Origin of the sequence: Streptomyces sp. NPDC020681 (genome assembly GCF_044334895.1) — a bacterium.
In the GTDB taxonomy this organism is placed as follows: domain Bacteria; phylum Actinomycetota; class Actinomycetes; order Streptomycetales; family Streptomycetaceae; genus Streptomyces.
In genome coordinates, this window is record NZ_JBIRTX010000003.1 from 454,820 (window position 1) to 511,700 (window position 56,881).

A 56,881-nucleotide genomic window follows, 5' to 3' on the forward strand; every position below is an offset into this window, starting at 1 on the left:
GCAGCTCGGCCAGATGCTGAGCTATGAGGGCGGCCCCGTGAACTGGGACATGGCCAAGCAGATCGCACGCCAGACGGTCTCGCAGGGCACGGCGGACGGTACCAAGGACGAGAGCGTCGGCCCCGTCGACCGGACAGCGGTCGAGGAGGCCATGCGGCTCGCCGACCTCTGGCTGGACGGAGTGACCTCGCTGCCCTCCGGCGCGAGCACGGCCGTGGCGTGGAGCCGCGCCGAGTGGGTCGAGGCGACTCTTCCGGCGTGGCAGCAGCTCGTCGATCCGGTCGCCGAGCGCGTCGGCATGGCCATGGGCGATGTACTGCCCGAGGAGATGCAGGCCATGGCTGGCCCGCTGATGGGCATGATGCGCTCGATGGGCGGCGCTATGTTCGGCCAGCAGATCGGGCAGGCAGTGGGTGTGCTGGCGGGCGAGGTGGTCGGCTCGACCGACATCGGTCTGCCGCTCGGCCCGGCCGGCAAGGCCGCGCTGCTCCCGCTGAACATCGACGCACTCGGCAAGGACCTCGGCGTTCCGAGGGAGGAAGTGCGGCTCTACCTCGCCCTGCGCGAGGCCGCCCACCAGCGGCTCTTCGCTCATGTGCCGTGGCTGCGCTCGCATCTGTTCGGCGCCGTCGAGGGATACGCACGCGGGATCAAGGTCGATACAACCAAGCTTGAGGACGTGGTCGGCCAGTTCGACCCGCAGAACCCCGAGCAGCTGCAGGAAGCACTCCAGCAGGGCATGTTCCAGCCGGAGGACACTCCGCAGCAGAAGGCGGCCCTGGCTCGTCTGGAGACGGCGCTCGCGCTCGTCGAGGGCTGGGTGGACGCGGTGGTGCACGAGGCCGCGTCGACCCGGCTCACCTCTGCGAGTGCCCTGCGCGAGACGCTGCGCAGGCGGCGTGCCTCCGGCGGTCCCGCCGAGCAGACCTTCGCGACCCTGATCGGTCTTCAGCTGCGTCCGCGGCGGCTGCGGGACGCCTCTCGGCTGTGGGCGTCGCTCACGGACGCGCGGGGCGTGGACGGGCGCGACGGCCTCTGGGAGCACCCGGACATGCTGCCGACGGCCGCCGACCTCGATGACCCGGACGGCTTCGTCCACCGCGAGCAGCTCGACTTCTCGGAGCTGGACAAGATGCTCGGCGAGGCCGCGGGCGGCGGCAAGCCGAATCTCGACAAGGATTCCGGCCAGGACGACGAGGGCGACAAGGACAAGTGAGCCTGCACGACGACGCGGTCCTCGTACTGAAGGGCTACGAGGACCAGGAGGAGCTGCGCCGGCTCTATCTGGACCATCTGGCGACGCATCCCGATGGCATGTGGAAGGCCTGCGAGGCCGGGCATGTCACGGCCAGTGCGCTGGTGATCGATCCGGAGCACGGGCGAGTGCTGCTGACCCTGCACAAGAAGCTCGGCATGTGGCTGCAGATGGGCGGCCACTGCGAGCCGGGCGATGCCACGCTCGCGCAGGCGGCGCTCCGCGAGGCCACGGAGGAGTCCGGGATCGAGGCGCTGACCCTGCTCCCGGGCCCTGTGAGCCTTGACCGGCATCCGATTCCGGCGCCGTGCAACTGGCATCTCGATGTGCAGTACGCGGCGCTGGCTCCGGTCGGGGCGGTCGCGGAGATCAGCGACGAGTCACTCGATCTGCGCTGGTTCGCCTACGACGAGGTGGCAGACGTCGCCGACAAGTCCGTCGTACGACTGCTGGAGCGCACCCGCGCGGCGCTGTAGCAATGGTTCATGCGTAAGGGGCGGCCTCCTGAGAGGCCGCCCCTTACGTTGCTACTCGTTCCGGAGGCGCTAGTTCCAGGCGTTGTTCTGGTTCTGGGCGTGCGAGCCGTGCTGACCCACCCCGAACTGGGCGCCCATGCCCTGACCGATCCCCGCGTTCTGCGGGGGCATGACCTCACTGGGCTGGACCAGCGCGAAACCCTGGCCGAGGAAGCTGAGTTCCCAGCCCTCGCCGGTGTTGCCGCGCCGCCGCCGTACGCCCGACGAGTGCGTCTGGGCCTGCATCTGCACACGCAGTGACGAGGACCAGGCGACGATCGCGTCGGCGTCGACATTGACGTACTTGTCCGGCGTGACCTGCATCATCAGCGGCTGTCCTGAGGTCATCAGCGCGACCTTGCCGCGGCCGGAGATATTGAGCTGGTACTTCCCGGACCCGGAGATTCCGTACTGGCTGTCCACCGCGATGACCTCGGTGTGCAGCGTCGAGTCCAGCGCGAGGACATAGGCGCTGTCGACCGTCATGCCTTCCTGGTCCACGTCCACGACATGGATGTACTGCGCGAGGTTGGCGAGATAGACAGTGCCCTGCCCCGAACAGCGCATCAGGTCCAGGCCCTCGCCGGTGTTGGCGCGGGCCCGGCGCTGGCCGCTGCTCTGGTACTCGCCGTCGAAGTCCATCAGGCCCTGGTAGGCGACCATGGCGCCCTTACGGGCGAGGACGTCGTCCTGGCCGGTGAGCGCGACCCGCAGCAGCTGTGGGTTCTGCACGACATAGCGGTCCTGCGACTGCTGTTCTGCGTGGCTGAAAAGCGGACTCTGCATGATGTGTTCCCGTTCCCCCGTCAGCCCCGGACCCGAAGGCGGTCAGTGCTGTCCTCGCTCGGCTGTACGACGACGATGCCCTGGCCCGAGAAGGCCATCTGGAATGCCTCTCCACTGCCCCGCCCGATCAAGGAGGAGGCCTTGAAGCTGCGCTTGCCCTTCACCTTGAGATTCGGTGACCAGGCGACCAGCGCATCCGGGTCGACATACGTCTCGTCCTCGCCGCGGCCGCAGTCGACGACGATCGGCGTGCCGCGGGAGGTCAGGGCAACCCAGCCGGTGCCCGCGATCTCCACGTTCCACAGGCCCTGGCCGGCGAACTTGGCGAGACCCTTGACCCGCTCGACGCCCCACTGGAGGTGCGCGTCGAAGGCCAGCAGATTGGTGCCGTTGACCGAGAGCGAGTCGTTGTTGAGGTTGATGACGACCACGTCCGCGCCGTAGTCGGCGAGGTAGAGCAGGCCGTCGCCGGAGCACTTCATGATGGGCGCGCCCTCGCCGGTCACCCACTGCGAGGCGACCTGGCGGACGGCGGGCGGGTTCGGCTCGTACTGGACGAAGCCTTCGTAGGCGACCATCGAGCCGGTGCGCGCGTACAGGTCCTGGCCGGAGGCCATGGCGACCTTGAGCATGGCGCGGCCGTGATTCTCCATCCGGGCCGCGATCGGGGTCGGGGCGAAGCCCGCGAGTTGCTGGTTCATTTCTTCGGGCTCCCTCAGACCTCGTACGGCTGGACGACGATGAAGTTGCCGGGCGCGCCCCGGAACTGGAGGTTGATGGTCTCTCCGCTGTGTCCCGGATAGGCGTTGCGCCGCAGCCGGACCTGGCTGGAGAGGATCACCTGGGACGCGGACGACCAGGCGACGACCGCATTGCAGTCGGCGAAGGTGGTCGGCGTGACCGGCAGGACGACCGGGACGCCGTGCGTCTTCACGACGACGGTGCCGGTGCCCTGGAACTGCATGGTGAACAGGGCGCCGCCGGGGATGCCGTGGCCCTCGATGCGGCGGACCTCGTACTGCAGCGACTCGTCGAACGCCAGGACGTTCTCCGCGGAGACGCAGATGCCGTCGCCCTGGAGTTCGATGGGGTGCAAATGTGCGCCTTCTTCGGCGAGGAAGACCTGGCCGCGTCCGGTGCAGCGCATCAGCTGCATCTCCTGGCCCGTGGCGTTGCCGACGATACGTCCGGCGAAGCCCGCGCCCTTGTGACTGAATTCGACCTTGCCCTGGTACATCACCATGCTGCCCTGGCGGGCCAGAACGGGATTGCCGCCCATGGTCAGATCGACCCGCATCAGCTGCTGGTTCTGCGGCGTCCAGCGCTGGCCGGTCTGAGTCTCGCGATAGGGCTGCAGAGCGGCCTGCAGACCGGCGCCGGTCTGCGGGACTCCCTGGGGCACACCCTGCGGCATGCCCGGAGGCTGCTGCCCGTACGGAGCCGGGGCCTGCTGGCCGTACGGCGCGGGCGCGCCGGGCGGCGGGGCCTGGCCCGGGAACTGCCCCGGCACCTGGCCCGGGACCTGACCGTACTGCGGCTGCTGAGGCGGCTGTCCGTACGGCGCGGGGGCGGCGGGCGGCGGAACTGCGCCGCCGGGCGGGGACATCGGGGCGGCGACCGTGGGCGCGGCGTGCATCTGCGGTGCGGGTGCCGGTGCCTGCGGGGCGGGTGCGCCGAAGGAGGGCGCGGGCTGCGGGACCTGAGGCGCCTGCGGCGCGGCCGGTGCACCGAACGCCGGAGGCGCGGTCGCCTGCGGCGGCGGCGCGAACGACGGAGCGGCGCCCTGGGGCTGTGCGGCCGAAGGCTCTTCGGCGACTTCGCCGCCGAAGTTCTTCAGCAGCGCGTCGAGTCCCCCGTCGAAGCCCTGCCCGATGGCGGCGAAGCGCCACACGTCCTTCAGATAGAAGTCGCCGAGCATCACCGCGCGCTCGGTGGTGAACTCCGAGCCGTTGAAGGGATACCGGACGACCTCTTCGCCGCCCGCGACGATGCGGATGTAGCCGGGACCGACCTGCGACATCTGGCCGCCGCCGTCGATCGTGGCGGTGAAGGAGAGCTTGTGGATGTTCGCCGGAATGCGGTCCAGGGTGACGCGGAAGGACTCCGTGTCGCCGGACTGCGTGCCGAGCAGTTGGATGGACTCCTCGGGCGACTTCGGCTGGTTGAAGAAGATGAAGTACCGGTCGTCCGAAAGCTGCTCGTTGGCATCGAGTCCGAAGCAGCTGATGTCGAAGGTCAGCCCAGGAGCGGCGATCTGCACACCTACGTACAGATCCGTTCCCGACGTGAGGTCACTGATCTTGGCCTTGTGGCCGCGTTGGAATTCCCTGGCCATGCGTAACGACCGTCCCCCATCCCGAAATGTGATTACGTCGCGCAAGGCTAACGGCTGAGTCCGACATTCGGCCAAGCCGGGACACATTCGGTACAGGACCGTCGCCGGTCACTCTCCGCGCGCGGCGGGCAGGTGGGGCAGCCGGTCGGCCGCGACAACACCCTCGAGATAGCCCCGCGCACGCTCGGTCCGCGGATAGGCCTCAAGCAGCCGCCAGAAGCGCGGGCCGTGCCCCGGCACAAGAAGATGCGCCAGCTCATGGACGAGCACGTAGTCGACGACGTACTCGGGCATCCCCTGCAAGCGGTGCGACAGGCGGATGCTGCCCTCCGCGGGAGTGCAGGATCCCCAGCGGGTGTTCTGATTTGTCACCCATCGCACGGATGTCGGCCTTGCGCGTCCGCCGAAATACTGTGCCGACAACCGCTCGGCGCGCTCGCCCAGTTCACTGTCACCGAGAATCCGCTTGCTCTCCTGGGCGGCGAGCTTGTCGAGCATCACGCTGACCCAGCGCTGTTCCTCGGCCTCCGACATACGGGCGGGGATCAGCACGATGGTCCGGTCGCCCTCCCGATAGGCGGAGACCGTTCTGCTGCGCCGGGCGCTCCTGCGGACTTCGACCGCGCTCGTCCCCGATCCGCGGGGCGGGCGGCCGGTCGCGCTGCGCTGTTGACTTCCCGCGCTGTGCGGTGGGGTCTCCCCAGCGACGCGAGGGGAAGGGTCGACGGACACGCCCCGACGTTACCCGCTGTCAGTGGGGGAAGTCCCGCCTCCGGAACGGTTCGACCTTGATCCACTCCATGGCTGCACCATTTGAACGACTAATACCCCGCCCTGTGGATAACTTTTCACACCCTTCGGCGAGGCCATGCATTCTGACAGCAGATCAAAGCGGAGATCCGAGAACACTTTCAGAACGATTCAGAACACATCAGCGAGAACGGTCCGACGGGGGAAGCGATATGCATCCGATGGTGAAGCCTGCGCTCAGGCGGGCCTGGCGGGAACGGCAGACCGTGCAGTTCGGGGTGACGCCCGCACACGCGGTGACGGTCGGCCCGGTCGACACGGCGACCGGCACACTGCTCGAACTGCTCGACGGCACGCGCGGGCTGCCGCTGCTGCGCGACGAGGCCCGGGCGATGGGCCTGCCGGACGGACAAGTCGACACATTGGTGAAGCGATTGACGGCCGCGGGACTGCTGGACGATCCGGAGGCCGGTGGGCCGACGGCGGACGCGTTACGGAAGCGCGCGGGGTCATTGGACCGACTTCGTCCCGATCTGGCCTCTTTGTCGATTGTCTACCCGGAACCGGGCGGCGGAATACGGCGGCTGGCGGGCCGTCGGGCCATGCGGGTCCAGGTGCGGGGCGCCGGGCGCGTCGGCGCGACGGTAGCAGCGCTGCTGTCGGCTGCCGGTGTCGGGCGGGTCGAGGTGCTGGACGGCGGATGTACGGAACCGTGGGACGTGGCGCCCGGCGGGCTGCCCGCCGAGGCGGTCGGTGAGCGGCGGGACACTGCGGCCCGGCAGTTGGTGCGGCGCTCCGCTCCCGACCGGCCGCCGCGAGCGGACCGGGGCGCGACGTCCGCGGCCGGTGCCGAGCCCGCGCTCTCGCTGATCGTGGTGTGTCCTCGGGACGGGCTGGCGGCCTACGCCCCCGACCCCGCGGCGGCCGACGACTGGATCACCACCGGGACACCCCATCTGTATGCGGGAGTTGTGGAAAGCACGGGCGTGGTGGGCCCGCTTGTACTGCCCGGCGGCACCGCATGCGCCGGCTGTCTGGAGCTGGGCCGGGCGGACCGCGATCCCAGCTGGCGGCGACTGCTGGCGCAGTGGCGTTCGGGCGGCCGCCGAAGTCCCGTGCCGGCGTGCGACATCACTCTGGCCACGGCAGTGGCGGGGATGGCCGCTGCACACGCCGTGTCCTTCCTCGACGGCGAACTTCCGGCGAGCACGGGTGCACGATGGGAGGCCGCGCTTCCACTGCTCGACTGGCAATCGGAGAGGATCACGCCACACCTCGACTGTGCCTGCAGCGCCGATGGGAAGAGTGAGAGGGAGCACACCTCTGGCTTTGGGCCGTCGCACGAGACAATGGCCGGGTAACAGCGGTCGACGAAGCCTGCCGCAGGCACACGCGGCAGGCTGTCTGGGATTTGGAGGGGCGCATGTCTGATCTTCCCCGGAAGGCGGTCACTCGGACCGCCAAGTTGGCCGCACTGCCACTCGGGTTCGCCGGGCGTGCCACTTGGGGTCTGGGAAAGCGGATCGGCGGCAAGTCCGCGGAGATCGTGGCCCGGGAGCTGCAACAGCGCACGGCAGAGCAGCTGTTCAAGGTGCTCGGCGAGCTCAAGGGGGGTGCGATGAAGTTCGGGCAGGCCATGTCCGTCTTCGAGTCGGCGCTTCCCGAGGAGATCGCGGGCCCCTACCGGGCGGCGCTCACCAAGCTCCAGGACGCGGCGCCTCCCATGCCGACGCGTACGGTCCACGCGGTTCTGGAGGAGCGGCTGGGCGATGACTGGCGGGAGCTCTTCCTGAACTTCGAGGACAAGCCGTCGGCCGCCGCGTCCATCGGCCAGGTGCACCGCGCGGTGTGGCACGACGGCCGCGAGGTCGCGGTGAAGGTGCAGTATCCGGGGGCGGGTGAAGCGCTGCTCTCCGATCTGACACAGCTCAGCCGGTTCGCCCGGCTACTGGGACCGCTGATCCCGGGGATGGACATCAAGCCACTGATCGCCGAGCTCCGTGACCGGGTGTCGGAGGAGCTGGACTACGAACTGGAGGCGCAGGCACAGCGCGAGCACGCCGCGGAGTTCGCGGACGATCCCGATGTGCTCGTGCCCGATGTGGTGCACCAGTGCGACCAGGTGCTGGTGACCGAGTGGATCGACGGGATTCCGCTGGCCGAGGTGATCTCCGACGGTACGGAGGAGCAGCGTGACCGGGCGGGTCAACTGCTGGCCCGCTTCCTGTTCTCCGGTCCGGCCCGCACCGGGCTGCTGCATGCGGATCCGCACCCGGGCAACTTCCGCCTCATCCCCGACGAGGCGGGCGAAGACGGGGAAAGCGAAGAGGCCGCCGGGAGCTGGCGGCTCGGCGTGCTGGACTTCGGCACGGTGGACCGGCTGCCCGGCGGGCTGCCGGGAACCATCGGCGACTGTCTGCGGCTGACGCTGGAAGGCCGCGCCGACGAGGTCTATGAGCTGCTGTGCGAGGAGGGCTTCGTCAAGGAGACGATCGAGCTCGACCCGGACGCGGTGCTGGATTATCTGCAGCCGATCATCAAGCCGGCCGAGGCGGACGAGTTCACTTTCACTCGCAGCTGGATGCGTAACCAGGCGGCCCGGATCGCCGACATGCGCTCTCCCGCGCACCAGCTGGGCAAGCAGCTCAATCTGCCGCCCTCGTATCTGTTGATACACCGCGTGACGCTGAGCACGATCGGCGTGCTGTGCCAGCTGAACGCAACGGTGCGGCTCCGGGACGAACTGGACGCGTGGCTGCCGGGGTTTTTGCCCGAGGACGAGGAGGACGAGCAGGCGGTCGAGGCCCAGGCCTGAACCGCCGAAGGGTTCAACCGGGGGCCGCCGGAGGGGTCACCACCAGTCCGAGTCGAGCCTGCCCTCGATCGCCCTGATGTTGGCGCGTGCGCAGTCGTCGCAGAAGTAGTGACGGCTGCCGTTCTCCACCGAGAACGTCCAGGTGGGCGGTGGTCCCTCGGCGACAGCGCCACAGTGGGAACACACGATGCTCTCGGCACCCGGCTGCTCAGGGCGAGGAGGTTGGTGCTGGTCCACCTCGTGACGATAACCCCGTAGGGGATCTGCCGCAGGGACAACGCACCGCGGGGGCCGGTCCGTTCGGACCGGCCCCCGCGGGTCAGCTGCTGCTGTCAGCTTCTTTCGGGTGTTGTCACTGCATGACGGCCATGGCGAGCGCGCGGCGGGCGCGCATCGAGACGCGCTCGGCGCGGCGCTGCATCCGCCGGGCGGCGACCAGGCGCACGGCCTGACGTTCCGCTTCGGCTTCCCGCAGGCGATCGTGCATATGCGCACGAGCCATGGCTTCTGGGATGAGTTGCATCTCACGGGTCCTGTTCTGACGCGAGGCGTTCGCGCCGGTGGTGGTGACGTCTGGGGTCGCGGAGCCGGACGGCTCGCTCGAGGAAGTAGTCATGGGGGCCAGCTTCTGGGGATCGTGCGTCAGAGGGCGGTCGATGGTTCCGGTGATGGTCATGCCGCAACCGGGTTCTTGCGCGGGCGGCCACGCGGCCGCTTGCGGGCCACGACCACGCCCTGGACGAAGAGCTCGCCGCCCCAGACGCCCCAAGGCTCACGCCGCTCCTTGGCGCCCGCGAGGCAGGCCTCGATCAGCGGGCAGGTGCGGCAGAGGGACTTGGCGTACTCGACATCGGCCGGCGACTCGGCGAAGAAGACTTCCGGGTCGTAGGAACGGCAGGGGACGGGTACGCCGAGGTTCTCGATGGCGTCGTCGAGCGCGGAGAGCGCGGTGAGCGGGGTCAAGGTGGGGTCCTCCGTGTGGGCGGGCGGGGGGATCGTCTCGGAAGGCGGTACGGACGGGGCGTGCGCTTCGAGTTGCACGGTGGTGTCTTCCTCGTCTTGTCGGTCCGGCCTGTTGGCCGGTTGGCGGTCCCCCGGGCGGGCCGGGGGGCTGGTACCGGGTGTTGCTTCGTCCCGAGCCCCTTCGCTCCGGTCTCCCCGTTCGGGGAAAACAGAAGGGCCGCGGATCCCGGGTGGGGTTCCGCGGCCCTGAAGGCGCCGGCCTGATCTGGATCAGGCTGGATCTCTCCAGGGTTCGAGCCCACGGATGGCCCACATCGTGTGGTGCTGGTGCTGCTTCTGGGTTTCGGCACTGGCCGCTGCAAAGGCATAGGCGCGAGCCTTGCCTGCTGCTACTGCTTCCAGTGCCTTGGTCGGTCGCTCATTGCGCTCCAGGACGGGGAGACCGGCCAGAGCGGACACAGGGAGAGCGGCGGAGATGCCGGACACACCAGTGCCGTTGAACGACGCGGAGAAGCCGAGCGAGCAGGCGGAGGCGACCGAGCGATCGGTCACTTTGGCGGTGCTGATGGAGCTGGTCTGGATCTTGATCACTGGATTCGCCTCCTCTCGGCGTCTAGGGGACCGGCCGGGGCCGATCACACGTATTCGGATAAGTACAGCACGAGGACAGGGCTTCAGAGAAGACGCTGTTCCCGTGGTTAAGAACCTATGGGGATTGTCGGGGCGGGCGCAAACTATTTTTTCGACGAGTTTGTATCAGTCCTCCTCGTCGTCTCCTCCAACCTCCTGGCCTGCGCAGATGGCCAGGACATCGGCTCCGAAGCGCTCCAGCTTGCGGCCGCCGACACCGGAGATCTGAGTCAGCTCGCCCTCGTCGCCCGGCACGGTCTCGGCGATGGCCATCAGCGTCTTGTCGGTGAACACGCAGTACGCGGGCTGGCCGAGCTGCTTCGCCTGGTCCGAGCGCCACTCGCGCAGGCGCTCGTACAGCGCCTCGTCCATGTCGGACGGGCAGTCCTCGCAGCGCATCAGCTTCATCTCGCCCGCGTCGGTGAGCGTCTTGCCGCACACCCGGCAGAGCACGGGGCCACGTCGCTTGCGCTTGCCGCCGCTGCCCCGCTCGATTCCGCCCGCACCGCCTGCGCCACGCGCGCCGGGAGCCACGGAGCCCGGACGCATCCCGTTCAGGAAACGGGTGGGGCGGCGGGAGGCGCGGCCGCCCGGTGCCCTGGACAGCGCCCAGGACAGCGCGAGATGGAGCCGGGCGCGGGTGACGCCGACGTAGAGCAGCCGCCGTTCCTCCTCGACCTGCTCGTCGGTCTTGGCGTAGGTGATCGGCATCATGCCCTCGGTGAGGCCGACCAGGAAAACGGCGTCCCACTCCAGGCCCTTGGCCGAATGCAGCGAGGCGAGCGTCACGCCCTGGACGGTGGGGGCGTGCTGGGCGGCGGCGCGCTCGTCCAGCTCGGCCACCAGATCGGCGAGGGTCGCCTCGGGCCTGACCCGGACGAAGTCCTCGGCAAGGCGCACCAGTGCGGCCAGCGACTCCCAGCGGTCGCGCACCGCACCCGATCCCGCGGGCGGCTCGGTGGTCCAGCCCTTGGTCGAGAGCACGGCACGGACCTGGGACGGCAGATCCTCGGCGTCGTCGAGCAGCGCGTCATTGCCGCCTGCCCGGGCCGCCCCGCGCAGGGCGACGCCCGCCTCCCGCACCTCCTGGCGCTCGAAGAAGCGCTCGGCTCCGCGCAGCTGGTACGGGACTCCGGCGTCCGCCAGCGCCTGTTCGTAGACCTCCGACTGGGCGTTGATGCGGTACAGCACGGCGATCTCGCCGGCCGGCACGCCGGCTGCGATCAGCTCGCGGATCCGGCGGGCGGTGCCCTCGGCCTCGGCCGGCTCGTCCGCGTACTCGACATAGGCGGGTTCGGGGCCAGGGTCGCGCTGGGAGATCAGCTCCAGGCGGTGCTCGGCGGCCCGGCCCTTGGCCTGGCTCAGCAGACCGTTGGCGAGATGGACGACCTGCGGGGTGGAGCGGTAGTCCCGGACCAGCTTGACCATGGTCGCGCCGGGGTGACGGGTGCGGAAGTTCAGCAGATGGTCGGGGGTCGCACCGGTGAAGGAGTAGATGGTCTGGCTGGCGTCGCCGACCACGCACAGGTCGTCCCGGTCGCCCATCCACAGGTCGAGCAGCCGCTGCTGGAGCGGGCTCACGTCCTGGTACTCGTCCACCACGAAGTGCTGGTACTGGCGGCGGATCTGGTCGGCGATGTCGTGCCGGTCCTGGAGGATGCCGACCGTGAGCAGCAGCACGTCCTCGAAGTCGATCACCGAGCGGTCGCGCTTCAGCTGCTCGTACATCCCGTAGACCTGGCTGATTTCCGCCGGGTCCCGTGGGGCGTCGCGATAGGACTTGGCAACCGCGGCCGGATAGTCGGCCGGGACGGTCTGGGTGACCTTGGCCCACTCGATCTCGCTCGTGACATCGCGCAGTTCGTTGCGGTCCAGCCGGATGCGGCAGCGGGCCGCAGACTCGGCCACCAGCTGGATCTTGCGGTCGAGCAGCCGCGGCAGCTCGCCGCCGACCGCTTTCGGCCAGAAGTACTGGAGCTGGCGGAGCGCGGCGGAGTGGAAAGTGCGGGCCTGGACCCCGCCCGCGCCGAGCTGGCGCAGCCGGCCGCGCATCTCGCCGGCGGCGCGGTTGGTGAAGGTGACGGCCAGCACACTGGCGGGCTGAAGTATGCCCGCGCGCACGCCGTACGCGATGCGGTGAGTGATCGCGCGTGTCTTGCCCGTGCCGGCTCCTGCCAGCACGCACACCGGACCGTGCAGGGCCGTGGCCACTTCGCGCTGCTCGGGGTCGAGCCCGTCGAGCACCGCGTCCGCCGACTCGGGGACCTGCGGGAAAAGGGAGGAGTGCGTTGCTGCTGTCACCCCGCCATGCTGCCAGGTCTGCCGAGGCGTGTGCGGCGGTTGTCCACAGGGGTCCGGAGGCGGTCGTACTAATGCGGGAATGGTGGCCCGGTCACGTACGTTCTACGCGGTGCGAACACGCACCCGGTGACATGAGCGAGACAGAGGAGCGCGAGGGACGATGCAGGGCACTGTGACGATGTACAGCACCACGTGGTGCGGCTACTGCCGCCGGCTGAAGAGCCAGATGGACCGCGAGGGCATCGCGTACACCGAGATCAACATCGAGCAGGACCCGCAGTCCGCGTCCTTCGTCGAGAAGGCCAACGGGGGCAACCAGACCGTGCCCACCGTTCTCTTCAGCGACGGTTCCACGCTGACCAACCCCTCGCTGGCCCAGGTCAAGCAGAAGATCGGCGTCTGACGGACCAGGGCCTGGGGCCCCCGGACCGCATCACACGACATCACCGGGCTTCGGCAGCGGCTTGCCGTACCAGAGCTCGATCAGGCGGGCCGCAATCGAGATCCCGTACGGAGGCAGCACCTCCCCGGACTCGAACGCGGCCCGCAGGTCTTCCCGGGAGAACCAGCGCGCCTCCTGGATCTCCTCGCCGTCCACGTCGATGTCGGACGACGTCGCCCGCGCCATGAACCCGAGCATCAGGCTGGACGGGAACGGCCACGGCTGGCTGGCGATGTATTCGACCTCGCCGACCGTGACGCCCGCCTCCTCGAAGACCTCGCGACGCACCGACTGCTCGATCGACTCGCCCGGCTCGACGAAGCCCGCGAGCGTCGAGAAGCGGCCCTCCGGCCAGTGCACCTGGCGGCCCAGCAGCGCCCGGTCCTCCTCGTCCGTGACGAGCATGATCACGGCCGGGTCCGTACGCGGGTAGTGCTCGGCGCCGCAGGCCTGGCAGCGGCGGATGTGGCCCGCCGCCGCGATGACCGTGCGCTCGCCGCAGCGCGAGCAGAAGCGGTGCAGCCGCTGCCAGTTCTCCAGCGCCACCGCGTGCACCATCAGGCCCGCGTCCCGCGGCGACAGCAGCAGTCCGGCTTCGCGCAGGCCCGCCGGACGGGCCGACTGGTCCATGCGGCCGGGCAGCGCGTCCTTCTGGAGCGCGAAGTACCGTACGCCGTCCTCGTCGGTGCCCAGGAAGTAGCGGTGGGTCTCGGTGACGGGGGCCTCGAAGGCCGGTGTCATGACCAGTTCCGTGCGGCCGTCGGGAGTGTCGTCGATCAGCGCCTGGCCGCCGGAGACCACGAAGACCCGGGTGGTCGGGTGGCTCCATGCCGCCGCAAGCCAGGCTTCGTCGAGACGGTGGTGCGCCTCGCGGTCGATGCCGCTCGGCGCGGTGAGGCCGATCGAGCGGTGGGTGGTTCCGTTGCTGGTGGTGCTCACAGGTACTTCCAACTCCCCCGGGTGGATTGGGTGGCAGTTCAGCGGAGGGCGGCGGCCAGGTCGGCCCACAGGTGCGCGGCCGTCTCCACGCCCTTGAGCAGCAGGTCCACTTCGACCTTCTCGTTGGGCGCGTGCCAGCCGTCGGACGGCACGGAGATGCCCAGGAAGAGGACGGGAGCGTCCAGTACGTCCTGGAGGTCGGCGGCGGGGCCCGAGCCTCCCTCGCGGGTGAAGCGGATCTTCTGTCCGTCGAAGGCACGGCTCATGGCCCGTACGACCGACTGCAGGGCGGGATGGTCCAGCGGGGTCAGACAGGGGCGGGTGGAGGCGCCGAAGGTGAGCTGGTGGCGGATGCCGGCCGGGACGCGGGCCGCGACCCAGTCGGTGACCGCCTGCTCGATCTTCTCCGGGTGCTGGCCGGCGACCAGGCGGAACGTGAGCTTCAGCTGGGCCGAGGACGGGATGATCGTCTTGCCGCCGGGGCCCTGGTAGCCGCCGCCGATGCCGTTCAGCTCGGCGGTCGGGCGGGCCCAGATGCGCTCCAGCGTCGAATAGCCGGCCTCGCCCAGCGTGCCGTGCGACTTGGCGGTTTCCAGCCAGGCCTGCTCGTCGAACGGCAGCTCGGCGAAGAGCTCGCGCTCGGCGTCGGTCAGCGGCGTGATGCCGTCGTAGAAGCCGGGGATCGTGACGTGCTCGTCGGCGTCGTGCAGGGCGGCGACGAGGCGGGCGGCGACGGTGGCCGGGTTGGGCACCGCGCCGCCGAAGGAGCCGGAGTGGATGTCCTGGTCGGGGCCGTACAGCTCGATCTCGCAGTCGACGAGGCCCCGCATCCCCGTGCAGACCGTGGGCGTGGTCTCGGACCACATGCCGGTGTCCGAGACGATCACGGTGTCGGCGGCGAGACGGGCCGCGTTGGCCTCGGCGAGGGCGCGGAAGTTCGGCGACCCCGACTCCTCCTCGCCCTCGATCAGCAGCTTGAGGTTGACGGCCGGTGCGGTGCGTCCGGTGGCGGCAAGGTGCGCCGATACGCCCAGCGTGTGGAAGAGGACCTGGCCCTTGTCGTCCGCCGCGCCGCGTGCGTAGAGCTTGCCGTCGGCGGTCTCCGGCTCGAACGGGTCGGTGTGCCAGCCGTCCTCGCGGGCGGCGGGCTGGACGTCGTGGTGGCCGTAGACGAGGACGGTCGGCGCGTCCGGGTCGCCCGACGGCCACTCCGCGAAGACCGCGGGAGCGCCGGGAGTGGGCCAGACCTCGGTGACCGGGAAGCCGGTCTCCTTGAGCTTGGCCGCGAGCCAGTCGGCGCTGCGACGTACATCGGCGGCGTGGTCCGGCTGAGCCGACACGGACGGAATGCGCAGCCAGTCCGCGAGATCGTCGAGGAAGGCGGAACGGTGCCGGTCGATGTACGTACGGACGCCGCTGTCCGGAGTGTCGCTCATGCACTCGAGCCTATCGGGCGTCCAGGGCGGTCTCGTCGGCCGTCTCGTCCTGCAGGATCCGCTCCAGCGCGGCGCGGTCGGGGAGGGTCTGGGGGCGGACGACCTCGCCGCTGCGGACGAAGACGAACGCGGCGTCCACGGCTTCGAGCGGCAGGTCGTGCTGCTCGGCCCAGGCGAGGCGGTAGATCGCGAGCTGGAGAGGGTCGGCGATGGTGGAGCGGCCGGTCTTCCAGTCGACGATCTCGTAGGTGCCGTCCTCTCCTCGGTAGACGGCGTCGATACGGCCCCGGATCACCCGGCCCGCGAGGGTGAGCTGGAACGGCTGCTCCATGCGGTACGGAGTGCGGTGGGCGTACGGAGTGTGCTCGAAGGCCTCCTTGAGGACGGCCAGATCGCGCTCGTCCGCGATCTCGGGGTCGTCGGCGTCGCCGCCGGGGAGTTCGTCCGGGCCGAGCATGGGCAGTGGCAGCTCCTCGAACCGGGACTCCACCCAGGCGTGAAACCGGGTCCCCCTGCGGGCGGCGGGCTGCGGAGGCTTGGGCATGGGCCGGGCCAGTTCCTGGGCGAAGCCGTCCGGGTCGGCGGCGAGACGCATGAGCTGGGAGGCGGTGAGTGAGGGTGGCACGGGGACATCGCGGACGGCGGCGCGGATGCGGTGGAGTTCAGTGGTGAGGGCCTGGAGGTCGCGGTCCCAGGAGGCGATGGCGCGGGCGTCCTCCGGGGTGAGAGGGGCCTCGCGGCGCTGGTGGGGTGGGCCCGCCTGGTGGGGCAGGGCGGGTGCCGGCCGGTACGGGAACGGCTCTTCGTCCTCGTGCTCGTCGTACTCGTAGGTGTCGTCCTCGTACTCGGCGTCCGCAAACGCCTCGTCCACGTACTCGGCGTCCGTAAACGCGCCGTCCTCATACTCAGCGTCCGCGTACTCGCTGTCCGCGTAGTCGTGGTGGTCGTGGTCCCTTGGGTCCGGGACCTCTGGCGCGTCCAGGTATGACAGGACCGTGTCCGCCGCCCTCCGGCGGTGGGACAGGGACGTCGGGTCCAGGGGAAGCGGCCACGCCTGGTCCGGGGTCGACCCATGGAGGGCCGGGTTTTCCGCGTCCGCTTCGGGTTCGTCCGCCCATGCCTCGATCTCGCCGGAGCCCTGCGCGCAGTGGTCGTACAGCGCCTGCAGGAACGCCGACGGCCCCCGCCGGCGCTTCTGGGTCGGGCCCCACCAGTGGGCCGAGCCCAGGAGCAGGGACCGTGGGCGGGTGAACGTGACGTAGCCGAGGCGCAGTTCCTCCGTGTGCTGGTGGTCCTTCATGGCGTCCTTGAAGGCCTTCAGGCCCTTCGCGTCCCAGGACGTGACGTCCGGGAGCGTGCCCGCGTCACCGCGCAGCGCGTGCGGCAGGACCTTGGACTGGGACGTCCAGGACTCGCGCGCCTGATCGTTCGGGAAGTGCTTGGCCACCAGGCCGGGCACGGCGACGACATCCCATTCGAGGCCCTTGGACTTGTGAGCCGTCAGGACCTTGACGGTGTTCTCGCCGCCCGGCAGCGCGTTGTCCAGGCCCTTCTCGTACTGCGCGGCCGTCCGCAGGAAGGCGAGGAACGCGAGCAGCGTCGCATCGCCGTCCAGCGCCGCGAAACCGGCCGCTGTGTCCAGGAAGTTGGACAGCGTCTCGCGGCGCCGGGCGGCCAACGCGTGCGGCGAGGCGGACAGTTCGACCTCGAGGCCCGTGGTGCCCAGCACGCGGTGGAGTACGTCCATCAGCGGGTCGGCCAGCGAGCGGCGCAGATCGCGCAGTTCGGCGGCGAGGCGGGCGAAGCGGACCCTTGCCTCCGCGGAGAACGGGAGGTCGTCGTCCACGTCGGCCGATTCGAGGAAGGTGTCCAGCGCGTCGGCGAGCGAGATGACCTCGGCCGGGTCCGTGCCCTCGACGGCCGCGGCGAGCCGTTCGTCCGGGTCCGTGCTGCCGGATGCGCCGCGGTGGACCAGCAACCGGGCCCGGCGGCCGAGCAGGGCCAGGTCCCGGGGGCCGATCCGCCAGCGCGGCCCGGTGAGGAGACGTACGAGCGAGGCGTTGGCCCCGGGGTCCTGCAGGACCTCGCAGACGGCGACCAGATCGGCGACCTCGGGAAGGTGGAGCAGCCCGGAGAGGCCGACGACCTCGACCGGGACCTCTCTGGCGACCAACGCGCCCTGGATCTCGGCGAAGTCGCCCGCCGTACGGCACAGGACCGCGATCTCGCCGGGCTCCTTGCCCGTACGCACAAGGTGGGCGATCGAGTCGGCGAGCCACTCGATCTCCTCCGCGTGGGTGGGGAGGAGTGCGATGCGGACCGATCCGTCCCGCTCCGCGCCGGGGGCGGGCCGCAGTGCCTCCACGCCTTCGTGCATGGCGCGCAGCGGCTCGGCCAGACCGTTGGCCAGGTCCAGCAGCCGGCCGCCGCTGCGGCGGTTCTCACTGAGCGAGAAACGGGTCGCGGGCCGCCCGCCGGGGTGCGCGAAGTGGGCAGGAAAGTCGTCGAGGTTGGCGACCGAGGCCCCTCGCCAGCCGTAGATCGCCTGACAAGGGTCGCCGACCGCGGTCACGGCATGACCGGTGCCCTGGCCGAACAGCCCGGACAGCAGCAGCCGTTGGGCCACCGACGTGTCCTGGTACTCGTCCAGCAGGACGACCCGGAACTCGTCCCGCAGGATCGTGCCGACCTCCGGCCGGGTGAGCGCGAGCTCGGCGGAGAGCGCGATCTGGTCGCCGAAGTCGAGGAGGTCGCGTGCGCGCTTGGCCTCGCGATAACGGACCGTCAGATCAAGCAGCTCGCGGCGTGCGGCCGCCGCCTCCGGCACCTTGCGCAGCTCGGCGTTGCTGAGCCGGACGCCGTCGAGGGTGCCCAGCAGCTCCGAGTCGTACGCGGCGAGCTCCTCGGGACGGACGAGATGCTCGGCGAGTTCGGCGTCCAGCGCCAGCAGATCGCTGACCAGGGACGGAAAGGATCTTGTCAGCGAGGGATACGGGCCCGGCGCTTCGCGCAACACTCTGGCCGCGAGCTGATAGCGGGTGGCGTCGGCGAGCAGGCGCGCGGTCGGCTCCAGGCCTATCCGCAGGCCGTGGTCGGCGAGGAGCTGTCCGGCGAAGGCGTGGTAGGTGGAAATGCGCGGCTCGCCCGGCGGGTTGTCCGGGTCGATCATGTCGGGGTCGGTCACGCCAGCCCGTACCAGAGCTTTCCGGACACGCTCGGCGAGCTCTCCCGCCGCCTTGTTGGTGAAGGTGAGACCGAGGACCTGTTCGGGCGCGACCTGCCCCGTGCCGACGAGCCAGACCACCCGCGCCGCCATCACCGTCGTCTTCCCCGACCCGGCTCCGGCCACGATGACCTGCGGGGCGGGCGGCGCGATGATGCAGGCCGTCTGCTCCGGAGTGAAGGGGATGCCGAGGAGCTCCTTGAGCTGCTCGGGATCGGTGATGCGAGCGGTCACCTCAGAGAGGCTAATGGGGACCACTGACAGCGGCGGTCCCCATCGGCCTCAGCGGGGTCAGGCGTTCGAGTTCGCGCCCGGACCGCCGCCCAGCTTCTCCGCGTCGACGACCTCGCCGGCGGGCGGGGCAACGGCCTTCACCGGCTGGTTGTAGTCGGAGAAGACCATCGAGCCGGGCTCGTCGCCACCCACCACAACGACCTTGAGGATGTACGGCTCGCCCTCCTTGGCCACATACAGGGTCGTGGTCTCGCCGGCCTTCTTCTTCACCACCGTCGCAACGGGCTGTCCGTTCACATCGGCGTCGGGGCCCTTGGTCAGACCCTTGCTCTGGAACTCCTCGTCGGCCATGTCTTCGAGCATGGACTTGAGGTCGCAGGTCCCGCCCATGTCCTTCGCACTGTCGGCCGGCAGCTTCATCCAGCGGCCCTTGATCAGCTCGACACCGGCGTCGACCTCTTCCTTGGTCCCGCCCTCCTCGCCGATGGTGTAGCGCCAGAACTTCTCGTCACCCTTCATGTACGTGACTTTGTTGACCTGCAGAAGCTCTGCGGTGCCGCCCTGCATGCCGATCTTGCCGGTGCAGGCGCCCTTGGTGTCGGCGGCGAATTCGGCGTCCATGGTCTCGCCGTCGGTCTTGATCCGGCCCGCCATCCGAAGGGACTGGGCACCCTTCGTCGCCGCGACTGCCTTCTCGGCGATCTGATCGGCCGTCAGGCCCTCGAAAGGATTCGCCGGAGGCTTCGTCGTGGTCGGGGCCGCCGGCTCCCCGGCCTTCTCCTCGGAACTGCTCTTGACCTTGGTGCCGTTCTCCTTCGAGCAGCCCGCCAGTCCGGCGAGGACGGTCGCACAGACCATCGCCGAGACCAGGAACTTCCGATTGGCCGCCATCTGACTCTCCCTCGTGATGCACCTATCGCACCCTTATGCGACTGCCGCGGGCCCTCATTGGATGTGGCCGGAGAGTGTGACCTGTGTCACAACTCGCCGGGTCACTCCACTATGTGACGGCCTTCCGGCTGGGCGCTGCACGAGGAGCGGAACGTGCAGTGGGCGCAGTGCTGTCCTGCGGACGGGGTGAAGCGCTCGTCCAGGACGCGGCCCGCCGCCGTGGCGAGGAGGTCGCCGACCCACTCGCCGCTGAGCGGTTCCTGGGACTGCACACGCGGCAGTGCCTCGCCGCCCTCCTTCCTGGCAGCGGGCTGGCGCAACTGGACGAGTTCGGCGCCGCCCGGCTCCGGGCGGTGCCCGTCGAACGCCTCGTCGAGCGCGCCCTCGCGCACGGCCAGCTGGTACACGGCGAGTTGAGGGTGCCGGGCGACCTCGTCCCTTGTCGGCGTTTGCTTGCCGGTCTTGAAGTCGACGACGTACGCGCGCCCTTCGGCGTCCTGCTCGACCCGGTCCATGGAGCCCCGGATCCGTACCTCGTACTCGCCGGCCTCCAGGGTCACGTCGAAGTCCTGCTCCGTGGCGGCGGGCGCGCGGCCGCCGCGGTCCATCACATGCCAGCGCAGAAAGCGTTCCAGTGCCACGCGCGCGTGCTGCTTCTCCTGCTGGGACTTCCAAGGTGCGTCGAAGACCAGCGCGTCCCACACGGAGTCGAGACGCTCCATCAGAACGGCGAGGTCGGCCGGGGTCTGGCCGGATGCGACCTCGTCGGCGAGCACATGGACGACATTGCCGAAGCCCTGGGCGGCGGTGGCCGGGGCGTCCGCCTTCACCTCACGGCCCAGGAACCACTGCAGCGCACAGGTGTTGGCGAGCTGGTCCAGTGCGCTGCCGGAGAGGGTGACGGGCTGGTTGCGGTCCCTCAGCGGGAGGCGGCTGTGGGTGGGCTCGTACAGACCCCACCAGCGGTACGGGTGCGCGGCGGGCACCAGCGGCTGGCCCTCGTCGTCGGCGAGGGCGGCGAGCCGGGCGAGCCGGCGGGCGGCGGCGTCCCTCAGCGCGGGTGACGCCTCCGGGTCGACGGTGGTGGCGCGCAGTTCGGCGACGAGCGGGGCGACGGCGAGCGGGCGGCGGGGGCGGCCGGTGACGTCCTTCGGCTCCGCGCCGAGTTCGGTGAGGAAACGGGAGGGCTGGTCGCCGTCGTCGGCCGGCGCCTTGACGGCGGTGACGACGAGGCGGTGGCGGGCGCGGGTGGCGGCGACGTAGAAGAGCCGGCGCTCCTCGGCGAGGAGCGCGCCGGGGGTCAGCGGCTCGGCGAGACCGTCGCGGCCGATGCGGTCGGCCTCCAGGAGCGAGCCTCGGCGGCGGAGGTCGGGCCACAGGCCCTCCTGTACGCCGGCGACGACGACCAGGCTCCATTCGAGGCCCTTGGAGCGATGGGCCGTCATCAGACGTACGGCGTCGGGCCGGACCTCCCGCCGGGAGAGAGTGTCGGCGGCGATGTCCTGGGCCTCGATCTCCTCGATGAAGTTGAGCGCGCCGCGGCCGCCGGTGCGTTCTTCGGCGCGGGCGGCGGTGTCGAAGAGGGCGCACACGGCGTCGAGGTCGCGGTCGGCGTTGCGGCCGGCCGCGCCGCCGCGGAGTGCGGCCCGCTCGAGCCGCTGCGGCCAGGGCGTGCCGGCCCACAGCTCCCAGAGGGCCTCCTCGGCGGTGCCGCCGCCTTCGAGCAACTCGCGCGCCGTACGCAGGAGTCCACCGAGCCGCTGCGCGCCACGGGCGTACGCGGGGTCGTGCGCGACGAGTCGCTCGGGCTCGGCGAGGGCCCGGGCCAGAAGCTTGTCGGACGGCGGCGGCACCCGGTTCCCGGCGGCGCGCTCTTCGTCCCGCAGAGCACGGGCGAGCCGGCGGAGATCGGCGGTGTCCATGCCGCCGAGGGGAGACACGAGCAGATCGAGAGCGGTCTCGGTGCCGAGCCAGGGAGTGTCCTCTTGTACCGGATGTACCTCGGGCGTGCCTCCGGTCTCCTGGTCCGGTGCGGCCTGGGCATCGGCCCCGCCCTGCGCGGCCTCTTCCTCACCCTCTTGACCCTCTTCACCGTCTTCACCTGCAGGCGCCGTCTCGGCACCGGGCACCGCGCCCGTCCCCGCCGCTGCCGTCGCCGCCACCCTGAGCGCCGTCAGCAGTGGTGCGACCGCCGGCTCATGGCGCAGCGGAATGTCGTCGCCGTCCACTTCCAGCGGGACGCCCGCCGATGTCAGCGCCCTGCGGAAGGACGGGATCATGCGGGTGCCCGCTCGGACCAGGACCGCCATGTCCGACCAGGGGACGCCGTCCTCCAGGTGAGCCCGGCGGAGGATGTCCGCGATGTTGTCCATTTCCGTGGAGGCCGTCGGGAAGGTGTACGTCTCGACCGTGCCACCCTCGCGGACCGCCGAGAGTTCACGGTGGGCGCGGACCTTGTCCTGCGGGAGGCGCGGCAACGGCATCCGGCGGGTCAGCAGGCGCGTCGCCGTCAGAAGGTCCGCGCCGCTGCGGCGCGACGTTGTGAGGACGGCGACGCGCGACGGTGTGCCGTCCGTGTGGCGGAAGGTGTCGGGAAATTCGGGGATGCCGTTGACGTCCGCACCCCGGAACGCGTAGATCGACTGGTCCGGGTCCCCGAACGCGACCAGCGTGCGGCCCCCGCCCGCCAGCGCCTGGAGCAGGCGGACCTGGGACGGGTCGGTGTCCTGGTACTCGTCGACGAACACCGCGTCGTACGGGAGGTCGTACGGCGACGCGGTCCGTTCCGCCAGCAGCACCGCCCGGTGGACCAGTTCCGCGTAGTCGAGGACGCCCTGCATGTCCAGAACATCCAGGTACTCCGCCAGGAAGGCCGCCGCGGCCCGCCAGTCGGGACGCCCGGCGCGGGCCGCGAAACGGGCCAGCGAGTCGGGGCCGAGGCCCAGTTCGCGGCTGCGCGCCAGCACCGCACGCACCTCGTCCGCGAAACCGCGCGTCGTCAGGCAGGCCCGCAGTTCGTCGGGCCAGCCGATCCGCGCCACCCCGTCGCGCTCCAGATCGAGCTGGCCCGCCAGCAGATCCCGTACGGCGACGTCCTGCTCAGGACCCGACAGCAGCCGCAGCGGTTCGGAGAACAGGTCGGCGTCCTGGTGAGCGCGGACCAGTGCGTAGCAGAACGAGTGGAACGTCGTGGCCTGCGGCCCCCGCGCCCCGCCGAGCCGCAGCGCCATCCGGTCCCGCAGTTCCACCGCCGCCTTGCGGCTGAAGGTGAGCACCAGGATCCGCTCCGGGTCCGCTCCCTTGGCCACCCGCGCGGCGACCGCCTCCACCAGCGTCGTGGTCTTCCCGGTCCCCGGGCCGGCCAGCACCAGCAACGGACCGTGATCGTGGTCAACCACGGCGCGCTGACCTGCGTCCAGGAGAGGAGGAACCACCGGGCCCGGCGGAGTACGCACCAGTCGGTACGCGCCCGGGGTCCTGCGCCGTACCTGGTACTGGTACGGCGTACGCCCGGTGGTGGAGGAGGAGCTCACGTGGATCGCCGGTCCTGGTGGGTGTGCTGGTGCTGATGGAGCGGTTCGTGCCGCGGGCTGACGACGCTACGCCAGCGCATGGTGGCGACGCAGTGAGTCCGCCGCGTACCCCCTGCCGTGTGTGCGGTCCGGGTACGCCCTGTGGTCCTCGTACTCCGTACGGTCGTCAGAACACCCGTACGACCGCCGAATGGCGGAAGCTGTCATATGTGAGCGCCGTCGTCCGCACCACTGACGCCGTCCCACCGCGCGCGCTTCATGTCGAGGCGCGGCAGATGCCCTTCGGCGCTGCGCGGGGCTGGCCGCAGTGGTGTGCTCTCGGCCCGGTACTGCGCGAGCGCGTGCAGTTCATGGCCGGGCAGCAGCATGCCGTCCGAGCGGACGACCCGCCACCAGGGCACGGCGCCGCCATAGAGCGCCATCACACGGCCGACCTGACGCGGCCCGCCCTCGTCCAGCCACTCGGCGACGTCGCCGTAGGTCATCACCCGGCCGCGCGGGATCAGCTCGGCGACCTCGAGCACTCGCTCCGCGTACTCCGGCAGTTCTTCCATCCGGCCCATCCTGCCCCACACCACCGACAACGCTCCGGCCGCAGATGCACCCTGATGCCCCCCTCTGTCGTCCGGTCGTGCCACCATCATGCGGGCGGTGACTGGTGATACGAGATCAAGAAGAGACCGAGACGACCGAGGAGCAGGGCGTGCAGCCTGGTACGGCGGCAAGCACCCCTGAGTCCGAGGCGTACCCGGACGCGCCCGTTCCGCAGGCTGGTACCGCCCCCGAGAAGCAGCCGGACACGGACGAAAAGGGCGAGGCCGCCGAGAAGTCCTGCGATGTGACCGGCGACGGCACGGACGTCGGCGGCATCGACCGCGTCTCGGGCGACGAGCCCCTGCTCGCCGCCCGCGTCCACCGCCCCTCGGACCTGATGCGCCTGCTCATCGGCATCCTCCTGATCGCCGTGGTCCTCGCCATCGCCGCCTTCGCCCAGGGCACCACCACCGGTCTCGCACAGGACATCGACAAGGGCACCGACCAGGCCCCCGACCTGTTCGTCAAGGTCGCCGGACTGGTGTCCAGCATCGCCGTGCTGCTCGTCCCGGTCGCCTTTGCGATCGAGCGGCTGATCAAAAGGGACGGGCTGCGAATCGCGGACGGCGTCCTCGCCGCCGTACTGGCGCACGGCGCCACCCTCGCCACCGACCTGTGGGTGGCCAGGTCCGCGCCCGACACCCTGCAGGAAGCGCTGACCCAGGCACAGACCGGCGGCGGTCTCACCGACCCCGTCCACGGCTATCTCGCGCCCGTCATCGCCTATATGACGGCCGTCGGCATGTCCCGCAGACCCAGATGGCGCGTGGTCCTGTGGGTGGTCCTCGCGCTCGACGCGTTCGCGATGCTGGTCGCCGGGTACACGACGCCGTTCTCGATCATCCTCACCGTGCTGCTCGGCTGGACCGTCGCGTACGGCACGCTCTACGCCGTCGGGTCGCCGAACGTACGGCCCACCGGCCAGACGCTGCTGGCGGGTCTGCGCCATGTCGGATTCCGCCCGGTGAACGCGATGCGCGCCGAGGACGTCCCCGACTCCCCCGACCATGCCGTCGGCGGCACCGCCGCCGCCGAACTGGGCGACCGCGGCCGTCGCTATCTGGTCGCGCTGGAGGACGGCCCGCCGCTGGACGTCACGGTCGTCGACCGGGAGCAGCAGGCTCAGGGCTTCTTCTACCGCGTGTGGCGTCGGCTCACGCTGCGCTCCATCACCACCCGCCGCTCGATCCAGTCGCTGCGCCAGGCCCTGGAGCAGGAGGCGCTGCTGGCGTACGCGGCGATCGCCGCCGGGGCCAACGCCCCGAAGCTGATCGCCACGTCCGAGCTCGGGCCCGACGCCGTGATGCTGGTGTACGAGCACCTCGGCGGCCGCTCGCTCGACTCCATGGCCGACGACGAGGTCACCGACGACGTGGTCCGCGGGGCCTGGCGGCAGGTGAAGGCACTGCAGTCGCGGCGCATCGCGCACCGGCGGCTGACCGGCGACGCGATTCTGGTGGATCGTTCCGGCAAAGTCATCCTGACCGATCTGCGCGGCGGCGAGATCGCGGCCGGCGACGTGGTGCTGCGGATGGACATCGCGCAGCTGCTCACCACCATCGGCCTGCGTGTGGGCGCCCAGCGCGCGGTCGCCACCGCCGTCGAGGTCCTCGGCCCGGACACCGTCGCCGACTGTCTGCCGCTGCTCCAGCCGATCGCGCTGAGCCGCACGACCAGGGCCACGCTGCGCAAGCTCGCCCGTGAGCGCGCCCAGCGGGAGCGGGATGCGGTGCTGGCGGCGTCCGCGGCCGCCAAGAAGGCCCGTACGGACGCGGCCGAGGGACTCACCGACGACCGCAAGGCCGTGCGCAAGACGGAACGTCTGGAGAAGCAGGCCGACAAGAGGGCCATGGACGAGGCCATGGACGAGGCGCGCGAGGAGGACCTGCTCTCGCAGATCCGCCAACAGGTGCTGCTGATCCGGCCGCAGGCGCCCGTGGAGCCGGTCCGGCTCGAGCGGATCAGGCCGCGTACGCTCGTCAGCTTCATCGCCGGCGTGATCGCCGCGTACTTCCTGCTGTCGCAGCTCGCAGGCATCGATTTCGGCACGGTCTTCGGCCAGGCCCAGTGGGGGTGGGTGGCGGTCGCGGTCGCGTTCTCGGCGCTCAGCTATGTCGCCGCGGCGATGAGCCTGCTGGGCTTCGTGCCCGAGCGGGTGCCGTTCGTACGGACCATGATCGCGCAGGTCGCCGGGTCGTTCGTGAAGATCGTCGCGCCGCCGGCGGTCGGCGGCGTCGCGCTGAACACCCGCTTCCTGCAGCGCTCCGGCGTACGGCCCGGGCTCGCGGTGGCCAGCGTCGGCGCCTCCCAGCTCTTCGGGCTCGGCGCGCACATCCTGCTGCTGCTCGCCTTCGGCTATCTCACCGGCACGGAGAAGACGGCGTCGCTCACTCCGTCCAGGACGGTGATCGCGGGCCTGCTCACGGTCGCGGTGCTGGTGCTGGTGGTGACCGCGATCCCCTTCCTGCGGAAGTTCGTCTCGACGCGGCTGCGCTCCCTGTTCGCCGGTGTGGTGCCGCGCATGCTGGACGTACTGCAGCGGCCGATGAAGCTGGTCACCGGCATCGGCGGGCAGCTGCTGCTGACCGGTGCGTTCGTGATGTGCCTGGACGCGTCGATCCGCGCCTTCGGCCACGGCGCCCAGCCGCTGAGCTACGCCAGCATCGCCGTGGTCTTCCTCGCGGGCAACGCACTGGGCTCGGCGGCGCCGACGCCCGGTGGTGTGGGCGCGGTCGAGGGCGCGCTGACCTTCGGCCTGATCGTGGCCGGCGTGCCCAAGGAAGTCGCGGCGCCGGCGGTGCTGCTGTACCGGATGATGACGCTGTGGCTGCCGGTGCTGCCGGGCTGGTTCGCGTTCAATCACCTGACCCGCAGAGGCTCGCTGTAAGGCGTGCGGCCTGAGGCCGTCTTCCGGACCGGCCGACACGATCCGGAAGACAACCCCTCAGGTCACGGACCACTCGCATGGACCGCCTCGGAGGCGGCGCCAGGGGCCCGGGAGGACGATGGCCTCATGCCGAGTACCTCCTCCGCCCTGCGCGCAGCCGCACTCGCCGCATCGCTCGCCGTGCTGCTGGCCGCCGGCTGCTCCGACAGCGGCGACAAGGGCAAGGACGAGGCGCGCGCCACGGATCTGGCAACGCAGAAGCTGGACTGGCAGCCGTGCCCGGCGCCCTCGGAGGCGGAGGGCGGCGGCGAGGCGCCGTCGCCGATGCCCGGCGGGACCGTCTGGGAGTGCTCGTTCATGAACGCCCCGCGCGACTACGCGAAGCCGGACGGCGACACCATAGAGCTGGCCCTGATCCGCGCCAAGGCGCGCGACCAGAGCAAGCGGATCGGCTCCCTCATTTTCAACTTCGGCGGGCCCGGCGGCTCCGGAGTCGCCAATCTGCCGCCGGCCTCCGCGGACTACGCGACGCTGCACAGCCGCTACGACCTGGTGAGCTTCGACCCGCGCGGGGTCGGCCGCAGCGTCGGCGTGCAGTGCGAGGACGACAAGCAGCTCGACGCGTACTACGCGTCGGACGCGACGCCCGACGACGCGGCCGAGGAGGAGACCTTCACGGACAACCTGAAGTCCTTCGCCGACGCCTGCGAGGACAACTCCGGCGAGGAACTTCCTTACGTCGGCACCACCAACGCCGCCCGCGACATGGATCTGATGCGCCAGGTGCTCGGCGACGACAAGCTCTTCTACTTCGGCATTTCGTACGGCACCGAACTCGGCGGCGTCTACGCGCACTTGTATCCGAAGAACGTCGGCCGAGCGGTCTTCGACGCCGTCGTCGACCCGACCAAGACCTCCGAGCAGAGCTCGCTCGGCCAGGCGAAGGGCTTCCAGCTGGCCCTCACCAACTTCGCGCAGGACTGCGTGGACCGCGGCGACCAGTGCCTGCTCCCGGGCTCCACGGCGCAGGAGATCCAGGACTGGATCATCGCGCTGCTCCAGGAGCTCGACAAGGAGCCGATCACCGGCGTCGGCGACCGGAAACTGACCCAGTCGCAGGCCACCAACGGCATCGCGCAGGCCCTGTACTCCAAGGAGTACTGGGAGTTGCTGGAGCAGGGGCTCGACGAGGCCGACGGCGGCAACGGCGCTCTGCTGCTGGCGCTCTCCGACGCGATGAACGGCCGCAGCGACACCGGCCACTACAGCAATATCCAGGCGGCCAACGCGGCGATCAACTGCGTGGACTCCAAGGACCGTTACTCAATGGAGCAGACGAAGGCCAAGCTGCCCGAGTTCCGCAAGGCGTCGCCGGTCTTCGGCGACTACCTCGGCTGGGGCCTGATGGGCTGCACCGAGTGGCCCATCCCCGGCGAGTGGTCCACCCCGGACGTCTCCGCGCCCGGAGCCGCGCCCATCCTCGTCATCGGCAACACCGGTGACCCCGCGACGCCTTACGAAGGTGCGAGGGCGATGGTCAACGCGCTCGGCAAGGGCGTGGGCGTGGAACTCACCTACCGGGGCCAGGGGCACGGGGCGTACAACGGCGGCAGCAAGTGCGTGCAGCAGGCCGTGGACCAGTACCTGCTCGCAGGCAAGGTTCCGGCCGCCGGGACCGTCTGCCAGTGATCCGCCGCCGTTGATCCACGCCGTGAACCGGTGATCCACACCACGTACTGCTGTTCGTGACCCGCTGTCAGTGCGGCCGCCTAGGATGTCGAAACAATCTTCGAATGGGGCGGGGGCACGGAATGACCATGCGCGTACGGGCGGGGGCCCTGGCGGCGGCGCTGCTGCTCGCCGGGGCGGCCGCGGGCTGTGACAGCGGCGGCGACACGGCGGGGGCCGACGGCAAGGACAGCGCCGCGCCGTCCGCCTCTTCGTCCGCGCAGGGCAAGCCCGCCCCGCCGGCGTCCTCGCCGCTGCCCACCGCCCTGACCGGCCAGAAGCTCGACTGGAAAAGCTGCGAGGCCCCGACCAAGGCAAACGGCAGCTACGCCGAGAAGCCCGGCAAGCAGTGGAAGTGCGCCACGCTCAAGGCGCCGCTGGACTACCGCAAGCCGGCCGGCGAGACGATCGGCATCGCGCTGATCCGCTCCAAGGCCGAGGACCGGTCCGAGCGGATCGGCTCGCTGCTGTTCAACTTCGGCGGGCCCGGCGGCTCCGGTGTCGCCTCGCTGCCCGGTGCCGCCGAGGGCTTCGGGACCCTGCACAGCCGCTACGACCTGGTCGGCTTCGACCCGCGAGGGGTCGCCGAGAGCTCGGCGGTCGTCTGCCGGGACAGCAAGCAGTCGGCCGCCTCGTTCCGCATCGACTTCACACCGGACACTCCGGCGGAGGAGAAGAAGTATCTCGACGACGCCACCGCCTTCGGCGCGGGCTGCGCCAAGAGGTCCGGCAAGGTCCTACCGCACGTCGGCACGGCGAACGCCGCACGCGACATGGATCTGATCCGCCAGGTCCTCGGCGACGACAAGCTGCACTATCTGGGCTTCTCGTACGGCACCGAACTGGGCGGCGTCTACGCCCACTTGTTCCCTGCCAAGGCGGGACGCCTCGTCCTGGACGCCGTCGTCGACCCCACCGCCGACTACGCCGGGCACTCGCGCAACCAGGCCCTCGGCTTCCAGCGCGCCCTGGAGAACTACTTCAAGAGCCGGGGCATCAGCGCCAAGGACGGCACCGCGCGCGTCGTGAAGCTGCTGGACGAGCTGGACCGCAGGCCGCTGCCGACCGACGAGGGCCGCACGCTCACGCAGAGCCTGGCGCTCACCGGGATCATCCTGCCGCTGTACTCCGAGGAGCAGTGGGGCGTCCTCACGAAGGCGCTGGACGAGGCCGAGGCCGGCGACGGGACACGGCTGCTGCTGATGGCCGAGTCGTACAACGGCCGGGACGAGAACGGCACTTATGGCACGCAGGACCATTCACAGCGCGCCATCTCCTGCGCGGACGTCAAGGGCCGGGTGACGGCGGCCGAGGTCAAGTCCCGTCACCTGGCGGAGTTCACCAAGGTGTCGCCGGTGTTCGGCCCCTATCTGGCCTGGGACCTCGCGGGCTGGTGCGCCGACTGGCCGGTGCCCGGCGAGTCCGAGACGCCGGAGGTCGCCGCGAAGGGGGCTGCGCCGATCCTGGTGGTCGGCACGACGGGCGACCCGGCGACGCCGTACGAGGGCGCGAAGAGGATGGCGGACGAGCTCGGGGCGGGTGTCGGCGTGCTGCTGACCAACAAGGGCGAGGGGCACGGCGCGTACGGGAACGGCGCGTGCGTGACGCGGACGGTCGACGAGTATCTGCTGGACGGGAAAATACCGGCCAACGGCAAGACCTGCTCGTAGCGGGCGGACAAGCGAAAGCCCCGGACCGCGTTCCGGTCCGGGGCTCCGCCACTCATCTGCGTCAGTAGACCGGCTTGTCCGGCTCGATCTGGTGGACCCAGCCGATCACGCCGCCGCCGACGTGCACCGCGTCCGCGAAGCCCGCGGACTTGAGGACCGCGAGGACCTCCGCGCTGCGGACTCCCGTCTTGCAGTGCAGGACGATCCGCTTGTCCTGCGGCAGGTCCTGCAGAGCGGCCCCCATCAGGAACTCGTTCTTCGGGATCAGCCGCGCGCCCGGGATCGAGACGATCTCGTACTCGTTGATCTCGCGGACGTCGATGATGTCGATGCTCTCGCCGTCGTCGATCCACTCCTTGAGCTGCTTGGGAGTGATCGTCGAACCGGCCGCCGCCTCCTGGGCCTCCTCGGACACGACGCCGCAGAAGGCCTCGTAGTCGATGAGCTCCGTGACGGTGGGGTTCTCGCCGCAGACCGCGCAGTCCGGGTCCTTGCGGACCTTGACCTGGCGGTACTGCATCTCCAGGGCGTCGTAGATCATCAGCCGGCCGACCAGCGGGTCGCCCACGCCGGTCAGGACCTTGATCGCCTCGGTGACCTGGATGGAGCCGATGGACGCGCAGAGCACGCCGAGCACGCCGCCCTCGGCGCAGCTCGGAACCATGCCCGGCGGCGGGGGCTCCGGGTAGAGGCAGCGGTAGCAGGGGCCGTGCTCGGACCAGAAGACCGAGGCCTGACCGTCGAAGCGGTAGATGGAGCCCCAGACGTACGGCTTGTTCAGCAGCACGCACGCGTCGTTGACCAGGTAGCGCGTGGCGAAGTTGTCCGTGCCGTCCACGATCAGGTCGTACTGGCTGAAGATGTCCATCACGTTCTCGGCCTCGAGCCGCTCTTCGTGGAGGACCACATTCACGTACGGGTTGATGCCGAGGACCGAGTCCTTCGCGGACGCGGCCTTGGAGCGGCCGATGTCGGCCTGGCTGTGGATGATCTGGCGCTGCAGGTTCGACTCGTCGACCTCGTCGAACTCCACGATGCCGAGCGTGCCGACACCGGCAGCGGCGAGGTACATCAGAGCCGGCGAACCCAGGCCGCCGGCGCCGACACACAGCACCTTGGCGTTCTTCAGCCGCTTCTGCCCGTCCATCCCGACATCGGGGATGATCAGGTGGCGGGAGTACCTGCGGACCTCGTCGACGGTGAGCTCAGCAGCTGGCTCGACCAGGGGTGGCAGCGACACGGGGACTCCGTTGCGTCGATAAGTCATTACGGTTGTTCTCCCGTAACACTGCCACGCCCCTCCTCATTCCGAGACACCCGGTCCGATCTGCGAGACGATTTCGTCCCAGTAGCCGGGCAGCGCCTCGAATGGACTGTTCTGTCCGCGCTGCTCCGTGCGGTCGGTGAAGAAGATCGTCCCCGCGCCCTGCCAGCGGGCGATACGGGTGGCCTCCTCCAGATGCGTGCGCGGCACGCCGTGGACGAAGTGGACGAAGCGCTCCGGCGGATAGTCCGCCGTCCACTCCGCCACCTGCGACCAGCGGTAGTCGGTCCACGGCCCGGAGAAGGTGACCAGCTGGTCGGCCGCCTCGGCGTAGCCGGGGTACGGATGCGCGCCGTGACCGAGGACCAGATGTCCGCCGTCGAGGACCGCCTCCAGGGTCGCCGTCGTACGCCGGACCTCCATCAGGTCGGCGCGGTCCGTCGGGCAGCGGTTCAGCAGAAAGCCGTCGACCCGGTACCACTCGAGGTAGTGGTGGGCCTCGGCCACAAGATCGCCGAAGGATCGCGAACCGTGGGCCATGTCGAGATGACCCAGGACGCGTACGCCCGCGTTGCTCAGCCGGCCGGCGGCCTCCAGGCAGTGCGGGTCGGGAAGGTCTCCGGGCCCGTTCGCCACGTTGAGCACGACCCAGTGCAAGGGCGTGCCAGGCCTGGTCAGTTCGGCCCATTCGACCGGAGCGAGCAGCGGGTGTGCGTAGCCGGGGACGCCGAAGCCGAGTCTCGCCTCGCCGGTCGCGGCGAGCTGGGTTCCTGCGCTGGTCAGATGCGGCATGCTGCCTCCATCCAGATGTCGGCGAGTGACTCTTCGAGGTTGATGCGGGGACGCCAGCCGAGCCGGTCGCGCGCGGTGCGCACGTCCGCCTGCTGCCAGCTGCCGCAGCCGTCGGGGTACGGCACGGGGGTGGCGGCCAGATGCTCCAGCATTGATTCGGAACGAGGCGCTCCGATGCTCGGCCGGCCCGGTGCGCTGTCGAGCTCGTGCAGCGCGCCCGCGTATCCGGCGACCCTTGCCAGGACGGCGGCCGCGTCCCGCAGCCGTACGGCGCGTCCGGTGCCGATGTTGACGACGCCCTGCGCCGCGGAGAGCGAGGCGGCATGGACCGCCCGCGCCACGTCCCGTACATCGACGAAGTCGCGCTGTACGCCGAGGCCGCTGAGCTTCAGCTCTCCGTCGCCTGACTGCATCGCCCGGCGCATCGCCTCGGCGAGACGGCCGAGGGGTGATCCTGCCGGAGTGCCGGGGCCTACGGGCGAGAAGACCCGGAGCACGACCGCGTCCAAGCCCGCGCCGAGCACCAGCTCGGTGGCGGCGAGCTTGCTGACTCCGTACGGACCGCCGGGGCGCGGAATCGCGTCCTCAGCGGTCGACGAGCCCTGCTGCGACGGCCCGTACTCGGACGCGCAGCCGAGCTGGACCAGCCGCGCGCCGCAGCCGCTGCGGCGCAGGGCCTCGCAGACGGTGGCGACGGCGACGGTGTTGTGCCGGGTGAGATCGCGGGCGCCGCCGCGGGTGGCACCGGCGCAGTTGATCACGACGCCGGGGTGGACGGCGCCCAGGAAGCGGGTGAGTGCGCCCGGGCTGCCTCCGGCGAGGTCGAAGCGTACGTCGGCGTCGTCGCCGCGGCCGAGCGCGGTGAGATGCACCGCCGGGTCGGCGAGGAGCCGGTCGGCGACGAAACGGCCGAGGAATCCATTGGCACCGAGCAGCAGCACCCTCATCGCGCGGCCCCTCGGTGCCGACGGGCCGGGGCTGGGGGTTGGCTGGTCATGTCGCTCTCTCCTTCAGGGTGTTGCTGACGATGCGGGTGCGGGGGGCGGTGCTGGTGGTCGGTACGCCGCGGTGTCGGCCCCGCGAGGGTCCGACCGTGGTCGGACCGGTGGTCAGACGGTGTGGGCCGATGCCCGGGACAGAGCCATGACGGCATGGGCCAGCAGGCCGGCGGCCGCCACCGAGCAGGCGATGGCCAGTACGGCTCCCGCGCCCCAGGCGCCGACCGCCGCCTCGACCGGGCCGGCGAGGAAGCCGCAGCCGGGCAGGCGTCCGGCCAGCAGAAGGACGGGGGCCGCGGCTTCGGCGGCGCAGGCGACGGCCAGACCTGCCGACGCGGACTCCGCGAAGCCGTGGACGACGAGCAGCCGGGCGAGAAAGAGCAGGACGCCGAGCGCCACGGCCGGGACGAGTGCCTTGTGCGGGAGGACAAGGCCGCTGAGGACGAGCAGCGCGGTGAGCATGCAGACGTAGAGCGCGACGACTCCGAGCAGCAGCGGGCGCGCGCCGGCCGCGAACTCCTCGAGTCCGCGGCTGTCGTCCAGCCTGCGCCGCGCTTGTACGGAGAAGAGCCGGGCGCACCAGGCCGCTGGAACGACGGCGAAGGCGAGCCCGACAAGTGGTGCTGGGGTCATGGACAGCGGGCCCTCGGGTCCGCCGCCGACGATCTGGTCCAGCAGTCCTTCGCCGTACGCCGCGTAGGCCAGCAGCCAGAGCGTCCACACACGTATGGCCGGGACCGTGCGGCCCGCGGCGCGCAGTGGACCGCGGCGCAGACACAGGACGAGCGTGACGGAGACCGCCACCGCGCCGGCCCCCGCGGCCGCGAGCCGGAGCGAGCCGTCGAGGGCCCGCACGCCGACGACCGTCGCCGCGCAGACCGCGCCCGGCAGGAGCGTGAGCAGCACGAGACGTACGCGGCCCGCGAGCGGCCGGCGCTGCACGGCACGCGGCGGACGGCCGGTGGCCTCCGGCGACTCCGGGCCTCTGGGCACGCGTGCGTACAGCTCCTCGGCCAACGAGAAGACGTCCCGGTGCCGGAAACGGGCGGCGGTGCGGTCGGTGACGCCATGGGCCTCCAGCCCGGCGGCGATCTCCAACGGGTCGACGGCGCGCTCGCACAGCTCCCGGTGACGGTGCATCAGCGCCTTGACGGGGTCGGCGGGACCACGCCGGACGGCGGCCGGCTTCGCTTTGCCGGAGGGCTTGGCCGCCCCGTCCATGCCTTCGGTGAGCAGTGCGTCGGGGCCGGCGGGCGGTGTACTGCCGGGCGTACGGGACGTCTTCATGTGCGCGCCTCCTTCGCGGCCGCGGCCGCGGGCGCCTCGTGCGTCGCGGCGGCCATCCCCGCCGCCGCGGCGAGCCCGATCAGACTCGGCGGCGCGGGCCGCCGGTCGGAACCGTCGGCCCACCGCGGCGCACGGGCCCATGAGTCACCGGCCCCCGCCGCCGGCCGGCTCGCCTCCACGTACGCCTCGGCCGGGTAGCTGAACGGCAGCGGTTCGCCGTGCTCGTCGACCGCGTACCGCCGTACCGGAGAGTGCGAGATCAGCTCCAGGTAAATGCCGCGAAATGCCGTCAGATTCTGCTCGATCGTGAACAGTTCGAGCGCGCGGGCACGTGCCGCCGCGCCCAGCCGGTCCCGGCGCTCCTGGTCGCGCAGCAGCGCGACGCACGCGTCCGCGAGCGCCCGCGGATTGCGCGGCGGCACCACCAGGCCCGTGCCGCCGATGACTTCGACGACCGCGCCGACGTCCGTGGAGACCGTCGCCCGGCCGCAGAACATCGCCTCGACCAGGCTGATCGGAAAGCCCTCGACGACGCTCGACAGCACGACCACTCCGCCCGAGGCATACGCGTCGGCGAGTTCGGGAGCCTCGGGTCCGCCGATCTCCTCGAAGGAGACGGGGTTGTCGCCGACGGCGTGCGCGTCGGCCGCCTCGTCCGGGAAGAGCTGTGCGGCCAGCGCCTTGCAGTGCTCGAGATACGTGACGGCCTCCGGCCCCTGCACCGGCGCTCCGAACAGCCTCAGTCGCGCCTGGGGTTCCGCCTTGCGCACCTCCGCGAAGGCGTGCAGCAGCGCGATGAGGTCCTTGGCGGGCTCGATCCGGCCGACCCAGACCAGCGTGTGCGGTTCGCCGCTGTCGTTTCCGTCGCCGACCGCCGCGAACCGCTCGGCCGCCATGCCGGGATAGACGGTGCGGAGTTTCGCGCGGTCGGCGCCGCACTTCTCCTGCCAGCGGCGGGCGTGCGAGTTGCCGGGTGTGATCACGGACGCCTGGGTGTAGACCTCGGCGGCGAGCCGTCCCTGGAAGGCGGCGAGCAGCGCGCGTACGGGCGGGCTCACCCGGCCGTCTCCGGCGGCGAGATAGTGCGCGCGCAGCTGTACGCCGTACTCGGTGACCAGCAGCGGGACTCCGAAGAAGCGTTTGGCCAGCAGGCCGGGCAGAGCGGCTGATCCGCCGGACGCGGCATGGCAGAGATCGACCGCGCCGAGGCTGTCGTCGCCGTACCAGTCGAGGGAGAGCGGGCGCAGGGCGCGCTCCAGCTCGTCGGCGAACGCCAGGTAGTCCGGAACGGTGGCGGCATGCAGGGTGCGGCGTGCGCCGGGGGCGCGGCAGGCGGATTCGAGGACGCGGACGGCGAGTTCGGAGCGGAGCGCCGCGTAGAGTCCGCCGTGCTCGCGGGCGAGCTCGGCGAGGCCGTACAGCCCTTCGGCGAAATCGACGAAACCGTCGCCGCCGCCGTCCACGCACACCGCCGTGGCGAGGTGTTTGAAGTGGCCGAGGAAGCGCCGCCGTTCGCGGCGGCCGTAGGTGTGTCCGTCGTCCTCCGGCGCCCAGAGCGGCGCGGTCCGCACCCGCTGCACCTGCGGCGGCAGCTCGATCCAGCCGTGGTCCTCCTGCTGGGCGCTGCGGCTCAGCGCGTAGAGGTCGAACTCGTGCCGCTCAAGCCCGCGCACAAGCCGGTCGCACCACAGCCTGGAATCACCCGTCGCATACGGATAACCACCGTCCGTAAGCAGTCCGATCCGCACGAGTGCACCCCCGATCTCCCTTGTGGGCGGCCACCGTTGGTCCGGCGACTCGCAGCGGGGACGACGGTAAGCCGGTACGGCGGTCGCGCGACGGACGGTTGTCCGTCGAGCCACCGGAAGGGGTGAATACACGTAACTTTCCTGCCCCGGTAGCGTTCCGTCGCGCTACGGGAGCTTTCAGTTACGGAGGGTCATGCCCTGGTGAGTGTCAGACCGCGGCCGGCTCCCTGCGGGCGGAGCGCCGGACCCGGGCGAGCTCGGGATCGAGCGCGGGCACGGCGGCGAGGAGCTGCTTCGTATACGGATCCTGCGGTGAGCCGTACACCTCGTCGACGCCGCCCTGTTCCACGACCCGGCCGTGACGCATGACGGCGACGCGGTCGCTGATCCCGCGTACGACGGCGAGATCGTGCGCGATGAAAACGAGCGCGAGCCCGAGCTCGTCCTGCAACTGCCGCAGCAGCTGCATCACCTGCGCCTGCGTCGTCACATCGAGCGCGGAGACGGGCTCGTCGCAGACGATCAGCTTCGGCTCGGCGACGAGGGCGCGAGCGATGCCGACGCGCTGCCGCTGTCCCCCGCTGAACTCGTGCGGATAGCCGGCGTGCCGGTCCGGATCGAGCCCGACGCGTTCCAGCGCCTCCTGCACACGCCGCCGGATCCGCTGCTCGTCGCGCACACCGGCGGCTCGCAGCGGGTCGGCGACGGATTCGCCGACGGAGCGGCGGGGATTGAGTGAGGAGACGGGGTCCTGGAAGACCATCTGGAGCTCGCGGCGCCGGGCGCGGAGCGCCTTCTCCGGGAGCGAGCCGATCTCGGCGCCCTCGTAGCGGAGCTGCCCGGCGCTCGGATCGAGCAGCCGCACGAGCATGCGCCCGAGAGTGGTCTTGCCGCTGCCGCTCTCGCCGACGATCCCCAGGGTCTGTCCGGCGTGCACACCGAGCGATACACCGTCGACGGCGACGACGCGGTCCTTGCCCCGCCCGAACTCCCGCCGCAGCCCGACGGCTTCGAGCAGCGGCTCGCCCTTGTGCCGGGCCGCGCCGTTCCCGGCCCGCGGTCCGTCCAGCCTGGGCACCGCTGCCAGCAAGGCCTTCGTGTACGGCTGGGACGGTGTGGCCAGGATGTCCCGGACCGGACCCCGTTCCACCGCGGCTCCCGAGCGCATCACCAGGATGTCGTCGACGCTCTCCGCCGCCACGCCCACGTCGTGGGTGACCAGCAGCAGTCCCATGCCGGTCTCCGTGCGCAGGCCGTGGAGCAGGTCGAGTATCTGGGCCTGGACCGTGACGTCCAGGGCCGTCGTCGGTTCGTCGGCGATCAGCAGGCGTGGTTCGCAGGCCAGAGCCATCGCGATCAGGGCCCGTTGGCGCATGCCGCCGCTGAACTCGTGCGGACGGGACCGGGCCCGGCGGGCGGCGTCGGGGATTCCGACGCGGTCGAGGACCTCGACGGCACGGGCACGGGCCGCCTTGCGCGAGGCGTCCGTGTGCACCCGGTGGACCTCGGCGATCTGGTCGCCGATCGCGTAGTACGGGTCCAGGGAGGACAGCGGGTCCTGGAAGACCATCGCCGCGACCCCGCCCCGCAGTCGCCTCAACTCGCGCGCGTCGGCCGTCTGCACGTCGGTGCCGGCCACCCGCACGGTCCCGGAGATCCGCGCGCCCGTTCCCCGGTGCAGTCCCAGCAGCGCGCCGGCCACCGTGCTCTTGCCGCTGCCCGATTCGCCGACCAGGCCCAGCGCCCTGCCGGGCGCCAGTGTGAAGGAGAGGCCGTCGACGGCGCGCACCGCGCCCGGGAAGTCGACGGTGAGGTGTGCGACCTCCACCAGCTCCGTCATGACAGGACCACCCTTCTGTCCGCCGCGGCGTACAGCAGATCCGCGACGACGTTCGCCAGCACCACAGCGGTGCCGATCACCAGCACCACGCCCACCACCACCGGCAGGTCGATCACCCGCACCCCGTCGATCAGCGTCTTGCCGAGCCCCGGGATGCCGAACAGCGACTCGGTGAGCACCGCACCGCCGAACATCGTGCCGAGGTCCAGCGCGCTGAGTGCGATCACCGGCGGCACCGCGCCGCGCAGGGCGTGCCGCCCGACGACGGCCCGCTCCCCCACCCCGTACGCCCGGAAGGTGCGGATATGGTCCTCGGCCAGCGTCTCCAGCGTCGAACTGCGCGTCAGGCGCGCGTACTTGGCGGATTCGAAGAAGCCGAGCGTGAGCCACGGCAGCAGCATGTTCCAGGCCCACTGCTCGGGGTCCTCGGTCAGCGGCACATACGTCGGGAAGGGCAGCCACTGCAGATACGCGCAGACGGCCATGAGCAGCAGCAGTCCCAGGATGAAGACGGGCATGCCGGTCGCGGCCAGCGTCAGCACGGTCAGCGCGCGTTCGGTGAGAGAGCCGCGGCGGAGCGCCGAGAGCAGTCCGGCGCCGACGCCGATGACCAGCCAGATCACCATCGCGCCGAGCGCGAGCGACGCGGTGGCGGGCAGCCGTTCCAGGATCAGCTCGGTGACCTGCTGGTCGCTCTGGTACGACAGGCCCAGGCACGGCGCTTCGCAGCGCAGCACGCTCGCGCCGGCGCTGTAGTCGCGTCCGGCGACGATGCCCCGCAGGAAGTGCCCGTACTGTGCGAACACCGACTCGTTGAGACCCAGTTGATCGCGGACCTGCGCGACCTGCGCGGGAGTGCAGCGTTCCCCGCAGGCCAGCTGGGCCGGGTCACCGGGCGCGAGATAGAACAGTGCGTAGACCAGCACCGAGAGCACCAGCAGCACCAGCACCGCGCCGCCGAGCCGCTTCAGCACGAAGCGCGTCATCAGACTTTCTCCTTGCGCGATTCCTTGCGCGATTCTTTACGCGATTCCTTGCGCGATTCCTTGCGCGTGCCGACCCGCAGCCGGCTCGCCTCCCGCGGATCCAGCGCCGTGCGCACCGCATCCCCCAGCACCGTGAACGCCAGCACCGTCACGAACAGCAGCCCGGCCGGCAGCAGCACATACATCGGATCCGCCCGGAACCACGTCTGCGCGCTCGACAGCATCTGCCCCCACGACGGTGTCGGCGGCTTCACGCCAACCCCGAGGAACGACAGAGACGCCTCGACCACGATGTTCGACGGCAGCAGGATCGCCGCGTAGGTGATGACGGGCGCGGCGAGCGACGGCAGAAGTTCGCGCCGCGCGACCCGCCAGGGCCGGTGCCCACTCAGCCTCGCCGCCGCCACGAAGTCCAGCCGCTTCAGCGACAGCGTCTGCGCCCGCACGATCCGGGACGTGCCGCCCCAGCCCAGGACGCCGATGATCAGGATCAGCAGCAGCGGCCGCGGGAAGTCGGCCGGTACGACGGCGGTCAGCGCGATGCCGAGCACCAGCATCGGCAGTGCCACCATCACATCGGTCGTACGGCTCAGGAATCCGTCGACGTAGCGGTTGCCGAGCCCCGCCGCGAGTCCGACCGCGACGCCGACCGCCACCTGCACCAGCGTCGCGCCGACCGCGACGAGCAGCGAGATCCGCGCTCCGTACAGCAGCCGTACGAACAGATCGCGTCCGGTGCCCGGTTCCACGCCGAGCCAGTGGTCGCCGCTGACGCCGCCGAAGGAACCGACCGGCACACCGCCGCGCGCCGAGTCCACCAGGGCGTCGTGGTACGTGTTCGGGTCCTGGCCCTCGATCGCCGCGAGCAGCGGCGCGGCGACGGCGAGCAGCACCAGCAGCACGAGGATGCCTGCGGCGGTCAGCGCCGACGGCCGCCCGCGCAGCCGCCGCCACACCTGGCGCGCGGCGCCCGCGGCCGGGACCGGAGCCCCGGCCGCGGGTGCCAACGTCTCGTGCAGAGTGGTCACTTGACCGCGACCTGCGAGATGTCGAGTACGCCGGTCCAGTCGCTGATCACGATGTTCTTGACGTTCTTGCCGTACAGCCGCTTGTAGACCGGGTGGAACAACGGCACGTCGAGCGCCTGCTCACCGATCTTCTTGTCGAGCGCGCCCCAGCGCTTGGCGGCCGCGTCCAGGTCGGTCAGCTTGTTGATCTCGTCGATCTCCTTGTTCACCGCCGGGTCGTTGAGCTGCGCGTGGTTGTAGTTGGAGCCGTCCTGCACGATCTGGCGGCCGTCGAAGATCGGCGCCAGGAAGGGGTTGCCGGACGGCCAGTCCGCGCCCCAGCGGGAGAGGAAGAAGCCGGGCGCGTCCTTGGCGCTCCACCGCTTCTCGTTGAACGCGTTGTGCTCGAGACCCTGCAGCTTGACGTTGATTCCGGCCTGCTTGAGCGCCTCCTGCACTGCGGTCGCGACCTCGGGGCTGGTCTCCCGGTTCTGGGCGGTCGAGTGCGTCAGCGTGACGGTGAGGTTCTCGAGCCCGGCCTCCTTCAGCACGGCCCTGGCCTTGGCCGCATCTCCGGTCCTGCCCGCCGGGAAGTGGTCGTAGGCCGTGAACCCGAAGGCCTTCTGCTCCGGCAGGAAGGTGGTCGCGGGCTCGGCGAGGGCGGAGCCGCCGGCCGCGTTGATGACGCTGGTGCGGTTGATCGCGTACGAGATCGCCTGGCGCACCTTGGGGTTGTCGAACGGCTTCACCTTCGGGTTGAAGGCGAGGTAGTTGATGTAGCCGAAGTGGCCGGTGCCGACGCGCGCTGCGAGTTCCTTGTTGGAGCCGATCTGCGCCAGCTCGGCCGGGCCGAGGTTGGTGTCGGTGGTGACGGCGGCGGCGTCCGCGCCCGAGGACGTCGACAGCCGCTGATTGATCACGGCCGAGTCGAGTCCGGACTTGACGTCGATGGTGTCGGGGTAGGCCTTGCGCTCCTCGTCCGTCTTCTCGGACCAGTGCGGATTGCGCTCCAGGACGAGGTGCTCGCCGTCGCCCTCGTTCTTGACCACCTTGTACGGCCCTGACGAGACCGGGTGCTCCTCGTACTTCGTACCGGTGTCCTTGGCCTTCGGCACCGGCGCGAACTGGGTCTGCGTGGCGACGTACGGGAATTCACCCTCGGGCTTCTTCAGCTTGAAGACGATCGTCCTGGCGTCCGGAGTGACGATCGAGGCGAGGCCCTTCTTGTCCTTGTACGGGCCCTGGTAGGCGTCGCCGCCGATCAGCCAGTCACGCAAGTAGGGCGCGCCGCCGGAGAGTTCGGCGGCGAAGGAGCGCTCGATGCCGTACTTGATGTCGGCGCTGGTGATCGGCGCCCCGTCCTCGTACTTCAGGCCGTCCTTGAGCGTGTACGTCCACTCGGTGGCGTCCTTGTTGGGCCGGCCGGTGTCGGTGGCGAGGTCGGGCACGACCTTGGTGCCGGCCGGGCCGTCCTCGCGGTTGCGGGTGGTGAGCGTGCGGAAGACGAGGGAGGGGACGTTGCCGCCGCCGGAGGTGTAGAGCCGGGCGGGGTCGAAGTCGGTCTGCGCCTCGGAGTTCAGCACGGTGAGCGTGCCGCCCTTCTGCGGCTTGCCGCCTCCTGCGGCGCCGTCCCCGGCGTCGCTGTCCTTGGGCCCTGCGCAGGCGGCGGCGCCCGAGGCCACGACGAGGCTGACGGCGGCCGCTGCCACGCGGCGCGATATGAGGGACAGTTGACGCATCGGAATGAGACCTCTCGGTGTGCTTGCGACGGAAAACAGGCAGATGTCCGCGCAGGCAGCAGCGAGAGAGCCCCTGCGAAGGGCTCACGAGAACGGGAATGCCGCGCCTGCGGATGTGAAACGCCCAGGCGCGGCGGAAGAGATGAGGGACGCGCGCGCTCGGGCAGGCGTCAGCGACAGTGAATGTCGGCCACGCTGTGCCCGGTCACGCCGATGAGCGCCAGCTCAATGGCGGCGCGTTCGACGGCGGCGTGACGGTGCGACATGCCCAGAAATATGTACGACGCAGGTTCCGATGTCAACGCGTGTGGCGCCTGACGTGAGACACCAGTCTCAGAGGCTGGACACACCGCCTCGGACTCAACCTCCGGGATACACCCACGGGTTGGGGCGGCACTTGACCCCGTCGATGTCCAGCGACTTCGTCTGCTGCTGCATGACCGGAGCGAGCCGGCCGGGCGTGCTGCAGTTCACATGTCCATAGCCGAGCCGGTGCCCGACCTCGTGATTGATGAGCATCTGGCGGTACGGGAACATCGCCTTCGCGCCGTACGTCGCCGCTCCCATCGCCCAGCGATACGCGTTGATCATCACGCGGTCCGTGGACGCCGAGTCGCAGCTGACATTGTCGACGGCGGTGTCCAGGCCGGACTTGGCGCACCACTCGTGGTTCGTCCCGGGACTGGCGAGCGTGATCACGAACTCCGGCTCGCCGGACGAGATCCGCTCGAAGGTCATCGCGCCGCCGTGGGCCCAGCTCCGGTCGTCGTTCAGGGTCTTCTGCACGGCACTGGCGAACAGCGCGCCGTCCAGCCCGAGCCCCTTCTCGACATCCACCCGGTAGCGGATCTTCTCGCCCTTGCCCGGCGCCTTGTCGAAGCCCGGCACCGCCTCGAAGGTGCCGTCCGCGGTCAGCTTCGGATCGACCTTGAACTGAGTGGCCATCAGCTGCGCGTAGGTGACGGGTGCGGCCGGCGCGGCGGGCGCCGCGGGTTTCGCCGCGTTCGGCGGCCCGGCCTGCCGGTTGTCGGAGCGCGAGGCCGAGCCGTCGTCGCTCCGTTCCTCGTTGGACGCCGACGAGGCCTTCTTGTCCGGGCCGTCGGCCGCGACCTGACCCGCGACCACGACAGCGAGCACCGTGGTCACGGCCGCTGCCGCGATCCCGGTGAAGGTGCGCCCCTTGCTGTTCGTGGGTCGCTCCTCTCGCTGCTCGTCCTCGGTGCGCTGCTGCGTCTCGGCGTCCCGGTCACGGTCCTGGCCGGGCTCGTCGGTCCAGGAAGTGACGGAGGCATATGGATCGGCGAACGGATCCGAAGGCTGCGTACGGGCCTGCTGCGGCTCGTCGAAGGCCTCGATGAATTCCCTGCGCGGGCCGGGTATTCGGGCACCGGCGCCGACCGTGCGCGGCGGCGCCTGGCGGCGCTGCGCGCCGGTCCCGCCCGGCCCGCCGTCGTGACGCTGCTGGGGAACACCCCAGCCGCCGCCCGCCTCGTGCTGCTCGGGGTGGCCGCCCCTGGCCTGCGGCGCGCCGTTTCCGGAAGGGGCGTGCCCGCCGGGCGCATGCCTTCGCCGGCCGTCGCCCGTGCCGGACGGCACGCTCGGAAACTGGCCGGTGTCATAGGCGCCGAATTCGCCGGTGTGGAATTCACCCGTCTGGAATTCGCCGGTGTCGTGTGTGCCGGTGTCGTACCCGCCGGGCCTGCTGCCCGGATCCGAGCCCTTCGGTGCAGGGCCTTTGCGGCTGTGTCGTCCCACGGCCCCGGATCAGCTCCTACCGCTGTCGTCGAGCAGTTCCCGGAAGGCCTGGGCGACCGTTTCCGGGTACTCCATCATCGCAACGTGCCCCGCGTCCGGAAGCGTCAGCAGCCGGGAGTCCCGGAAGGCAGCCGCCGCCTTGCGCGCCATGCGGTACGCGACCAGCTGGTCCCGACCGCCGTACACCAGCAGCGTCGGCGCGAGCACCCGCTCCGCCTGCCGCCACAGTCCGTGCTGTCCGCCGAGCGTGTAGGCATCGACGATGCCGCGCGCCGAGCGGGTCATGACGTCCCAGAAGTACGGGAGCTGTATCCGTCGCTCCATCTCTTCCACAGCATTGCGCAGCGCCTCGTCAGTCACGCGGGTGGGGTCCCCGTAGCAGAGCGCCAGTACACCTCTGGTGCGCTGTTCGGCCGACCAGTCCTTGGTGATCCTGTTGAACGCCGTGGCCACTCCGGGCACCGCGAGCAGCGCGGTGGGCCAGGCCGAGCGCTGGACGCGCAGCTCGGGCATGGCGGGCGAGATGAGCGTGAGCGTACGCACGAGATCGGGCCGCACGGCCGCGACCCGGGTGGCGACCGCGCCGCCGAGAGAGTTGCCGAGCAGGTGCACGGGACCGTGCCCGGCAGAGTCCAGAAATCGGATCACGGCCCGGGCGTGTCCCGTGACCGAATAGTTCCCGTCGTCCGGCGGCGGCGAGTCACCGAAGCCGGGAAGATCGAGCGCCTCGCCGTCCACGATGTCCTCGAGGAACGGCATCAGCGCCGACCAGTTGAGGGAGGAGCCGCCGAGTCCGTGCACATAGAGGGCGTGCGGAAGGCCCGTGCGCGCCGGGGGCCTTGCTCTGACGGTGAGCGTCAGTCCGGGCAGCGCTACGGAGCGCAGCTCCTCACCCTCGGCGACCCGCACGGCCGCGACCTTGGGGGCCGCGGCAGCGGTGACGGCGCGGACGCCGGGCAGCTCGGTCGAAGACATGGGTCGATGTTACGAGACGATCACACCGTGGTTCGTGTGTTCGGCATCACACATCGCATAGCGCCGCGATTCAGTAGCTCCTACGCTCGTAGGAAAGGCACTCTCCATGGAAAGCGGTGCCTCATGTCTGTCGATCCCACCGACCCGGAAACCTTTGAAGAATTTGAAGAAGACGACGAGGCCGCCGCACTCGACGAGGAGGTGCCCGAGGCGGACGCGTCCGAGCAGCACATGACCGTACGGCCGGAGCACGACGACCCGCTGACCGGCATCAATAGAGACGCCGTGAACGAGGCAGATGCCATGGAACAGGCCCGTATCGTCGCCCTCGACGAGGACGACTATCGATGACCTGCCCCTTTTTGCCCCTGAATCGGTAGCTACCGTGACTGTCCGGTCCATGAAATTCTGCGTCCTCAGCACGCACAGCCGGGTTACCCAAAAGTACGATGGCGGCGCGGCGCACAGCGCGCACGAAACGATTTTTGGGAGGCGGCGTGACAGCCATCGAGCAGACAGAGGCGGCGCGCCCGCGGGGCACACGCCTGCCACGCCGAGCCCGTAGAAACCAGCTGCTGGGCGCCGCCCAGGAAGTTTTCGTGGCTCAGGGCTACCACTCGGCCGCCATGGACGACATCGCCGAACGGGCCGGCGTCAGCAAGCCCGTGCTCTACCAGCACTTTCCAGGAAAGCTGGAGCTGTATCTCGCCCTGCTGGACCAGCACTGCGAGTCACTGCTCGACGCGGTCCGTACGGCGCTGGCGTCGACGACCGACAACAAGCTGCGGGTCGCCGCCACGATGGACGCGTACTTCGCGTACGTCGAGGACGAGGGCGGCGCCTTCCGGCTTGTCTTCGAGTCGGACCTGACGAACGAGCCGGCCGTGCGTGAGCGGGTCGAGCGCGTCTCGCTGCAGTGCGCCGAGGCCATCTCCGACGTGATCGCCGAGGACACCGGCCTGTCCAAGGACGAGTCCATGCTGCTGGCGGTCGGCCTCGGCGGCGTTTCGCAGGTGGTGGCCAGGTACTGGCTCTCCAGCGAATCGGGCATCCCGCGCGACACGGCGGTGCAGCTGCTCACCTCGCTCGCCTGGCGCGGCATCGCGGGCTTCCCACTGCACGGCGCGGAACAGCACTGACGCGCACGCCGGTCGTTCGTGGTGTTCACGGCTGTTCGCTCCTGGCGTTGCCGGGGGACGTCTGCCGGGTCCGCTCTCCGGGCTAATGTGTGCTGCGTACGGCGCGGCTGACCGCGCAACTCACTGACCGTTCGGAGGGACATAGCCGTGGAGGTCAAGATCGGTGTGCAGCACGCGCCCCGGGAGATCGTTCTGGAGAGCGGGCAGTCCGCCGAGGAGGTCGAGCGCGCCGTGGGAGAGGCGCTGGTCGGCAAGGCGCAGCTGCTGAGCCTCTCGGACGACAAGGGCCGCAAGATTCTGGTGCCGGCCGACCGGATCGCGTATGTCGAGATCGGCGAGCCGGCGACCCGGCGCGTGGGGTTCGGCGCGCTGTAGCGCTGTAGGCGCTCGACCAGATCATTTGGGCAGTACGGAAGAGGGCCCGGCGGGATTTCCCGCCGGGCCCTCTTTGCGCTCCCTTTCCGCTGCTCGGGAGGGTTGTTCTGACTGACGGCCGGGTAGTACGGGCTACGACCGATATGCCCGCCCCGGCGTCCGTGAGGTGATCAGAAGTGCTGTTGGAAGCGCTCGGTTCAGTCCTGCTCGGACTCGCCCTTTCATGGGCGGCGACCCGGCACCTCCCCGACCGTCTCCCGGCACCGCGCGTGGTGTTCACCACAGGAACACTGGGTGCGCTCTTCGGCTCGTACGTGACGCATGCGGCACTGGGTCCCGGTCATCTGCTGGCGACGCTGGGCGGCGCGGTGGCGATCAGCGCGGTCCTGCTCTCGCTGCTGCTCCGCCCGTCAACCCGGCGCCTGCGCCGGGCGTTCCCTTTCTGAGTCGCTCCAAGGGGGCGGCCCGGCCCTCGGACCGGCCGCCCGACAAGGACTGACGTGGCGGGGAAACTCAGGCCGCGAGGCCGAGCGCGGCCATGCGCTTGGTGTGCGCCTCGGTGATCCGGGAGAACATCCGGCCCACCTCCGCGAGGTCGAAGCCGTCCGCCACGCCGCCCACGAGCATCGTGGAGAGCGCGTCGCGGTCCGCGACCACCCGCTGCGCCTGGGACAGCGCCTCGCCCATCAGCCGCCGCGCCCACAGCGCGAGCCGGCCGCCGACCCGCGGCTCCGCCTCGATCGCGGCGCGCACCTTCTCGACCGCGAAGTTTCCGTGGCCCGTGTCGTCCAGCACCGCCAGCACCAGCGCGCGGGTGTCGGAGTCCAGCCGGGCCGCGACCTCGCGGTAGAAGTCACTGGCGATCGAGTCGCCGACATACGCCTTGACCAGGCCTTCGAGCCAGTCGGACGGCGCGGTCTGGCGGTGGAAGTCGTCCAGCGCCTGCGCGAAGGGCTCCATCGCCGCCGTCGGCTCGGCCTCGATCGCGGTCAGCCGGTCGCGCAGCTGCTCGAAGTGGTGGAACTCCGCGGAGGCCATCTTCGCCAGCTCCGCCTTGTCGCCCAGCGTCGGCGCGAGCTTGGCGTCCTCGGCGAGCCGCTCGAAGGCCGCCAGCTCGCCGTACGCGAGCGCCCCGAGAAGATCGACTACGGCTGCGCGGTACTGCGGGTCGGCAGAGGCCGTCGCCCAGTCCTGGGCGGCGATCCCGGTGTGTTCAGTGGCGTTGTCAGGCGTCTCCATGAAGCGCACAATAGCCCGCTCACCGCAGGGCGGAAGGGGCTGGTCAGCCACGCCCGTACCTCGGTTCCTACGAATTCACCCAACACACATGCGCGAATCCGGGGTACAGTGGTAATGCGCCTGTCGAGCGTTTCGAATACTCGGCGGGCGATCGCAGTGTATGACTGGAGGATTTGCTCCTCCAGAGTTCCCATGAGGATGCCCGGTCGGTGGCACGATCGGCTCCGAACCGACCGCCCTCCGCGCGGACCGTGCGCACCACTCGCGTACGACCGCAGATGAGGGGCCCCCTCAGCGGCACGAGCGCTCGAGCGACGGCAGTGGTCCCGCGCCATCCGGCCAACCCACGGCCGGCCCAGTACCCAGGTGCGGTACGACCCCCAGCGTTCGCCTCGCGCCGCGTCTCACAGAAGAGGCAACATTCTGTCTACGCAAGTTACGACTTTCCGGGATCTTGGGATCCTTCCCGAGACGGCCGAGGCTCTTGAGGCCGTCGGCATTCTGTCCCCTTTCCCCATTCAGGAGATGACGCTCCCCGTCGCGCTCTCCGGCACCGATGTCATCGGCCAGGCCAAGACCGGCACGGGCAAGACCCTCGGTTTCGGCCTGCCGCTGCTGGAGCGCGTCACCGTCCCCGCGGACGTCGAGGCGGGCCGGGCGAAGCCCGAGCAGCTGACCGACGCGCCGCAGGCGCTGGTCGTCGTCCCCACCCGCGAGCTGTGCACCCAGGTCACCAATGACCTGCTCACCGCCGGCAAGGTGCGGAACGTCCGGGTGCTCGCGATCTACGGCGGCCGTGCGTACGAGCCTCAGGTCGAGGCGCTGCGCAAGGGCGTCGACGTGATCGTCGGCACGCCCGGCCGGCTGCTCGACCTGGCCGGCCAGAAGAAGCTGGACCTCTCCAAGGTCCGCGCGCTCGTTCTCGACGAGGCCGACGAGATGCTCGATCTGGGCTTCCTGCCCGACGTCGAGAAGATCATCCAGCAGCTTCCGGCGAAGCGTCAGACGATGCTGTTCTCGGCGACCATGCCGGGTGCGGTCATCGGCCTTGCCCGCCGTTACATGTCGCAGCCCACGCACATCCGCGCCACCTCGCCCGACGACGAGGGCGCGACCGTGGCGAACACCGCGCAGTACGTCTACCGCGCGCACTCCATGGACAAGCCGGAGATGGTCTCCCGCATCCTGCAGGCCGACGGCCGCGGGCTCGCGATGATCTTCTGCCGCACCAAGCGCACGGCTGCCGACATCGCCGAGCAGCTGCAGCGCCGCGGCTTCGCCTCCGGCGCGGTCCACGGCGACCTCGGCCAGGGCGCGCGCGAGCAGGCGCTCCGCGCCTTCCGCAACGGCAAGGTGGACGTCCTCGTCTGCACCGATGTCGCGGCTCGCGGCATCGACGTCGAGGGCGTTACCCATGTCATCAACTACCAGTCGCCGGAGGACGAGAAGACGTACCTCCACCGCATCGGCCGCACCGGCCGCGCGGGCGCCAAGGGCATCGCGATCACGCTGGTCGACTGGGACGACATCCCGCGCTGGCAGCTGATCAACAAGGCGCTGGACCTCGGCCTCAGCGACCCGGTCGAGACGTACTCCACGTCGCCGCACCTGTTCGAGGAGCTGAGCATCCCGGCCGGCACAAAGGGCGTACTGCCCCGTGCCGAGCGCACCCGCGCGGGCCTGGGTGCGGAAGAGGTCGAGGACCTCGGCGAGACGGGCGGCCGCGGCCGCAAGTCGTCGGCCACTGCGACCGCGACCGAGGAGCGCGCGCCGCGCACCCGCACGCCGCGCCAGCGCCGCCGCACCAGGTCGGGCACACCGTCGGCGGAGACCACGCCGTCCACGGAGACGGTGGAGTCCACGGTGGCTCCGGAGTCCTCGGACTCCGCCGCCGAGCCGCGCACTCCGCGCCGCCGTCGCAGGACTCGCGTGGGCGCGCCTGCGGCTGCGGAGCCGGTCGCCTCGGTGACCGCCGTGGCGACGGTGGAGCTCCCTGAGCCTGCGCCCGAGGCCGAGGCGAAGCCCCGTCGCCGTACGCGCGCGGTGAAGGCCGTGGACACGGTCGAAGCGGTCGCAACGGACGCCGAGACCAAGCCCCGCCGGCGCACCCGCGCGGTGAAGGCCACGGACACCGCCACGGTCGAGGCCGTCGCCACGGAGACGGAGACCGAGACCAAGCCCCGTCGCCGTACCCGCGCGGTGAAGGCCGTGGACACGGTCGAAGCGGTCGCCACGGACGCCGAGACCAAGCCCCGTCGCCGCACCCGTACGCCGAAGGCCGCCCAGCCCGAGAGCTGATCGCCTTTTCGACGGCCCGGCCCCTTTCCGAGGGGCCGGGCCGTCGGCGTTTGCGGCCGCCCGGGCCACACCGGCGCATGCCCGTTAGCCTCGTGGCATGAGCCGGCCTCCCACCTTCGCCCCGCCGCCCTGCGCCAGCCCCCGACTCCTGAGCACCTCCCGCGGTGACTTCGCCGTCCTCGACGCGCGGCCCAGCACGCAGGACAAGGACATCAAGGCCACCGCCCTCCTGCTGCCCGGCTACACCGGCAGCAAGGAGGACTTCATCGCCCTGCTCGAGCCCCTTGCAGCCGCCGGTTACCGCGCCGTCGCCGTCGACGGCCGCGGGCAGTACGAGACCGACGGACCCGACGACCAAAGCGCCTACGCCCAGACCGAGTTGGCCCGCGATGTGCTCGCGCAGGCCGAGGCGGTCGGCGGGCCCGTGCATCTCCTCGGGCACTCTCTCGGCGGGCAGATCGCCCGTGCCGCCGTCATCGTCGAGCCGACCCTGTTCCGCTCGCTCACCCTCATGGCCTCCGGCCCCGCCCGTATCAGCACCGCCCAGCAGCAGAAGGTCAAGATGCTCAGCGACGCGCTCGCGGTGCTGGAAATGGACCAGGTGTGGGAGGCGATGAAGGCGCTCGATCCGCCCGAGGACGCGGACACCGACCCGGGCAACGGCGAGGATCTGCGCCGTCGTTGGCTGCGGCACAGTCCCGTTCAGCTGATCGCGACGGGCCGTCAGCTGACCGTCGAGCCCGACCGGATCGACGAGCTCGCCGCCGTACAGCCGCTGCCCAAGCATGTGCTGAGCGGCGAGCGTGACGACACCTGGCCGGTTCCGCTGCTCGACGACATGGCGCAGCGGCTGTCCGCGCACCGGACCGTGATCGCCGGGGCCGAGCACTCCCCCAACACCGACCGGCCGCTGGAGACCGCGGCCGCCGTCATCGGTTTCTGGGATCGGCACTGAGAGATCAGGGCTCAGAGATCAGTACTGGGACTGGAGGTGCTGCCAGAAACCGTCCCGCAGCGCCCGCCGCAGCACCGCATGCCCGCGCAGCGACCGCTGCAGCACCCGCTCCGCCTCGATCAGCAGATCCTGGTCCACCGGCCCCGGCAGGTAAGGGTGGCCCGGCAGAAGCTCGACCATCGTCTCCCGGCCGCGCTCGGCCAGCCAGGTCGCCGCGATCTGCGCGCCGACGAACCGCACCTCGTCGCGCGACGGCGGCGGCGCGCCTTCGTTCTCGTACGTCGTGACCGGGCGGCGGGTGATGTACGGCCGGCAGAAGTCCAGGTCGAACGTCCGCTGGCTGTCCACCTCCCACAGCAGTGGCTCGGCCTGGTTGCGTCCGTCCCCCGCCTCGATGCCCCACAGATGCACCCGAGCGCCGTAACCCTGCGCCGCCTCGACGGCCGAGACCAGGTCCTCGTCGCCGCCCACCAGCGCCGCGTCGCTGATCGCGCGGTGCCGGGCCAGTGACTCCAGGTCCGTACGGATGAGGGAGTCGACGCCTTTCTGCTGGTTGTTGGCGTTGAGGTTGCCGAGCCGCACCTTGACGTCCGGCAGTTCGGCGATGGACTGCTGCTCGGAGGTGTGGATCCGGCGTCTCGCGCCGTCGTACCAGTACACGCGCAGCAGCCGGCTGTCCGCGAAGATCGTGCGAGCCTTGTCGATGAAGGCCTCGATCAGCCCTTCCGCGTCCAGGTCGAAGGAGCGCCGGTCCTCGGTGCCCGCGACCAGCAACCCGGCCGCAGCATAGACGTAACCGGCGTCGACGAAAATGGCGTGCGTGGACGGGGTCTTGGCGACCTCGGCGAGCATGCGATGGAGCAGCTCGTTGGTGCGCTCCAGGCGGGCGCTGATCTCGTTGATCTCTGCATCGTTCATACGGTGCTCATTCTCACCGGCCCCGCCCCTACCTGCCAGTACTTAGGCATTCGAAAAATTTCCTTAGCGTAGGGAATGTTTGCAGGATGCATCCCGTTGCAGACATATGTAACCCATGAGTTAGTGAGTGCAGACGAAGGGAGAAGCAATGCGCTTCGAGATCATGCGCCTGGACGATGTCGACGGCAACGCCGTGGACAGCACCGTCGTGGACGCCGCCTCCGTCAACAGGATCGTGCAGCAGGCCGCCGCTACGGGCCAGCGCATCTATATCCGCCCGATCGAACCCGCGGCCGTGTAACACCGCAGCCCAGACGCAGCTCGCCCCCGTACGGAGATCCGTACGGGGGCGTCGTTGTCCCACCGGGCGCGGGTCAGGCGGCCTGGATCACCTGTGTGACGCCGTTGATGATCTGCTGCACGGCGATCGCGGAGAGCATCATGCCCGCGAGCCGCGTCACCAGCACCACACCGCCCTCCTTGATGACCCGGATGATCAGCAGCGAGTAGCGCATGGTCAGCCAGAGCACGAGGTGCATCACCACGATCGCGGTCCACACCGACACCTGCTGGGCCGCGCCGTCCGCGTGCTGCACCGCGAGGATCACCGACACGATCGCGCCGGGCCCGGCGAGCAGCGGCATGCCCAGCGGCACGAGCGCCACATTGACGTCCTTGGTCTGCTGGGGCTCGTCCGTCTTGCCGGTGAGCAGATCGAGCGCGATGAGGAGCAGCAGCAGACCGCCCGCGATCATCAACGCGGGCACGGAGACATGCAGATAGTCCAGGATCTGCTGGCCGAGAATGCCGAACACGGTGATCACGCCGAAGGCGACGGCCACCGCCTGCCAGGCCATCCGGCGCTGTACCTTCGCGGGCCGGCCGGAGGTCAGCGCGAGAAAGATCGGCGTGATCCCGGGGGGATCCATGATCACAAAAAGGGTCAGAAAGAGAGATCCGAAAACGGCAGCGTCAAACACAGTGAGCCTTGCGGGGTGTCGGGGTGGTGGTGCGGGGTCGGGGTGTCACAGGCGCGACGACGCGCGGGAGCGCCAAGACGTGAGGTCAGGGGCGCTCGGTGGCCGGAAGGGGCCGCGCGTTGAAGCCACCGTCAGCGGTGAAGCCACGGTCAGCGGCGGGGACTTCCCCCGGTGCCGGGCACCGGGAACGCGCCCGTCGCACGCCGCGTGATCTCGCCGTAGATCTCCGGGTCGGTGGTGTAGTCGCCGAGTCGGCAGGTCTTGCGGCTGCCGTGATAGTCGCTGGATCCGGTGGCCAGCAGCCCGAGGTCCGCGGCGAGAACGCGCAGCCGCTCCCGGGCCGGGGCGTCGTGGTCCATGTGGTCGACCTCGATGCCGTCGAGGCCCGCCGTCGCAAGCTCGGCTATCACCTTCTCGGACACCGTGCGGCCGCGCTGCGCGGCCATCGGGTGCGCGAAGACGGCGACGCCGCCCGCGGCCTTGACCAGCCGGACCGCTGTGAAGGGGTCGAGCTCGTGCTTGACGACATGGGCCCGGCCGCCGTCGGCGATCCACTCCGGCGTGAAGGCGTCGGAGACGGTCGGCACGACGCCGAGCTCGACGAGCGCGGACGCGATGTGCGGACGGCCGACGGACCCTTCTCCGGCGATGCGCGCGACCCGGTCCCAGTCGATCGGCACGCCGAGCTCCTGGAGCTTGGCCACCATCGCCTGCGCGCGCGGCACCCGGTCGTCCCGTACGAGCTCACGCTCGCGCAGCAGTTCCGGCTCGTGCGGATCGAAGAGATACGCCAGCAGATGCAGGCTCACTCCGTCGAGACGGCAGGAGAGCTCGGCGCCGGTGACAAGGGTCAGGCCCTCGGGGAGCGCGACGGCCGCCTCGGCGTGGCCGCGGGTGGTGTCGTGGTCGGTGAGCGCGACGACGTCCAGTCCGGCAGCGGCGGCATTGCGCACCAGCTCGGCCGGAGTGTCCGTGCCGTCGGACGCCGTGGAGTGGGTGTGCAGATCGATGCGCACGACGCGTGACTCCAGGGACGGCTGACGGACAGGGGACGGTCCAGTGTATCGGTCATGCGTACGCCCCCGGTTCGGCGATCGGCCCTCGCGTACGGAGAGGTCCGACCTCGCGTACGGGACCGCGCCAGGGCGGCCGTGCGAAGACGCCCTACGACGCGGGCGTTACGACAACAGCCGCGGCGACAGCGCGCCGCACGGCAGCAGTTCCACTTCCGCGCCCGCGTCGCGCAGATCGGTGAGCACCAGCTCGTCGTACATCAGCAGCCCCGACTGTTCCGGCCAGACGATCGCCCACAGCCACAACCCCCGCGCCTCGCCCGCGAAGACCGCGCGGTCGTCGGGCGAGCTGGTCACATGCCACAGCGGAGTGGGCCGGCCGGCGGCGAGCACCTTGACCTGCGGCGGCTTGTCGACGCTGATGTGCGGTCCCGGGTCGGGGCCGTCTATACCGGCATAGCGCGCGCCGAGGCCGACACCCAACTCTTCGGCGACCAGCAGCAGTTCGCCGATACCGCCGAGCGGGCCCGGGCCCGAGCAGGCGACGGCGGTGGCACGGCCGCCGCTGCGGTCGTCGCCCGCGTACGCGACACCGGTGAAGAGCCACCCGACGGGCAGCGGCCAGGGCATCCAGACAGGGACTTTCGCACGGTGCACGACCACACCGAGGGCCTCGACGCTGGGCGGGATCACCGGCTGCAGCGGGTGCACAGCGCCGTGCACATCGCACTGCCAGGAGTCGGCAAAGAGACCGGGCGCCCTGACCCGGCCACCGCACTTCGGGCAACTGGGTTCGCCCCTCATAGCGCCCAACGGTCCTCCCCGGCCGTCGTCGCGTCAAGGACGATCACCCGTCCGGCGTGTGCTCCCACCAGCCAAAATTAGATGCGACTTACATTGATTAGAGTGGCTAACTTATTGCATGTATTCGCTGAGACTGGGCGTCGCGTCCAGGCCCTTGGCGATGGACGGCAGGATCGGGTCCACCAGACCGAGCCGCACATGGGCGGATCGCTGCTGCTGCTCGCCGCCGACCTGCTGGTGCTCGGATACGGGAACCACACCGTGGCCGTCGTCGGCACGATCGTCTCCGGCGCGCCGATCGGCGTGAGCAACACCGTCTACACCGAACTCGCCCTCGGCGTCTCCGACGCGCCCCGGCCCGCGCACGCGACCGAGGACGGAGTGTCCGTGTTCGCCAACTGACGCCGCTCAGTCGAGAGTTACGGACCTGCGCAGCGGATCGCGCAGGTCCGTGCCCTGCGTCAGCCACCGCTCCTGGAGTTCCTGCGCCCCGTGCACCCGCTTCCAGGCCGCCTCGTTCGACGTCATCGGCAGCAGCGGCAGAAAGCGCACCGGATCCATCGGCGCGTCCAGTTCCAGGTCCTCGACCAGCCCGCCCGGCTCCGCGACCAGTACCGAGCTGAACGGCGCGGCGGGCCAGAGCGGATCGCCCACGTCCAGCGATGCGCCGGGCGCCACGACGACGCCTTCGACTTGCGGGGAGGCGGCCAGTACGGCGAGCGGACGGAGCACCTTGTCGGTGTCGGCGAGCCCGGCGCGTACCGACAGGACCAGCTCGGCGCGCGGGCCCTTCACCGGGTCGGCAAGGGCCGCGGTGGGGTCGGTCATCGGGTGGGCGGACATGCCGAGGGTGGCGTATCTCACGATGTCCGCGGCGCTGCCGTCGCCGTGTCCGCCGCGGAACCGGAGCACCTCGATGCGGTCCGTACCGAGGAACGTCACAGCCGCGCGTGCGTCCGGCTCACCAAGTGCCGTACGCAGCCGGGCTTCGACCAGTGCAAGAACATCTCCCATGTCGTGAGCATAAAGCGCGTATGGAACGGGCAAAGGAAGGGATTGACCCTCAGTCGGCTGGTAGTCTGGGCCGCTGGTCGGGACGGCACGCTGATGGGGGCACCCCCAGGCGGAGTCTGGGGGAGTTGCTCTCCAATCCCGATGACACGTCGTCCCTTACGGGGGACCGGCCGGAGGAGGTGGGGTCTGCGGTGGATCGAAGTCGACCGTGCAGTACCAACCGCTCTTCCGCACGACACCTCTCCTTGGTGATCTGAGGCCTGCCCGCACGGGGCCCACGGGATTTCGCACGACGGAAGAGCACTTCGTTTTTGCCTGTCTGTAGCGAACGCCGTCACCGCGATGCCGCGGTGCCGCCCGCTTTGCGGACGTACACATCACGTCCCCATTCCGGGCTGTGCCACGCCAGCCGCCGACGGCCTCTCCGTGAAGGAGCCGTCCCATGTCGATGATCCGTGACCTGCGCGAAGCAGTCCGCCCCAACCTGCGCAAGAGCAGCGCCGCGTACAACGCGTACGACACCACCCGCGACCCCTCCGCCGCCAGCGCCGTCGTCGACTGCGCCGTCTACCGCGACGGGAAGCGGCTGGAGACCGACGCCTGCCAGACCCCGCACGAGGCGATGCTGCGGGTGCGTGAGGGCGGCGGCTTCGCGTGGATCGGGCTGCACGAGCCGACCGAGGCCGAATTCGCCGGTATCGCCGCGGAGTTCGGGCTCCACCCGCTGGCCGTCGAGGACGCGGTCCACGCCCACCAGCGGCCCAAGCTGGAGCGCTACGACGACACGCTGTTCACGGTCTTCAAGACCATCCACTACGTCGAGCACGCCGAACTCACCGCGACCAGCGAGGTCGTCGAGACCGGCGAGGTGATGTGCTTCACCGGACGGGACTTCGTCATCACCGTCCGGCACGGCGGCAAGGGCTCGCTGCGGGCGCTGCGGCACGGGCTGCAGAAGGACGCGGAACTGCTCGCCAAGGGGCCGTCCTCGGTGCTGCACGCCATCGCCGACCATGTCGTCGACGGATACATCGCGGTGGCCGAGGCCGTGCAGGACGACATCGACGAGGTCGAGATCGATGTCTTCTCCGCACCGACGAAGGGCAGCACGCGCGGCGGCGACGCCGGCCGGATCTACCAGCTCAAGCGAGAGGTCCTGGAGTTCAAGAGGGCCGTGTCCCCGCTGCTGCGGCCGATGCAACTGCTGAGCGAGCGGCCGATGCGGCTGATCGACCCGGACATCCAGAAGTACTTCCGCGATGTCGCCGACCACCTCGCCCGAGTCCAGGAAGAGGTCATCGGCTTCGACGAGCTGCTGAACTCCATCCTCCAGGCCAATCTGGCGCAGGCGACGGTCGCGCAGAACGAGGACATGCGCAAGATCACCTCCTGGGCGGCGATCATCGCCGTCCCGACGGCGGTCTGCGGCGTGTACGGCATGAACTTCGACCACATGCCGGAACTGCACTGGCAGTACGGCTACCCGATGGTGCTCACCGGCATCGCCGGGGCCTGTATTGCGATCCACCGCACCCTCAAGCGCAACGGCTGGCTGTAGGCGGCGGGCCCGCAGTGGTTAGGCTGCGGGCATGACAGACGCGCTGCTCGACCAGGCCCTCGTCGAGGAGGCCACCAAGAAGTCCGGCCTCATCTGGGTCCGGGGCGAGGGTCCCGCGCGGGCGCTGTGGCACGTGTGGCACGAGGGCGCGGCCCACATCGTCGGCGACGGTCCCGGCGAGCAGCCGCTTCCGCAGCTGGTGAACGGCGGCACGGCCGAGGTCACGGTCCGCAGCAAGGACAAGGGCGGCCGGCTGATCGCCTGGACGGC

50 protein-coding genes and 1 pseudogene (2 of these 51 cut by a window edge) are annotated in these 56,881 nt (G+C 70.4%); 18 read left to right on the top strand and 33 right to left on the bottom strand.

Annotated elements, in window-relative coordinates; genetic code table 11:
- Both ACH4YL_RS09185 and ACH4YL_RS09190 read left to right on the top strand, forming a co-directional pair.
- Positions 1-1,216: the 3' portion of a zinc-dependent metalloprotease gene (locus tag ACH4YL_RS09185; protein ID WP_398506275.1), read on the top strand. Its footprint begins 209 nt before the window's first position; 1,216 of the gene's 1,425 nt are visible here — the last part of the coding sequence; its start codon lies off the left edge, out of view; it ends in the stop codon at positions 1,214-1,216.
- A complete protein-coding gene (locus ACH4YL_RS09190) occupies positions 1,213-1,731 on the top strand; it encodes an NUDIX hydrolase (protein ID WP_398506276.1) in 519 nt (172 codons plus the stop codon). Before ACH4YL_RS09185 ends, ACH4YL_RS09190 begins: the two co-directional genes overlap by 4 nt.
- A gap of 69 nt (positions 1,732-1,800) precedes the next feature.
- Here the strand turns inward: ACH4YL_RS09190 and ACH4YL_RS09195 are convergent, their stop codons facing one another.
- The 4 genes from ACH4YL_RS09195 to ACH4YL_RS09210 all read right to left on the bottom strand — a co-directional run bounded on the left by ACH4YL_RS09195 (position 1,801) and on the right by ACH4YL_RS09210 (position 5,623).
- Positions 1,801-2,556, bottom strand: a complete 756-nt coding sequence (locus ACH4YL_RS09195) for an AIM24 family protein (protein WP_398506278.1) — start codon at positions 2,554-2,556, stop codon at positions 1,801-1,803.
- A 20-nt stretch (positions 2,557-2,576) separates the two neighbouring features.
- Entirely contained in the window at positions 2,577-3,257 is a 681-nt protein-coding gene (locus tag ACH4YL_RS09200) for an AIM24 family protein (protein ID WP_398506279.1), read from the bottom strand.
- A 14-nt stretch (positions 3,258-3,271) separates the two neighbouring features.
- Positions 3,272-4,891, bottom strand: coding sequence for a TerD family protein (locus ACH4YL_RS09205; protein WP_398506281.1), 1,620 nt, complete (start codon positions 4,889-4,891; stop codon positions 3,272-3,274).
- A 108-nt stretch (positions 4,892-4,999) separates the two neighbouring features.
- The gene (locus tag ACH4YL_RS09210) at positions 5,000-5,623 is read right to left on the bottom strand and encodes a M48 family metallopeptidase (protein ID WP_398506283.1); all 624 of its coding nucleotides are present in this window, start codon (positions 5,621-5,623) and stop codon (positions 5,000-5,002) included.
- Between the two features lie 230 nt (positions 5,624-5,853).
- Between ACH4YL_RS09210 and ACH4YL_RS09215 the strand changes: the two genes are divergently transcribed.
- Together ACH4YL_RS09215 and ACH4YL_RS09220 are read left to right on the top strand one after the other, a co-directional pair.
- Entirely contained in the window at positions 5,854-7,002 is a 1,149-nt protein-coding gene (locus ACH4YL_RS09215; protein WP_398506285.1) for a ThiF family adenylyltransferase, read from the top strand.
- A gap of 62 nt (positions 7,003-7,064) precedes the next feature.
- A complete protein-coding gene (locus ACH4YL_RS09220; protein WP_398506286.1) occupies positions 7,065-8,456 on the top strand; it encodes an ABC1 kinase family protein in 1,392 nt (463 codons plus the stop codon).
- Between the two features lie 36 nt (positions 8,457-8,492).
- On the opposite strand, the gene ACH4YL_RS09225 is transcribed toward ACH4YL_RS09220, so the two are convergent.
- The 5 genes from ACH4YL_RS09225 to ACH4YL_RS09245 all read right to left on the bottom strand — a co-directional run bounded on the left by ACH4YL_RS09225 (position 8,493) and on the right by ACH4YL_RS09245 (position 12,350).
- Positions 8,493-8,693, bottom strand: coding sequence for a hypothetical protein (locus tag ACH4YL_RS09225; protein ID WP_398506288.1), 201 nt, complete (start codon positions 8,691-8,693; stop codon positions 8,493-8,495).
- A gap of 115 nt (positions 8,694-8,808) precedes the next feature.
- Complete coding sequence (locus tag ACH4YL_RS09230; RefSeq protein ID WP_398506289.1) at positions 8,809-9,132, bottom strand: hypothetical protein; 324 nt, start codon at positions 9,130-9,132, stop codon at positions 8,809-8,811.
- Complete coding sequence (locus ACH4YL_RS09235; RefSeq protein WP_398506290.1) at positions 9,129-9,497, bottom strand: WhiB family transcriptional regulator; 369 nt, start codon at positions 9,495-9,497, stop codon at positions 9,129-9,131. Before ACH4YL_RS09235 ends, ACH4YL_RS09230 begins: the two co-directional genes overlap by 4 nt.
- 192 nt (positions 9,498-9,689) lie before the next feature.
- A complete protein-coding gene (locus ACH4YL_RS09240; protein WP_398506291.1) occupies positions 9,690-10,010 on the bottom strand; it encodes a hypothetical protein in 321 nt (106 codons plus the stop codon).
- A 165-nt stretch (positions 10,011-10,175) separates the two neighbouring features.
- Positions 10,176-12,350: an ATP-dependent DNA helicase UvrD2 gene (locus tag ACH4YL_RS09245; protein ID WP_398506293.1), complete on the bottom strand. Its 2,175-nt coding sequence runs from the start codon at positions 12,348-12,350 to the stop codon at positions 10,176-10,178.
- Positions 12,351-12,510: 160 nt separating this feature from the next.
- On the opposite strand from ACH4YL_RS09245, the gene ACH4YL_RS09250 reads away from it, so the two are divergent.
- The gene (locus tag ACH4YL_RS09250) at positions 12,511-12,753 is read left to right on the top strand and encodes a mycoredoxin (RefSeq protein ID WP_398506294.1); all 243 of its coding nucleotides are present in this window, start codon (positions 12,511-12,513) and stop codon (positions 12,751-12,753) included.
- 30 nt (positions 12,754-12,783) lie between these two features.
- Here ACH4YL_RS09250 and nudC read toward each other — a convergent pair whose 3' ends face one another.
- The 6 genes from nudC to ACH4YL_RS09280 form a co-directional block, all read right to left on the bottom strand.
- Positions 12,784-13,731, bottom strand: a complete 948-nt coding sequence (gene nudC / locus ACH4YL_RS09255; protein WP_398506295.1) for an NAD(+) diphosphatase — start codon at positions 13,729-13,731, stop codon at positions 12,784-12,786.
- A gap of 38 nt (positions 13,732-13,769) precedes the next feature.
- The gene (locus ACH4YL_RS09260) at positions 13,770-15,167 is read right to left on the bottom strand and encodes a dipeptidase (RefSeq protein ID WP_398506297.1); all 1,398 of its coding nucleotides are present in this window, start codon (positions 15,165-15,167) and stop codon (positions 13,770-13,772) included.
- Positions 15,168-15,177: 10 nt separating this feature from the next.
- Complete coding sequence (locus tag ACH4YL_RS09265; RefSeq protein WP_398506298.1) at positions 15,178-18,624, bottom strand: ATP-dependent helicase; 3,447 nt, start codon at positions 18,622-18,624, stop codon at positions 15,178-15,180.
- 57 nt (positions 18,625-18,681) lie between these two features.
- On the bottom strand, positions 18,682-19,515 hold the full coding sequence (locus ACH4YL_RS09270) for a hypothetical protein (protein ID WP_398506300.1): 834 nt from the start codon (positions 19,513-19,515) through the stop codon (positions 18,682-18,684).
- Positions 19,516-19,616: 101 nt separating this feature from the next.
- Positions 19,617-23,048, bottom strand: coding sequence for an ATP-dependent helicase (locus ACH4YL_RS09275; RefSeq protein WP_398506301.1), 3,432 nt, complete (start codon positions 23,046-23,048; stop codon positions 19,617-19,619).
- A gap of 203 nt (positions 23,049-23,251) precedes the next feature.
- Entirely contained in the window at positions 23,252-23,602 is a 351-nt protein-coding gene (locus ACH4YL_RS09280; protein WP_398506303.1) for an MGMT family protein, read from the bottom strand.
- A gap of 149 nt (positions 23,603-23,751) precedes the next feature.
- On the opposite strand from ACH4YL_RS09280, the gene ACH4YL_RS09285 reads away from it, so the two are divergent.
- The 3 genes from ACH4YL_RS09285 to ACH4YL_RS09295 all read left to right on the top strand — a co-directional run bounded on the left by ACH4YL_RS09285 (position 23,752) and on the right by ACH4YL_RS09295 (position 29,927).
- Complete coding sequence (locus tag ACH4YL_RS09285; RefSeq protein ID WP_398506304.1) at positions 23,752-26,529, top strand: lysylphosphatidylglycerol synthase domain-containing protein; 2,778 nt, start codon at positions 23,752-23,754, stop codon at positions 26,527-26,529.
- A 126-nt stretch (positions 26,530-26,655) separates the two neighbouring features.
- The gene (locus tag ACH4YL_RS09290; protein WP_398506306.1) at positions 26,656-28,218 is read left to right on the top strand and encodes an alpha/beta hydrolase; all 1,563 of its coding nucleotides are present in this window, start codon (positions 26,656-26,658) and stop codon (positions 28,216-28,218) included.
- A gap of 122 nt (positions 28,219-28,340) precedes the next feature.
- The gene (locus ACH4YL_RS09295; protein ID WP_398506644.1) at positions 28,341-29,927 is read left to right on the top strand and encodes an alpha/beta hydrolase; all 1,587 of its coding nucleotides are present in this window, start codon (positions 28,341-28,343) and stop codon (positions 29,925-29,927) included.
- Positions 29,928-29,988: 61 nt separating this feature from the next.
- Here the strand turns inward: ACH4YL_RS09295 and moeZ are convergent, their stop codons facing one another.
- The 12 genes from moeZ to ACH4YL_RS09355 all read right to left on the bottom strand — a co-directional run bounded on the left by moeZ (position 29,989) and on the right by ACH4YL_RS09355 (position 44,318).
- Entirely contained in the window at positions 29,989-31,167 is a 1,179-nt protein-coding gene (moeZ, locus tag ACH4YL_RS09300; RefSeq protein WP_398506308.1) for an adenylyltransferase/sulfurtransferase MoeZ, read from the bottom strand.
- A 63-nt stretch (positions 31,168-31,230) separates the two neighbouring features.
- Positions 31,231-31,983, bottom strand: a complete 753-nt coding sequence (locus ACH4YL_RS09305) for a spherulation-specific family 4 protein (protein ID WP_398506309.1) — start codon at positions 31,981-31,983, stop codon at positions 31,231-31,233.
- Positions 31,971-32,930, bottom strand: coding sequence for an NAD-dependent epimerase/dehydratase family protein (locus ACH4YL_RS09310; RefSeq protein WP_398506311.1), 960 nt, complete (start codon positions 32,928-32,930; stop codon positions 31,971-31,973). The genes ACH4YL_RS09305 and ACH4YL_RS09310 overlap by 13 nt, the downstream gene beginning before the upstream one ends.
- Positions 32,931-33,092: 162 nt before the next feature.
- The gene (locus tag ACH4YL_RS09315) at positions 33,093-34,268 is read right to left on the bottom strand and encodes a hypothetical protein (RefSeq protein ID WP_398506312.1); all 1,176 of its coding nucleotides are present in this window, start codon (positions 34,266-34,268) and stop codon (positions 33,093-33,095) included.
- Positions 34,265-36,016 (bottom strand): DUF3492 domain-containing protein, encoded by a 1,752-nt coding sequence (locus tag ACH4YL_RS09320; RefSeq protein ID WP_398506314.1) that lies wholly within the window; start codon positions 36,014-36,016, stop codon positions 34,265-34,267. Before ACH4YL_RS09320 ends, ACH4YL_RS09315 begins: the two co-directional genes overlap by 4 nt.
- A 208-nt stretch (positions 36,017-36,224) precedes the next feature.
- Positions 36,225-37,856 (bottom strand): dipeptide ABC transporter ATP-binding protein, encoded by a 1,632-nt coding sequence (locus tag ACH4YL_RS09325; protein WP_398506316.1) that lies wholly within the window; start codon positions 37,854-37,856, stop codon positions 36,225-36,227.
- Positions 37,853-38,842 (bottom strand): ABC transporter permease, encoded by a 990-nt coding sequence (locus ACH4YL_RS09330; protein ID WP_398506317.1) that lies wholly within the window; start codon positions 38,840-38,842, stop codon positions 37,853-37,855. The genes ACH4YL_RS09325 and ACH4YL_RS09330 overlap by 4 nt, the downstream gene beginning before the upstream one ends.
- Entirely contained in the window at positions 38,842-39,870 is a 1,029-nt protein-coding gene (locus ACH4YL_RS09335; RefSeq protein ID WP_398506319.1) for an ABC transporter permease, read from the bottom strand. Before ACH4YL_RS09335 ends, ACH4YL_RS09330 begins: the two co-directional genes overlap by 1 nt.
- Positions 39,867-41,588: an ABC transporter substrate-binding protein gene (locus ACH4YL_RS09340; RefSeq protein WP_398506321.1), complete on the bottom strand. Its 1,722-nt coding sequence runs from the start codon at positions 41,586-41,588 to the stop codon at positions 39,867-39,869. Before ACH4YL_RS09340 ends, ACH4YL_RS09335 begins: the two co-directional genes overlap by 4 nt.
- 170 nt (positions 41,589-41,758) lie before the next feature.
- The gene (locus ACH4YL_RS09345; RefSeq protein ID WP_398506322.1) at positions 41,759-41,854 is read right to left on the bottom strand and encodes an Ms4533A family Cys-rich leader peptide; all 96 of its coding nucleotides are present in this window, start codon (positions 41,852-41,854) and stop codon (positions 41,759-41,761) included.
- Between the two features lie 94 nt (positions 41,855-41,948).
- Complete coding sequence (locus ACH4YL_RS09350; protein ID WP_398506324.1) at positions 41,949-43,343, bottom strand: DUF3152 domain-containing protein; 1,395 nt, start codon at positions 43,341-43,343, stop codon at positions 41,949-41,951.
- 9 nt (positions 43,344-43,352) lie between these two features.
- Positions 43,353-44,318 carry an alpha/beta fold hydrolase gene (locus ACH4YL_RS09355; RefSeq protein WP_398506325.1) on the bottom strand — a complete coding sequence of 322 codons (966 nt, stop codon included), beginning with the start codon at positions 44,316-44,318 and terminating at the stop codon, positions 43,353-43,355.
- A gap of 123 nt (positions 44,319-44,441) precedes the next feature.
- On the opposite strand from ACH4YL_RS09355, the gene ACH4YL_RS09360 reads away from it, so the two are divergent.
- The 4 genes from ACH4YL_RS09360 to ACH4YL_RS09375 all read left to right on the top strand — a co-directional run bounded on the left by ACH4YL_RS09360 (position 44,442) and on the right by ACH4YL_RS09375 (position 46,278).
- A complete protein-coding gene (locus ACH4YL_RS09360) occupies positions 44,442-44,669 on the top strand; it encodes a hypothetical protein (protein WP_398506327.1) in 228 nt (75 codons plus the stop codon).
- Positions 44,670-44,815: 146 nt separating this feature from the next.
- Positions 44,816-45,457: a TetR/AcrR family transcriptional regulator gene (locus ACH4YL_RS09365; RefSeq protein ID WP_398506329.1), complete on the top strand. Its 642-nt coding sequence runs from the start codon at positions 44,816-44,818 to the stop codon at positions 45,455-45,457.
- A 147-nt stretch (positions 45,458-45,604) separates the two neighbouring features.
- Positions 45,605-45,832, top strand: coding sequence for a DUF3107 domain-containing protein (locus ACH4YL_RS09370; protein WP_398506331.1), 228 nt, complete (start codon positions 45,605-45,607; stop codon positions 45,830-45,832).
- Between the two features lie 176 nt (positions 45,833-46,008).
- A complete protein-coding gene (locus tag ACH4YL_RS09375) occupies positions 46,009-46,278 on the top strand; it encodes a hypothetical protein (protein WP_398506333.1) in 270 nt (89 codons plus the stop codon).
- 67 nt (positions 46,279-46,345) lie between these two features.
- Here ACH4YL_RS09375 and ACH4YL_RS09380 read toward each other — a convergent pair whose 3' ends face one another.
- Entirely contained in the window at positions 46,346-47,071 is a 726-nt protein-coding gene (locus ACH4YL_RS09380; RefSeq protein ID WP_398506335.1) for a ferritin-like fold-containing protein, read from the bottom strand.
- 525 nt (positions 47,072-47,596) lie between these two features.
- On the opposite strand from ACH4YL_RS09380, the gene ACH4YL_RS09385 reads away from it, so the two are divergent.
- Positions 47,597-49,369: a DEAD/DEAH box helicase gene (locus ACH4YL_RS09385; protein ID WP_398506337.1), complete on the top strand. Its 1,773-nt coding sequence runs from the start codon at positions 47,597-47,599 to the stop codon at positions 49,367-49,369.
- A gap of 97 nt (positions 49,370-49,466) precedes the next feature.
- The gene (locus ACH4YL_RS09390; RefSeq protein ID WP_398506339.1) at positions 49,467-50,324 is read left to right on the top strand and encodes an alpha/beta fold hydrolase; all 858 of its coding nucleotides are present in this window, start codon (positions 49,467-49,469) and stop codon (positions 50,322-50,324) included.
- Positions 50,325-50,342: 18 nt separating this feature from the next.
- Here ACH4YL_RS09390 and ACH4YL_RS09395 read toward each other — a convergent pair whose 3' ends face one another.
- Positions 50,343-51,242 carry an NYN domain-containing protein gene (locus ACH4YL_RS09395; RefSeq protein WP_398506340.1) on the bottom strand — a complete coding sequence of 300 codons (900 nt, stop codon included), beginning with the start codon at positions 51,240-51,242 and terminating at the stop codon, positions 50,343-50,345.
- A 148-nt stretch (positions 51,243-51,390) separates the two neighbouring features.
- On the opposite strand from ACH4YL_RS09395, the gene ACH4YL_RS09400 reads away from it, so the two are divergent.
- Positions 51,391-51,543, top strand: a complete 153-nt coding sequence (locus ACH4YL_RS09400; protein WP_398506342.1) for a hypothetical protein — start codon at positions 51,391-51,393, stop codon at positions 51,541-51,543.
- A gap of 73 nt (positions 51,544-51,616) precedes the next feature.
- On the opposite strand, the gene ACH4YL_RS09405 is transcribed toward ACH4YL_RS09400, so the two are convergent.
- The 3 genes from ACH4YL_RS09405 to ACH4YL_RS09415 form a co-directional block, all read right to left on the bottom strand.
- The gene (locus ACH4YL_RS09405; RefSeq protein WP_398506344.1) at positions 51,617-52,222 is read right to left on the bottom strand and encodes a MarC family protein; all 606 of its coding nucleotides are present in this window, start codon (positions 52,220-52,222) and stop codon (positions 51,617-51,619) included.
- Between the two features lie 149 nt (positions 52,223-52,371).
- A complete protein-coding gene (locus ACH4YL_RS09410; RefSeq protein ID WP_398506346.1) occupies positions 52,372-53,238 on the bottom strand; it encodes a PHP domain-containing protein in 867 nt (288 codons plus the stop codon).
- Between the two features lie 162 nt (positions 53,239-53,400).
- Positions 53,401-54,039: a DUF6758 family protein gene (locus ACH4YL_RS09415; RefSeq protein WP_398506348.1), complete on the bottom strand. Its 639-nt coding sequence runs from the start codon at positions 54,037-54,039 to the stop codon at positions 53,401-53,403.
- A gap of 198 nt (positions 54,040-54,237) precedes the next feature.
- Between ACH4YL_RS09415 and ACH4YL_RS09420 the strand changes: the two are divergent.
- Positions 54,238-54,399 (top strand): annotated as a pseudogene (locus ACH4YL_RS09420) (MFS transporter); the annotation flags it as partial.
- A 48-nt stretch (positions 54,400-54,447) separates the two neighbouring features.
- Here the strand turns inward: ACH4YL_RS09420 and ACH4YL_RS09425 are convergent.
- Complete coding sequence (locus ACH4YL_RS09425) at positions 54,448-55,053, bottom strand: suppressor of fused domain protein (protein WP_398506350.1); 606 nt, start codon at positions 55,051-55,053, stop codon at positions 54,448-54,450.
- A 442-nt stretch (positions 55,054-55,495) separates the two neighbouring features.
- Here ACH4YL_RS09425 and ACH4YL_RS09430 point away from each other — a divergent pair, with 442 nt between their 5' ends.
- Both ACH4YL_RS09430 and ACH4YL_RS09435 read left to right on the top strand, forming a co-directional pair.
- Positions 55,496-56,611 (top strand): magnesium and cobalt transport protein CorA, encoded by a 1,116-nt coding sequence (locus ACH4YL_RS09430; protein ID WP_398506352.1) that lies wholly within the window; start codon positions 55,496-55,498, stop codon positions 56,609-56,611.
- 31 nt (positions 56,612-56,642) lie between these two features.
- Positions 56,643-56,881 carry the 5' portion of a hypothetical protein gene (locus ACH4YL_RS09435; protein ID WP_398506354.1) on the top strand. Its footprint extends 274 nt past the window's final position, so 239 of the gene's 513 nt are visible here — the first part of the coding sequence; it begins with the start codon at positions 56,643-56,645; its stop codon lies off the right edge, out of view.

What these genes read in the sequence shown, in the direction of transcription:
- ACH4YL_RS09330 (WP_398506317.1), bottom strand. Translation starts at nt 38,842, where the DNA reads ATGACGCGCTTCGTGCTGAAGCGGCTCGGCGGCGCGGTGCTGGTGCTG.
- ACH4YL_RS09385 (WP_398506337.1), top strand. Translation starts at nt 47,597, where the DNA reads ATGACGCTCCCCGTCGCGCTCTCCGGCACCGATGTCATCGGCCAGGCC.
- ACH4YL_RS09200 (WP_398506279.1), bottom strand. Translation starts at nt 3,257, where the DNA reads ATGAACCAGCAACTCGCGGGCTTCGCCCCGACCCCGATCGCGGCCCGG.
- ACH4YL_RS09425 (WP_398506350.1), bottom strand. Translation starts at nt 55,053, where the DNA reads ATGGGAGATGTTCTTGCACTGGTCGAAGCCCGGCTGCGTACGGCACTT.
- ACH4YL_RS09290 (WP_398506306.1), top strand. Translation starts at nt 26,656, where the DNA reads ATGCCGAGTACCTCCTCCGCCCTGCGCGCAGCCGCACTCGCCGCATCG.
- ACH4YL_RS09355 (WP_398506325.1), bottom strand. Translation starts at nt 44,318, where the DNA reads ATGTCTTCGACCGAGCTGCCCGGCGTCCGCGCCGTCACCGCTGCCGCG.
- ACH4YL_RS09380 (WP_398506335.1), bottom strand. Translation starts at nt 47,071, where the DNA reads ATGGAGACGCCTGACAACGCCACTGAACACACCGGGATCGCCGCCCAG.
- ACH4YL_RS09360 (WP_398506327.1), top strand. Translation starts at nt 44,442, where the DNA reads ATGTCTGTCGATCCCACCGACCCGGAAACCTTTGAAGAATTTGAAGAA.
- ACH4YL_RS09295 (WP_398506644.1), top strand. Translation starts at nt 28,341, where the DNA reads ATGACCATGCGCGTACGGGCGGGGGCCCTGGCGGCGGCGCTGCTGCTC.
- ACH4YL_RS09325 (WP_398506316.1), bottom strand. Translation starts at nt 37,856, where the DNA reads ATGACGGAGCTGGTGGAGGTCGCACACCTCACCGTCGACTTCCCGGGC.
- ACH4YL_RS09430 (WP_398506352.1), top strand. Translation starts at nt 55,496, where the DNA reads ATGTCGATGATCCGTGACCTGCGCGAAGCAGTCCGCCCCAACCTGCGC.
- ACH4YL_RS09215 (WP_398506285.1), top strand. Translation starts at nt 5,854, where the DNA reads ATGCATCCGATGGTGAAGCCTGCGCTCAGGCGGGCCTGGCGGGAACGG.
- ACH4YL_RS09395 (WP_398506340.1), bottom strand. Translation starts at nt 51,242, where the DNA reads ATGAACGATGCAGAGATCAACGAGATCAGCGCCCGCCTGGAGCGCACC.
- ACH4YL_RS09305 (WP_398506309.1), bottom strand. Translation starts at nt 31,983, where the DNA reads ATGCCGCATCTGACCAGCGCAGGAACCCAGCTCGCCGCGACCGGCGAG.
- ACH4YL_RS09250 (WP_398506294.1), top strand. Translation starts at nt 12,511, where the DNA reads ATGCAGGGCACTGTGACGATGTACAGCACCACGTGGTGCGGCTACTGC.
- ACH4YL_RS09345 (WP_398506322.1), bottom strand. Translation starts at nt 41,854, where the DNA reads ATGTCGCACCGTCACGCCGCCGTCGAACGCGCCGCCATTGAGCTGGCG.
- ACH4YL_RS09340 (WP_398506321.1), bottom strand. Translation starts at nt 41,588, where the DNA reads ATGCGTCAACTGTCCCTCATATCGCGCCGCGTGGCAGCGGCCGCCGTC.
- ACH4YL_RS09230 (WP_398506289.1), bottom strand. Translation starts at nt 9,132, where the DNA reads ATGACCATCACCGGAACCATCGACCGCCCTCTGACGCACGATCCCCAG.
- ACH4YL_RS09280 (WP_398506303.1), bottom strand. Translation starts at nt 23,602, where the DNA reads ATGGAAGAACTGCCGGAGTACGCGGAGCGAGTGCTCGAGGTCGCCGAG.
- ACH4YL_RS09390 (WP_398506339.1), top strand. Translation starts at nt 49,467, where the DNA reads ATGAGCCGGCCTCCCACCTTCGCCCCGCCGCCCTGCGCCAGCCCCCGA.
- ACH4YL_RS09310 (WP_398506311.1), bottom strand. Translation starts at nt 32,930, where the DNA reads ATGAGGGTGCTGCTGCTCGGTGCCAATGGATTCCTCGGCCGTTTCGTC.
- ACH4YL_RS09195 (WP_398506278.1), bottom strand. Translation starts at nt 2,556, where the DNA reads ATGCAGAGTCCGCTTTTCAGCCACGCAGAACAGCAGTCGCAGGACCGC.
- ACH4YL_RS09205 (WP_398506281.1), bottom strand. Translation starts at nt 4,891, where the DNA reads ATGGCCAGGGAATTCCAACGCGGCCACAAGGCCAAGATCAGTGACCTC.
- ACH4YL_RS09220 (WP_398506286.1), top strand. Translation starts at nt 7,065, where the DNA reads ATGTCTGATCTTCCCCGGAAGGCGGTCACTCGGACCGCCAAGTTGGCC.
- ACH4YL_RS09400 (WP_398506342.1), top strand. Translation starts at nt 51,391, where the DNA reads ATGCGCTTCGAGATCATGCGCCTGGACGATGTCGACGGCAACGCCGTG.
- ACH4YL_RS09260 (WP_398506297.1), bottom strand. Translation starts at nt 15,167, where the DNA reads ATGAGCGACACTCCGGACAGCGGCGTCCGTACGTACATCGACCGGCAC.
- ACH4YL_RS09415 (WP_398506348.1), bottom strand. Translation starts at nt 54,039, where the DNA reads ATGAGGGGCGAACCCAGTTGCCCGAAGTGCGGTGGCCGGGTCAGGGCG.
- ACH4YL_RS09270 (WP_398506300.1), bottom strand. Translation starts at nt 19,515, where the DNA reads ATGGCGGCCAATCGGAAGTTCCTGGTCTCGGCGATGGTCTGTGCGACC.
- ACH4YL_RS09315 (WP_398506312.1), bottom strand. Translation starts at nt 34,268, where the DNA reads ATGAAGACGTCCCGTACGCCCGGCAGTACACCGCCCGCCGGCCCCGAC.